The sequence below is a fragment of the Streptomyces sp. NPDC002671 genome (assembly GCF_053592475.1).
Genome location: NZ_JBSFVU010000001.1, coordinates 1 through 57,033 on the forward strand (window position 1 = coordinate 1; position 57,033 = coordinate 57,033).

A 57,033-nucleotide genomic window follows, 5' to 3' on the forward strand; every position below is an offset into this window, starting at 1 on the left:
GGAGGCGGTGGTGCTGCCCCCGGACACGACCAACGCTGCTGCCGCCAATGCGGTCATGAGAGCTCGGTTCATCCTGCACACCCTCCAAAAGATCGTCAGATTTCGGAGCGGTCGCAGTCTAAAGTGCGGCCCGGCGGGCAAGTACCCGTCCGCAAGCCACATCGGCCTCCCAGCCTTCGGCCCGCGACCGCAAGCCACTTCGTTCGAATGCGGCACAGCGTCGGCTGGCCGATCAGAGCGTCCACTCGGTGCACGACGGATGCCCCCCGAACCCGGTCGAGCGGCCTCCCCAGTCCACGCAGAGGCCCTCACCGAACGCTGCCGTGCGCATGAGGTGATCTCACCGGGGTGCCGCTGTCGGACTGACGGTGCCGCTGCCGTCATCTCGGGTCACTCCGGGGGAAGGCGTCGCCGGTCGGCCAGCGTTCCGGCAGACCGAGAGCGGTGTGGACGGAGCGTATCGCGGGCTGGCGCTCGACCTGGATCCCAACCAGTTGCGCGGTTGCCCAGCTAGGGAAGATGGGGGCAGGAAGCGAGGCGGGATCCGGGCTTTGCCAGAGAACGGGAGTGTTTTTCGTCCAGGTCCAGGGTGCCGGGTTATTCACGACGAGCACGCCGCTGACACGGCTGTGGGCATGGTCGTAGGTGGCACTCCAGTAGCCATCGGGCTTGCGGGTGAAAGTCGATCCGCTGTCGTAAGCGTACTCGACCGTACTCCCGTACAGCGCTCTCTCGATGTCCTCATCTTCGGGGAAGTCGGCTGCATGGCCTAGCGCCACGATGAATGGCAGGTCCAGGTCACCATACTTCCCGCCCTTGTGTGTGACGGCGTGGAGCACTCGCTCCGATCCGTCCTCGACCGCCCATGCCGAGGGGTAGACGCCGATTGTCCTGCTGGATGGATTGCCACGTTTGCCTGGGCTGCGGGGGATCGCTTGAAACGTGAGGCACCAGCCAGCCTCTTGCCAAGTGTGACTGGGAAGCGGCACCTTACGCTCATAGTCGGCGATGACCTGGTCGGGGTCCAAGCTTTCAAGCCATCGCGTCAGCCCGGACTTCAGTCGTCTCTGCGGCGGCGTTGCCGTACCGGCGCTGTGCAGTTCGCATGATACGAAGAAGTTCGGACTCGGCAAGCGATCGATGGCATCGCTCAACTGCGGTGGGAGCGAGTAAGACCCAGCGTCACGCTTCTGAGCTTTCCAGATCGCCTCGATGACGAACTGCGCGTTGCCGCGTGTAACCAGGAAGTCGGGCTTATAGCCACCCGTTCCCGTCTGCCGCTCAACCTCCACGCTGCAACCGGAACCTAGCAACATCTCGTGCAGGTACAACTCCCACAGATGCCCCTATGTTCGTCAAGCTGCGGTCATCAGGGTCGCTGAAGTATCAGGCCGCTGGTGGGAGTAGTCGGCCCGGCCGTCACCGACCCGGTCGCACGCCGCGAGGGTGCCGTCGAGCAGGACGTAGTCGGGGTCGGCTTCGCGCAGAACGCGCAGCAGGCCGGGCGCGCGGTCGGCGAGCAGATCGATGACCGTCGTGGTGTAGGCGTGTGCCGTGCCGACGGCGATGCCGAAGCCGGCCACGAGCTGCGCAAGGGTGTCGTGCCTGCGCAGGTAGACCAGTCCGACCCGGGCGCGCTGATGCGGCGGGAGCTTGCTACTCGGAATTGCCTCCGACGCCTGTCGCCTTGATCGAGGGTCAGCGATCGCGTTCGAGGTGGGCTGGTTCAGTCCGGGATGGCAGCGTCGACCACGGCGGCTGCTACGGTGCGGGCCGCTGTCTCGGCGCTGGGGTCGCGGTCCAGCCAGGCGCTGATGCCGGCGCCGTCGTAGAGGATGACCAGTTGGTTGGCGAGTGACTTCGCGTCCTTGGCGCCGGCCTGCTGGGCGAGGTCGAAGAACAGCTCGTGCAGCCAGGTGCGGTAGTCCTGCGCAGCTTGTTCGACGACACCGCCGGGTGGGGCGTCGGCACTCGCGCTGATGAAGGCGCAGCCGCGGAAGCCCGGCTCGGTGAAAGACAGTCCCTGCACCTCGAAGGCGCCGACCAGGCGCTCTTTCGGGGTGTCGTAGCGCGCTTCGAGCTCGCGCGTCATGCGCTCGACGGTCGTTGCGTGCCGTGCCTGGAGGTAGGCCCGGACCAGGCCGTCCTTGCTGCCGAAGGCGCTGTACAGCGTTGCCTTGGCGACTCCGGCGTGCTCGATGACGCGGTCGATTCCGACCGATTGCACGCCCTCGGCGTAGAACAGCTCGTCGGCGGCGGCCAGCAGCCGCGCCCGCGCTGCCGCGCTGCGTTCCCGTGGTGAGAGCACCTTCTCAGACATAGGCAAACATTACCAGACAGGTCTGTCTGTCTTCAATTGGTTGCCCGCAACCCTTGACGTATCCAGACAGGTCTGTCTAGGTTGGGAATTGCCAGACAGACCGGTCTGGATGACATCTCGGAAAGGTGCATCCCATGTCTGTAAAGCGTGAGGACAACCTCGACCTGCATCCCATTACCGCCCTGGTCACCGGGGCCACGTCCGGCATCGGCCAGGCGGTCGCCAAGCGGCTCGCCGCGGACGGAATGTCCGTCATCGTGACCGGCCGCAACGCCCGACGCGGCGCCGACACCGTCAACGAGATCACCGCGGCCGGCGGCCATGCCCGGTTCGTCGAGGCGGACCTCGAGGACCCGGCCGGCATCGACCGGCTCGCCGCCGAGGTCGGGGAGATCGACGTCCTGGTCAACAACGCCGGGCACGCCGTCTGGGCACCGACCGAGGAGATGAAGGTCTCCGACTACGATGCGATGTTCGCCGGCAACGTCCGCGCGCCCTTCTTCCTCGTGGCCGCGTTCGCCCCGGCGATGGCGGCGAAGGGGTCGGGCTGCGTGATCAACATGGGCAGCATGGCTGGCGGTCTCGGCCTGGCCGGCGGTGCCGCGTACGGCGCGACCAAAGCCGCGCTGGCGTCAATGACGCGAGGCTGGACGGCCGAGTACAGCGGCCGCGGCGTCCGTTTCAACACCGTCGCCCCCGGCCCGGTCTACACCCGCCCCGAGGCCCGCGACCTGTTCGACGCGCTCGCCGAGACCACCGCGATGAAGCGCGCGGCCGAGCCCGCAGAGATCGCCGAAGCCGTCGCCTTCCTCGTCTCGCCGAAGGCCGGCTACATCACCGGCGCGACCATCGCCGTCGACGGCGGCCGCACCGCCATCTGAACCCGCCGGTTCTCAAGAGGACACCGCTCATGACCAACACCGTGTACGGCCTGAGCGTCGACGCCACCCAGGGGTCCGCCCGCTGGACGACGTTCGCCGACCCCGAAGGCAACGAATTCGACCTCACCGCCGGATGAGACACGAAATGCAACCAAGCACCCGAGTCCGAGCGAACGCGTCCGCGACCAAGTCGCCCGGCACGCACCCACAGGATTTGAAATGAACAAGCCCGTTATTCTGATCACCGGAGCACTCAGCGGCATCGGCCGCGCCTCCGCCGTCGCCTTCGCCAAGAAGGGCGCGAACGTTGTCGTTGCCGGTCGCCGCGATAAGGCCGGCAATGCGCTCGCAGAGGAACTGCGCTCATTCGGCTCGGAGGCCGAGTTCATCAACGCCGACGTCCGCAAGGAAGACGACGTCCGCGCACTGGTCGATAAGACCGTCGCACGGTTCGGCCGACTGGATGTCGCGGCGAACAACGCAGGCACCGAAGGCCGGCCCGGCCCGATCACGGACCAGACCGCGGACACCTACGCCGCAACGTTCGACACGAACGTCCTCGGCGTCATCCTGAGCATGAAGCACCAAGTGCGCGTCATGCAGGGACAGGGCAGCGGCAGCATCATCAACATCTCCTCGACCTACGGGCACGAGGGCGCGGCTGGGGCCTCCGTCTACGTCGGCAGCAAGCACGCCGTCGAAGGCATCACCAAATCGGTAGCGCTGGAGGTCGCCAAGTCGGGAATCCGCGTGAACGCCGTAGCCCCTGGCCCCACGGACACCGGCATGCTCACCCGCTTCACGAGCACGCCGGAGAACAAGGCGGCGTTGGCGTCGGAAGTTCCGCTGGGTCGCCTCGGCCTCCCGGAGGAGCTTGCCGACGCAATCGTCTTCATCGCATCGGACGAAGCTTCATACATCACCGGCCATGTCCTCAACGTCGACGGCGGTCACACCACCAACTGACCCGTTCAGGCGCGGGGGTCTACTCCGCGCCCGGTTGACCGGGCATGAGTGGAACAGTTCTTCAGGCTTCCAGCGCACACCATCAGCAAGGTGAGGCGCACCGCGTCCCGGATAGGTTGATTGATCCACGCCGGTCGGCGTAGCCGGCTTCGCAGGGCCGCCGGCGAAGGCAGCGGCGGAGAACGCTCGACATGGGCGCGGCCTGCGTCCCGGGTTTGACGAACGGCTCGGGGTGCGCGCGCCCCAGGTACCAGTCGCTGCCGCCTGAAGATCAACCGCGAGCGCTCGCAGGTTCAGCAGGCCCGCGCTGCGGCAACTATCAGGAGAGCTGGTCAAGCAGTTCCTGCCGGTGCGCCGTGGCCCACGAGCCGAGGTGGATGGGCTCTCGGCCGAGCAGCTCCTGGACCGTGCTGGTGGTGACCGCCGAGTAGTCCATGCGGCCCTCGTAGGTCTGTCGCGCCCAGATCAGAGTGCTGGCCGCGTACGCGGCGTCCATGTTCGCAGGCGCGACGTCCAGCCCGGCATCGATCATGCGCTGCAGATCGTCCGGGGTCAGGACCAGCGCAGGGATCTCCTGGCCGAGGGCGGCGCTGAGGACCTCGGCCACCTGGGCGCCGTTGAGGAGATCGGCGGACAGGTAGTAGTCCTTGCCCGCATGCGTGTCGGGGCCTTCGGCCAGGATCTTGGCCACGACCGCTGCGATGTCGTCGCCGGCGATCCAGCCGACCTGCTTGTCGCCCATCGGCCATACCATCTGGCCGTCGCGCAGCCGGTTGATGCCCAGCAGGTTCTCCATGAACACGTGCGGATGCACATTCGCCCAGGCCACCTTGGAGCCTGCGATGTAGCGCTCCACCAGTTCGTGCCACGCGAAGTGCGGGTCGGTGGAGCGCTTGTCACTGAACACACCCAGGTGCACCAGGAAGCTGACGCCGGCGTCCTCGGCGGCGTCCACCAGAGTCTTGGTCTGGTGGTTCATCGCTGACGTGTAGGCGGTCATCAGAAATACCCGGTCGATGCCCTCCAGCGCGGCGGGGAAGGTGTCGGGGTCATCGAGATCGATACGGACCGCTTCCTTCCCCTCCTTGAGCCACTGCTCGACGGTTGCCTCGCTGCGCGAAGCCCGCACCGGGACCGCTTGGCCGGGTGTCGCCTCCAGCGCCTTCACGACCGCCACTCCGGTGCGGCCGGTGGCCCCGAGGACCAGCACACGCGGGGTGTCTGTGTTCCGCATCAGTCTCTCCTTCCAACCATACGAAAGCAATCACTTTCGTATGACGCGATAGTGGTCGCTGTCGTATGCTCTGTCAAGCCGACGCGAGACCGGAGGAAGAACCGTGCGCACCTGGGCCGAGAACGACCCCAAAGCGCGCCTGATGGCACGCAAGCGCGAGGCGATCATCAACGCCGCCCTCGCGGCCTTCCTCGACGAGGGGTACGGCGGAAGCTCGGTCAACCGCATCGCCGCGAGCGCAGGCGTGTCCATCACGACCCTGTACCGGCATTTCGAGAGCAAGGACGATCTCTTCGTCGCCGTCATCCAGGAGGCTTGCGACACCTCCGCACAGACCGCGGACCCCGGTTGGCTGGACCTGCCGCCCCTCGAAGGTCTGACGGAGGCGGGCTGCGAGCTTCTCCGACACATCCTGTCCGAGCAGCAGCTGGCGCTCTTCAGAGTGGTGGCCCGGGACGCGCAGCGCTTCCCCGAACTCGGCCGCCGCTACCAACAGGAGATCCTCGGAGACCGCATAGCCCTGTTCACACGGCACCTGTCCCACTGGCCGACGGAGCTGCGCGCCAAGATCAGCGACCCCACACGGGCCGCGCACGTCTTCTCCGCCCTCCTCCAGGCGGAGATCGTGGACACCGCCCTGCTCGGCGGACCGGCCCCCGACCCGGACGCCATCCGCATCCGCTCCGAGGAAGCCGCGAACGACCTGCTTGCCCTCGCCGAGGCCGGACGGCTGTAATCGACGTTCGCCCTCGGACGTCGGCGGTACTTGCTGCAAGACGGGTCCGCGACGCTCAACGAGGGGTGCAGCAGGTGGCGCCCCCTCTCTTTCCGGCTCCGACCGCTGTCTCAATCCCCTCGCAGCGTGGAGACGATCTATGCGGCCAGTCCCTCGGCGAGGGTGGCTCGGTAGTCACGTTCGTAGTCGATCGGGCTCATGAACCCCGCACACACTGTGTAGCCGCCTGGCGTTGTAGAAGTCGGTGATCCAGGTGGCAATCTTGATGCGGGCCTCGGCTGTCCGTGAGCATGATCACTCCACGCACGTCGCCGCCGCGGGTGGCCGCGGCCAAATTCAGGGATGCGACGACCAGGTCGGCGTCATGACGGGTGGCCATCGCGTAGCCGAGCAGGCGGCGGGAGAACAGGTCGATGACCGTCGCCAAGTACAGCTTGCTCTCGCCGGTTTCGATCCCGGTGAGATCGCCCGCCCAGACAGGATCGGGTTCCTCGGCGGTGAGGTCCCGGTGCACGAAGTCCGCGGCAGCCGGCCGCTTGCCCGGCCTCGTCAGTGACCGGCGGCGACGCATCTTCCGTCCGGCCAGCCCGAGTTCGGCCATGACCTTTGCGACCGTGTTCACCGGCACCCGCCAGCCTCTGCGCACCAGCTCGATGAACACCTTCGGCGAGCCGTAGGTGCCGCCCGAGCCGTGGAAGATCTCTTCGATCTCCTCGGCCAGCTGCTGCCGACGCACCTCACGCACGGTCGGCGGACGATCCCGCCACTTGTAGAACCACGACTCGGACACCCCCAGCGCCCGGCAGGCGGTGCGGTAGGGAATCTTCTGCTCGGCCTTGCAGTTGCTGATCACCCCTACCACGACGGCCGGGTCCGCCTCAGCTACTTCACCCACAAGGCCACGAATCGCTTGCACACATCACGCCCTACCTCTCCGTGCGGTCGCCACCCTGGTCGTGCAGACCGGCTGCGAGTTTCGCGGTCGGCTCGTCCCAACTGCCAAGGTGACGCCCGCGGCCGTTCAGGGGGCCTGTACGACCGAGAGAGGCGTGGGCACGGAGCAACGCGATGTCCGATCTGCAACAGGGCTGCCGTGCAGCCATGGCGGGCCTCGGTGACAGCACCATCAGACGCCGGGGGCGGAGTCGGCGAAGAACCACAAGGCGGCTGTGTACCACATCAGTGCGATGGCGGTGACCAGGGCGCCACCGGCGGCCGGAAGCGCCCAACCGGGCAGTCGGCGGCTGTGTACCACCAGCACCTTGGCGACGAACGCGCCGTACAGGACGCAGCCCGTAATGGAGTGCACCGCCACTCGGCTGCTCGTGAACTGAACTCCGTAGGCGGTGATGCAGTGGTAGGCGATGGGCAGCGAGAGCAGAAAGGCAAGGAGGCCGATGAGCCGGTGTGTGGGATGCACCCGGTGCGGCGCAGCCCCCGCTCCCGGTAGGCGCCGGTACATCCACAGCCCGAGTAGCAGTTGGACGACCGCGAGTGCCATGAGAGCGCTACCAAGGCGCGCCTTGAGATCGTTGACGCCGACGCCGTGCCGCCCGAACAGGCCGCTGGTGTAGTCGGGTGTGTGCGTGCGACCGAACGCATACACCCCCACCGCGACCGCGACCGGCAGCAAAGCAGCAAAAAAGGCCCGCTACCGTACGTGCGGGACGCCGCATCCGCGCGCCCGTGTGTCTGGTCATCAGTCCCCGATCAATCGGATTCGATCTTGCTGCCAGATGCGTTGACGACGTACCACTGTGGCGCCGGACGCGCTGGTTTCCTCGCCGTTGGTGTCACCGGCCGTCGTGTCACCCGCGAAGCAGCGGCGCCGCCTTGAGTGTGCCCGGGAGGTGGGCGGCGGCCAGGCAGACGCGCATGCTCCGCCGCCGGTCGGCCTAGTCGACTTAGCGGCCTTGGGGAGGTAGAACGTCCGCCCCTTGGCGTCTTCCAGGCAGGGGCCGAGCTTGTCCGGCTGGGACAACCGCTCGCAGCAGCCAGCGGCACGGCGGTAACCGCCGGCACTGCCGCCGCAGCCATTCCTTTCATGAGCGCTCCATGGTGTCGGACGGCACGTCCCGGCAGCCACGGGAAACGACCGCAGCGGACCTCATCTCCCAGTTGGCCCCGGATGCTCGGGCGCTGCCAACAGCCGCGGACTCTCGGCGCGGGGGATGGCTGCTCTCTGAGCGCGGCCAGAAGCCAGTGGCACCCGATGCGCCGGGACCACTGGAGTCTGGCCGCTGCCATGCGGTGAGTGGTTGTCGCGCGGTGGGGCGTCAGAGATGACGTGCCACGAAATCGGCCACCTGGGTGCCGAGTTGCTGGCCCGCGCGGTTGTCGATCGTGGTGTGCTGGCCGGACCAGATCCGGCTGAGCCACGCTTCGGTGGCGGTGTCCTGGAAGCCGGCGAAGGTTCGGGTGACGCCCTTCGATGTCACCGCGAGATGATGCCGCGCCCCGTAGAGTCCGGCGAGCGTCGTTGCCGCCGCCTGGCTGAGAGCGCCGTGAGCGCCGGGATAGGACGGATCCGGTGCGGTCGGTAGCAGGGGGGTCCAGTTGGGATCGCCGACGATGCTCGGGTTGTAGTGCGTACCGCCGAGCCGGATGGCGGTCACGGGCCGCCAGACGTTGTAGACATACTTGGCGTCGTACATCGCGATCGCGGTGTCGGCGAGGGACAGGTCGAGCCGGGCGAAGACCTTCACCGCCTTCTCCAGGTTCGCGTTCTGGGAGGTGACGAGGTTCTGCGTGATCTGGTTCCAGACGTTCCATACGGGTGCCGCCGCCCAGAACTTCGCGGCTGCCGTCTGATCGGGGGTGCGGGTGGTGCTGGTCTTGCTCCCCAGGCTCTTGACCTCGTTCAAGGCGGTGGCGTACGCGGCGCTGCTCACGGCCGGCGGCGGTGCCGGGCGGAACTGCCGTCCGTCGGTCAGCACGAACGGCTTGACCGAGCCCCAGTCGGTGAACACCGGTGTCGGGAAATTGGGAGGGGTGGGCCGGTAGTCCCCGGCCTTGTTGCCGGGATCGAACCGCGGCGGCTTGGCTGAGGACCCGTCGTCGGACCGCAGGCTGATCAGTCGGCGGGCGACCTCGGCTCCCACACTTATGCCCGCCTGCTTGCCCGGGCCGCCCGGAATCGCGGACAATTGGCTGCTCAGCCGCTGGTCCACGCCTGCGCGCTTGGCCGGGTAGAGGGCGACCAGCACGTCGTGGGCTGCCTGGTCCGCTGCGGCATCCGTACGAGCGCCTCCTGGTGCCGACACCGAGAACACGTAGGCGGGGCCGACCCGGGTGATCGATACCACGGCGTCGTATTCGGCGGCCTGGAGGAGCGCGAAGCTGCGCGTGGGTTGGACGGTGGACGGCTGCGCCTTCGGATCGCCGAGGATGGTGATGAGCTCGCGGTTCCACTCCACGACCGACATCCCTGCCCCCGTCGCGGCGGTGCGCAGGGCCGGCGAGTGAGCGGTGGTGGACCCGAAGGCCGGGCCGGCGAGTCCGGCTCCCAGCGCGGCTCCGGCAAGTATGGCGAGTGTCTTCTGCTTTCCACCCATGTTCTGTGACTCCTTGTCGCTGGTGGCGGGCTGTAGCAACTGGCGGTCATGCGCGTGGCTCATCTGGGCCGGCCACGCGGGCGTGATGGTGTCGGGGTGGTGCGGGCCGGCCGCCAGGTCGGGATGGCGGCGGTCGTGGAGGAGGAGTTGTTCGGCGGTTACTGCGGCTGCCGCGACCGGGCCGGGGTCGTCCAGGGCCATCCGGTCCATGAGGGCGGCCCGCCGTAGCAGCCAGGCGCGTTCGGCGGCCGTCGCATCGATCGGGGGGCCGGTGAGGGGCCTGGCCTGGCGGCCGTCGCGTTCGGCTCCGAGAGCGAGCACTTGATGCATCTCGCGCCGCAGATCCGGCGCATTCGTATATGCCTCGTGCGGGGGCGGGACGCTGATGTCTTTGCCGCTGTTCGGGGTGACGTCCACGCTCACACCTCCGCCGGAACGCAGGAGCCGGCGCCGCAGCGTCGACACAGCACCGTGTCGTGGTGAGGGCCGCCGTGATCGAGGGCCGATGGGTGTGCCACGGACCGCATGGGTACCTGGGCCGGGCCCGGGCAGTTGTCGACGGGGCACGGTTTGTGGGTTGCGGAGGCCCACTCGGCGGGGGCGTCGGGTGACCCGGCGCCGCGGCCGCCCCCGGTGCCCCGGCGCTGTGCCGCGGTGCCAGCCCCGGCAGGGGCGCGCGGCTCGTGCGGAGCGTACGGTCCGGTCATGGCGAGCACCTCAGGCAGGCGCGGACTTCGCGGCCGCTGCGTGTCTGGTGGATCTCGGTCGACTGGGCGAGGTACTGGACGATGCCGGTGCCACGGCCGTGTTCGTCGGGGGCGATGTCGGGGCGATGGCACTCCACGGCCGCGCCGGAGTCGGTGACCACAATGTGCAGAGCGTCATGGTCGAGGGCGAGCAGCAGGGCCATGCGCTCATGGCCGTACTGGGCCGCGTTGGCGGCGAGTTCGTCGACGATGAGAACGGCGGAGTCCCGCTCGCTCGCGGGCACGCTCCAGGTCTCGAGCAGATCAGCCGCGAAGTGACGAGCGGTGGAGACGTGCGCCTCCTGCGCCGGCAGGGTGAGCAGCGCCTGGCGGCGGCAGGGCCGGCCGAGCAGCGAAGTCGGGCTGGCGGAATCGGTCACAAACATGGTCTTCTGACTCTTCTGTGGATGTGCGGAGACCGGAACGGGGCGACCGCAAACAATTTCGGAGGCGGTCGGTAGGCCGGATCCTGATCCTGCATGGGCGCGCTCAATCAGTTCCACGGACGACGCATGCCGGACGGTTCGAGCTATTCGCCTCTTTTGTTCGGATTCTTGCGAGTCATATCGATGTCGGCGCCTGTCTGGGCTAAAACGAACGGCAAGCCAATCGACATGCAACTGACCGGGTTGCTCAGACCGTGTCCTCCATGGCTATGGACCGTTTTGAGATGAGAGAGCAGGTGACCGCAAACGCTGGGGTGCACATGACGTCCACTTCCCCTCATCAGGAGCCGATCCGCGTCGGAGTCGTAGGACTGAGCGCGAGCGGCGGGTGGGCGGCCACCGCCCATGTGCCGGCACTGGCAGGACTCGACGGCTACGAGTTGCGGGCCCTGAGCGCCAGCAGCGCCGAATCCGCGCGTGCGGCCGGCGAGAAGTACGCGGTGCCGCTGGCCTTCGGCAGCGCACAGGAGCTGGCCTGCAGTGAGGAAGTCGATCTCGTGGTGGTGACGGTGAAGGTTCCTCATCACCTGGAGCTCATCCGGCCCGCGCTGGAAGCGGGGAAGATGGTGCTCAGCGAGTGGCCGCTCGGTGCCGACCTCGCGCAGGCCGAGGAACTGGCAGACCTCGCGCACCGCAGGGGCGTGCTCACAGGAGTCGGCCTACAGGCACGATCGGCTCCGCCGCTCCGGTACCTGCGGGGCCTGGTCGCCGACGGCTACGTGGGGCGGGTGCTGTCGACCAGCATGCTCGGCTGGGGCGGGCCCTGGGGCGCCACGTACGACGACGACCATGCGTACCTGCTGGACATCACGAGCGGCGCCACACTGCTGTCGATCCCCTTCGGGCACTCGGCCGACGCGCTGACCATGGTGCTCGGCGAGTTCCGCGAGGTATCGGCTCACATCGAGAACCTGCGTCCCGAGGTCACCCACGTGACCAGCGGGGCGGTCGCGGCCAAGAGCACCGAGGACCAGATCGCCATGACCGGGCTGCTCGAATCGGGGGCCGTGGCCGCGGTGCACTTCCGCGGCGGCACATCCCGGGCCACCGGGTTCCACTGGGAGATCAACGGCACCCAGGGCGATCTCGTCGTGAAGGCCGACCACGACCTGTGGTGGATGGGGCGGCTGCGGCTGTACGGCGCCCGAGGCGACGGCGGCGGCTTGGTCGAACTTCCAGTCCCCGCCCGCTACCAGCGGTCGCTGACGCAATGGACCGAGCGATCCGCCGAGCCCGCCTGCAACGTCGCCCACCAGTACGCGCTTCTGCGCGACCAGATCACCGGGAACCTTGCGCCGGATGAGGACGGCGTTCCCGACTTCCGGCACGCCGTCCGGCGACACCGCATGCTGGAGCGAATCCGGGAGGCGGCGCGCGCGGGCCGGAAGGTCACACTCGCAGAGCAAGGCGCGTAGGCCCCGAAGTGAGTCAGGTCGGGAGCTCGACCGTTTCGCCCTCGGCAGGATGAACACGGTTCCGGTGCTCCCCGAGGCCGTTATCCCCATAGAGAAGCGAGCCTGCGCCATTCCTCCCTCGGGAGCTTGTCCCTGTGGGTGCCGGTGAGCACCTGGAGGGCCACGTGGTCGGCGCCTGCCTGGTGGAAGGTGTCGATGCGGTCGCGGACGCGGTCCGCCTCGCCCCAGGCGAAGACCGCGTCGATCAGGCGGTCGCTGCCGCCCTCGGCCAGGTCGGCCTCGGTGAAGCCGTGCCGCAGGAAGTTGTTGGTGTAGTTCGGCAGGGTGAGGTACATGGCGAGGGCGTCGCGGGCCAGCGCGCGGGCCCGGGCCGGGTCGGTCTCCAGGACCACCTTCAGCTCCGGGGCGAGTAGCGGGCCCTCGCCGAGGATCTCGCGGGCCTGGGCGGTATGTTCGGGCGTGACCAGATAGGGGATGGCGCCGGCTGCCCGCTCGCCGGACAGCTTCAGCATCTTCGGGCCCAGCGCGGCCAGCACCCTGCTTTCGCCGGTGACGCCGGCCTCGTCCAACTCGTCGAGGTAGCCGGTCATCGCCGCGTACGGGCGGCTGTAGTCCTTCACCAGCGGGCCGTGGCTCACGCCGAGACCCACCAGGTAGCGGCCGGGGTGCGCCGATTCCACCTCGGCGAAGCCGGCCGCGGTCGTGGCGGCCTCCTGCTGCCAGATGTTCAGGACGCTGGTGCCGACGACGATGCGGCGCGTCGCCCCGATCAGCGGGGCGGCGTGGTCGGCGGTGCTGTTGTTGCCGAGCCAGATGGCGCCGTACCCGAGTTCCTCCAGTTCGGCCGCGGCCTCGTCCAGTTCGCCGCGCCGGGCCGGGTCCTCCGAGCGCAGTTCGACGCTCCAGGCACCGTACCGGCCGACTCGCTGCTTCAGGGGGACTCTGGTGTCGCTCATCGGGTGTTCCCTCCGGGTGGTGGGCTGTGCCGTGATCATCACGCCCCCAGCCACTACCGACCGGAGGGCGCCCCGGGTCGATTCCCGCCGTTCCCTCAGTTGGTCGAAGGGACCATAAGACGTCGAACACCCACGAGCCCGCCACTGTGGTGGCGGGCTCGTACGTCTCGTCGGGCTGGTCGTCTACGGTCCGGCGATCAGACCGGATGAGCACGGCGTCGAGATCTTGCGAGTAGCGGTGCACGCCTGAGTTTCCGCGCCGGTCTGTTCCGGCCTCGGGACTGGTGGGCTCTGTCGCGTATTCCAACTCGAATGGCCACAGTTGGTCACTTTCGGTGATGAGAACCGTGTCCAGGGCCCGGCCTTGAGCAGGTAGGTTCGTCCGGTGGTGCGCTCGAAGCACTTCTAAAGGGGGAGACCGCCGGTGGACGTTGTCGCGATCATGGAAGCGTTGGCCGAACAGGGCATAACGGTGCTGATCAAGGCTGACACCGAGCGGATGGCAGAGAGACGTAAGCCGTGGACCTTCGTAGCGTGTGTTTGCCCCGCCTGCGTGAGCGGGGCTTTTCGTTCCCCGACTGAGCAAGTATCGCGACCGCCAACTCGTCCTCCATGCTCCAGAGCCCGTCATCACAAAGGCGCTCGGCTACCACGACAAGACCGCCCCGGCGGCAGCCTCAGGGGCCATCACGTGTCACGTTCGTGTCACCAACACCATCGACGCACCCGGGCCACAAAGGCCCCACCTGCGTGAACGGCATCGATCTAGACCCGGTGGACGCCAGAAGACGGTTCCGCCTACCTGTGCCAGGTGGTACCCAGGGAGGGACCCAAGATCAGGACAGGTGCGTCTTCTGGCCCGTCAAAGCGGTATTGCAGGGTTTCGATGTCCTTCTCACTCACCCGCTCACGCTCCCACATCTCACATTCCCTTCGAGGGCGGGGGTGGAGCCGCTCACCAGACCTCCCCACGCATCCGCCGCCGGACGGAGATCCTCCACCCCCGGCTTCACATACCAGCGCTTCGTGGTCCGGACATTGGTGTGCCCGGCCCACCGGGCAAGAAGATGGTCCGGCACCCCGTTGTTCGCCAGGTACGTGAAACAACTCGCGCGAGCGTCGTACAAGCGCACCCGCCGCAGCCCGTTCGCGTCCATGACCTTGTACGCCCGCTCACGAAGCTGCCGCCCGTTGAGCGCCCTTCCAAGCCCGTCCACGAGCACGTAGCCGCTGTCCTCATACCTCTCCCCCGCCGCCGGGCTACCTGCGAGGTGCAGGGTCCGCGATTCCGTGGACCCTGGTTCCTGCGGGAACATCAGAATCCGGACTGGGTGAGCAGCGGCCATGTCGGTCGATCATGAGCAATCGGGCTCAGTCCGAGCGCAGACGAAAGCCGATTGGGTCGATCCGCGTCGGTGCCGTACAGTTCACCGTACCGACGCGGGGTGGAGCAGCTCGGTAGCTCGCTGGGCTCATAACCCAGAGGTCGCAGGTTCAAATCCTGTCCCCGCTACTCAGACGTGAAGGCCCGGTATCCACCGGGCCTTCACTGCGTTGTGGGCCGGTTCGGACCTGGTTCTTGGCGAACAGGGCACCAAGGTCACAGAAGGCGTCAACGTACTGAGCTGCACCAAAGCCGTACGCCGCCTCGACAATCCGCCCCCGCTACCCGGGCAGGTCGCTGACTCAGTGCTCATGATCACCCGGATTTACTCGGACGGTGCTCATGATCAGTCGACCGTGCCCACGCAATCGCGGATGCCACACGAGGAGGCAGTCCGCTTACACGGCGCCGCCTGCCGCCCTGCCGACAGGCGGATCAGCGGACCAGATCATCTGAGACGCCGAGCGAATCGGGCCAGGCGCACTTGCCACACTTGCGTGAGCCCCGCGCACGCGGCGGTGGTTTACCGGTAGTTCGTTAAATCCGGCGGTAGAGGTTAATGCCGTGTCCGTTGTTGACCGCGTCGATCAGGGCCTGGAGTTCGGAGGGTGGGTCCGTGTCCGTCACCGTGCGCGAGCGCAAGCTCTACAAGACCGACCTGTCCGACGAGCGGTGGGCGCTGATCGAGCCGTTGATCGCCGCATGGAAGGCCGCACGCCCCTCGGTCAGCGGCCACCATGGCCGGTTCGAGATGCGGGAGATCGTCAACGCGCTCCTCCACCAGGGCCGCACCGGCTGCCAGTGGGACCTGCTTCCGCGTGACCTGCCGCCGCGCCGCGCCGTGTAGAACAGCTCCGAGCGCGTGTCATCAGCAGTGCGCGGTACCAGGAAGGGGAGACGCCCGCCGAGGAGGCAGCTCAGCTGTTGGCTGAGGCCGGTGGGGTGCTGGACGCTCTAGAAACGTTGATCCGGCGGATCAACCGGACCAATGCCACCGTGGAGATGGGTCCGGACGGCACGCTCACCGATGCCCTCGCACGCCGGGATGTCCTGCGGTTGCGTCACTCTGTGGTCACCGCGGCGGCGGGTAAGGGCGAGCGGGGATACGGCCGGCAGCTTCGGTCCGAGCTGATGATGCTTTCCGCGCTTCCGGTCGCGGAACTGCGCGGTCAGGCGGATGCCCTCGCCCGGGAGATCCGCGAGGTCGATGTGCGGATCCAGCGTACGAACTGGGAGGTCGATCTGCTGGACTGAGTAGTCCAGCAAGCTGGGATGATGTGGAGCTGGTAGCAGCTTCGGAGGCGTGCACACACCGAAGGCTGGCGGTTTTCCAGCCCACTCCTGGCGCGTGATGAGCAACGCAGGGGTTCGACTCCCCAATTGACAGTGCAGCTCAGCACCGCGTACAGGTGACGGTGCACATCGCACAGCACATCACCACGTGCAGATCCGAGGCGGCGAGGGCGGGTTCGGGGCTTTCCACATCGCAGCACCATGGAGACGGCGACCTCCGGCGAATACTGTTGGCGATTTTGGCGGCGCTCCTCCATCGATCGCGAACGAGACTTCCGCGAAATCCAGGCCGCTTGAGAGCGCCGGCCACCGGCGGTCTCAAACGGCCTGGCAACCGAGCAGGTCAGCAGCCCACCACATGCCAGACACAGCGCGACAGGACACGAGTCGTCCTGCCGCGTTCCAGCCGACGGATTCTCACTCGACCTCATGCGGGGTGGCAGACTCTCACCGCGCCACGTGCTGAGTGCCGGCATCTGCGCATTGGCCGCCATTCGATCACGGGTCGGCTCAGCGGGCCGTGTCGAACTCGCGCACTATCTGTGGCAGAGCCTTGAGGACTGTGGTGCTGTGGTCGAACTCGCCGACATCACTGAGCTGTTGGTCAGCCCCATGGGCAGTCAGCTGGCGCCGGCAGCGCAGGGAGTTCGCAAAGGAGACGTCCTTGTCGCCCCTGGCGTGAAAGAGGTGCACTGGGACGTCGGGCCGCCAGTCACACGTGGTGTCCATCACCTCCAGTTCGCGTCGCAGATCCCCCGTGGGGTGGCGCACCTTCTGAAGGAACTCTTCGGTGAACAGTTGCTTCGAGGTCTTGGGCAGTGCGGCCGCGAGTTCCGACGCCTTGTGGTCGCCGTCGAACAGCGTCTGTACCGTCTTGTCGTAAGGGGTTCGGAACGCCTGGTCCGGGGCGCCGTACAGGCCATACATCCGGTTCCACGCGGTGGCGAAATAGGCGAGGTAGAGCGGGGACCGTGCGACCTTGTCGTCTGCCGCGGCGGCCTCGAAACCGCTCAGATCGAACGGGCCGGCGACCGGGGCGAGGGCTCCCGGACGGAAATATGGATCGACGCCCTGCTGCAGGGCCCGTCCGACCAGCATCGTGGCGGGGGCGCCCTGGGAGAACCCGCTGATGAGTACGCGCCGATCGAGGCCACGACCCTCGCTGCGGGCGAACGTACGTGTCGCCCGCAACGCGTCCACCGAAGCGGTAACGGTCGCCTTCGGGTTCCCGTACGGATGGATTCCGGGGCCTTTTCCCAGGCCGAGGTAGTCCGGGGCAGATACCGCGCGCCCGGTCGAGGCGAACAGCAACGCCGTGGCCCGGTCGGGCGATTCGTCGTTCACCGAAGCCACCTCTCCTCGGTACACCTCGGTGCCGTGCAGCCAGGACACGACCCGAAGGTCACGTTCGTCGTTCTTCGGCATCGCGACCAGCTCGCTGGCCGTGGTGGGTGTGCCCTTGAAATCGACGGTGCGATACACGATCCGGGCAGCTCGCACGCCGTAGCGGACCTGTGTTGCATCGATACCCGCCTTGGCCAGGCGGGCTGCGATTTCCTTGGCGTCCAGGTCCGCCACGGGCGTCACGGAGACCACCGAACCGCGCGTTGCGGGTTGCTGGTGAGCAGGCGAGGAGGAGCGCTGGCTGTCGTCGTCGCACCCAGCCCCCGCCAGTACGGTCACGGCACACACCAGGGCGAGGGCGGCATGCTTGGCTGATCTTCCGTCGAACCGAGAAATGTTCATGGCTGGACTCTGCCGTTCCCGGCACACTCGGCGCATTGCGACCAACACCCCACTCAGCAGGGGGTTTTCCCTACCCGCGTGACCAACCCTGAGCAACTGGTTCATGGCCTGGTACCCGGGCAAGCCGAACGGTGCGGGCACGGAGCCAGCCACAGCCCAGCTTCGATATCGGGCTCCATGGCAGGCTCAACGCACCCCCATCGGGTGAGTCATGAACCACCAGCGCGCTGACGCAACATCAGCCCACCAAAATCGAAACAGCCACGCTGACCAGTACAAATGGATAAGCGCGACTGGAGTGCTAGGGCCGACCGGTGTCCGGGGGGTACGGCAGGGGCACCCCCGGACACACGCCCGGGGGTGCCTAGGCGGACTTGGCTGTCGCCCGGACGCCGAAGTGGACGTACCGGCTGCCGTCGGCGAGGGCGTAGAACACGACGGATATCCAGGCGTCCTTCTCGTTGCGGCGGCCGGCGAACACCGTCTTCGCCGGCGTGTGCGAGACCGGGGTCAGGTGCCAGACCAGCGGGTCGAAGGTGCCCGCCAGGCCGTCCGCGCCCTCGTACCTCAGCCGCAGGGTGCCCGGGCCGCCGTCGCCGTCGGCGATGGTCATGAGGAAGCCCTCGCGCTTGTAGTTGCCGAGGAACGGCTTTGTCTCCACGGCCGGGGGTTCGGTGGCCGGCGCGAACCCGGGCATGGTGACCCCGGCGAGTTCGGCGCAGAGCTCGCGGCAGAGCGTCTCGAAGACCTTGGGCGCGGCGCCGCCGCCGTTGGTCAGCAGGGCGATGGCGAGGCCCTTCTCCGGGATGGCGCGCAGGTAGGCGAGTTGGCCGAAGGTGCTGCCGTCGTGGCCGAAGCCGCGCGCGCCGTCCCACTCGAACAGGCCCCAGCCCAGGCCCCAGTGGGCGCCGAGGAACCACTGGTCGGGCATCTCGACCTCGCGGGTCAGCATCGCGTCGACCACGGCGGCCGGCAGCACCCGGGGGTCGTCCGGCGCGGCGGCGCCGTCCATGAAGGCCCGGGCGAACCGTGCCACGTCGGCGGCGGTCGCGCTGATGCCGCCGTACGGGCCGGCCGAGCGCGGCAGCATGTTCCAGAGCGGGGTGGGGACGGGGGTCTCGCCCGGCTCGCCCATGTGTCCCATGGCGGCGCGGAAGCGCAGCACCTCCTCGGGCAGGGTCATGGTGTGCTCCAGCCCGAGCGGGGCGAGGAGCAGTTCCTTGAGCGCCTCGTCCCAGGTCTGGCCCGTGACCACCTCGACGATCCGGCCGAGGACGTTGTAGGCGGTGCTGGAGTACGACATGGTGACGCCGGGCGGGTTGGTCAGGCCGACTGTCCGCGCGCCCTCGATGTAGCGGGCCAGGCAGTCGTCGCCCCGGCCGGTGTCGTTGACGTAGTCGCCCTCGATGCCGCTGGTGTGGTTGAGCAGCTGGCGCGGCGTGATCGTCCGGGTGGCCCCGGCGTCGGCGATTGCGAAGTCCGGCAGGACGTCCGCGACCGGGGCGTCGAGGTCCAGCTTCCCGGCGTCGGCGAGCAGGACCACCATGGCGGCGGTGTAGCCCTTGCTGACGGAGCCGATCTGGAACACGGAGTCCGGGGTCACCGTGACGCCGGTGCCGGTGTGCAGGACGCCGGCGGCCAGTTCGTGGATCTCGCCGTCGGCGAGCACGGCCAGGGCGGCGCCGGGGATGTGGTGGACGGCGAGGAGCTCGCCGAGCCGAGCCTGCCAGCGGGCGGTGTCGAACGCCGGGGCGCCGTCGCTCACGCCCAGCGCACGGTTGACCGTACGGGCCACGTCGAGGTCGGTCTGTTCCAGGATCTTGGCCACCTCCCGGTCGACGAGCTTCGACACTTCCCGGCGCAGGTTTTCCGACATGCTGTCTCTCTCGTGGTCACGGTGGAATGGCGCGGGTGGGGTGGGGCTGGGGCCTGCCGGCTAGCCGACGCTGCGGGTCCGCCGACCGACGAGCCCGGTCAGCGAGGCGACCGTCGTGCGCGGCGGCTGCCAAAGGTCGCGGTCCGGGTGCAGGACGGTGCGGAACGCGGCCCAGGCGAGTGCGCCGAGGGCGAATCCGTAGCAGGAAACCAGCCCGTGCCCGTTCTCCTGCGCGAACCACATCGCCAGCCCGAGCACCGGCACGCCGAGCGCGAGCAGCCGGTTCTTGCGGACGGCCTTGCCGCGGCGCGCGGCCTCGTCGTCGGAGCCCTGCTCGGCTCCCTGGCCGACGGCCTTGCCGGAGTTCTCGTCGGCGCCGCCGCGCAGCAGCAGGGCCGCGGCCAGCGTCGCGCCCAGGAAGTAGGTGGCGCCGGAACTGCCGGCGAAGTTGCGGGGGTCGGTGCTGTGGGAGGTCTGGCCCCACAGCTTGTCGATCTGCTCCGGCAGCAGGATGCCCGCGGCGAACAGACCAAGCGTCAGCGGCGCACCCCAGAACCATTCGGCGAAGGCCGCGACGGCAGCAAGGGTGGCGATGTTCCAGGCCGCCCCGCCGAAGCCGCCGTTCTGCATGAAGACCGAGGTGACCACGCGCCACCAGCCGGACTTCGACGGGTCCGCGTCTAGCGCGCCCATCGCCCCCGACCAGCAGAGCTGGAGAGCCACCCCGGCGAGCGCGAGCCCGGTCAGGCCGACGGCCGCCCAGGGGATCCGCCGCCGTTCCAGTGTGCTCTGGCCGACCAGGGCCAGACCGCCGTTGAACATCAGCACCATCAGTGCCGCCGTGGTCACGTTGAACAGCAGGATGTCCATCGTCACCACCCCCCTCCGAGCCGTGCGCGATTTCGCTGATCACGACATTAGTGCGACCCGGGGAATTTTCAAACAGTGTTTGAATGCTGGCGCGGCTCGCTAGACTGCGGCCGTGAAGCTGACGGCAGACCGGATCATCGACGCGGGGATGGCGGTGTTCGCCCAGACCGGCTACCACGGCTTCTCCGTGCGCCAGGTCGCGGACCGGCTCGACGTGCACGCCGGCAGCCTCTACTATCACGTGCCCAGCAAGGCCGCGCTGCTCCAGCTGATGGCCGACCGAGTGGTCCGGCAGGCATACGAGGCCGGCACCGCCGCCCTGGGGGGACTGCCCGCGCAGGCAGGCTGGTCGGCGCGGGTCACGGCGCAGGCCGTCGCCCTGCGGCAGAGCATCCGGCAGCACCCCGGCGGGGCGATCATGCTCGCCGGCAGCCCGAAGACCCTCAGCCCCGGCGCACTCTCGTTGATGGAACGTCTGCTCGCCACCCTCGCCGAGGCCGGAGTGCCCCCGGAGCACTGCGGCACCGCCGCCGACACCGTGCTCAGCCACGTCACCGGCTACGTGCTCCAGGAACAGAGCGATCCACCCGCGGTACCGGTGACCGCCGAGGACGTCGCCGCCCTCCACCGGAGCTTCCCCCGGACGGTGGCCGCCGCGGCTGCGCACGGGCCGGACGAGAAGTTCACCCGCAGCCTGGACCTGCTCTGCGCCGGCATCGGGACACTGATCCGGCCACCGTCCGAAAAGCCGGACGGTAGGAGCTAGCGGTGATTTCTCCACTGCTTCTGGAGCTTCTACGCCTCACCGTTTGAAGCCGCCGCGGCCCCGGTCAGGAGCAGAGTCACCAACCGCGTGAGCCGGGGGCGAACTCGGAGGCCATCTCGCCACATGGGGCTGCCCACCATGAGCACCCCGTCCGTCCGGCCGGTCCGGGACGGCCGGATACAGTGCGCGCGACGGCAGCCTGGTTGCTCAAGGAGGGGAAGCGTGACCGACACCAGCGAAACCCGATCCGCCGACAGTGCAGCGCATGCGGCTCAGCAGAGCCGACTGCACCGCCTGATGCGCTACGTCCCCCTGATCGCCCCCGTCCTGCTGTGGACCGTGCCCTGCTGGCTGCTGCTGCACACCGGCCAGCACTGGCCGCTCCCTGTCACGCTCGCCGGCACCGCCCTGTTCGCCCTCGGCCTGATCGGTATGCCGCTCGCGATGGTGCGCGGCCACGGCCGACGCCAGCAGGACTGGGCGGCGATCGTCGGAGACACCCTGCTGGGCACCATCTGGACCGTGTTCACCTGGTCCGTCGTGCTCGGCGTCCCGCTGCGGCTCGCCCTGACCGTGACCGGCGTCGGCGACGGCCAGGACCGGGCCCGGATCGTCACCTGGGCGGTCCTCGGCGCAGCCACCGTGCTGCTCACCTGGGGGTACGCCGAGGCCCGCCGGGTACCACGGGTACGCCGCCTGGACGTGCAACTTCCGCGCCTGGGGGCCGGGTTGGACGGCACGCGCGTCGTCCTCATCACCGACACCCACTACGGCCCGCTCGACCGCGCCCGCTGGTCGGCGCGGGTCTGCGAGACGGTCAACACGCTGAAGGCCGACCTGGTCTGCCACACCGGAGACATCGCGGACGGCACGGCCGAACGCCGCCGCGCCCAGGCCGCCCCACTCGGCACCGTGCAGGCCACCCGGGCCCGGGTCTACGTCACCGGCAACCACGAGTACTACAGCGAGGCCCAGGGCTGGGTCGACCTGATGGACGAGCTGGGCTGGGAGCCGCTGCGCAACCGCCACCTGCTGCTCGAACGCGGTGGCGACACCCTCGTGGTCGCCGGCGTGGATGACGTCACGGCCGAGGCCTCCGGCCTCGCCGGCCACGGCGCCCACCTCGCCGGAGCCCTGCACGGCGCCGACCCCGACCACCCCGTCCTGCTCCTGGCCCACCAGCCCAAGTTCGTCGACCGGGCGGCAGCCGGCGGCGTCGACCTCCAGCTCTCCGGCCACACCCACGGCGGCCAGATCTGGCCCTTCCACCACCTGGTCCGCATCGACCAGCCCGCCCTCGCCGGCCTCAGCCGCCACGGCACCCGCACCCTCCTCTACACCAGCCGTGGCACCGGCTTCTGGGGCCCGCCCTTCCGCGTCTTCGCCCCGAGCGAGATCACCCTGCTCGTACTCCGCTCCCCGCAGCGGCCCCCCACGCCGTAGCGCTGGGCGGGCCGGCGGTTCCGCCTGGAGATGCTGCAGTGCGCCGGCACCCCGAAGAAGGGCTACGCATCCTGCAACGCCCTGCGCGTCACCAGCGGCACCACCGCCTTCCAGGAAGAGCAGGCGGCGAAGAAGGGCATCGCACCCCGGACCGTCCGGCCGAACGCCGCCGCGGACTCCCCCACCGGCTACGGCCCCAGCGACCTGCAGTCGGCCTACGCCCTGACCTCCGCCAGCGGCTCCGGCAGGACCATCACCAACGTCGATGCCTACGACGACCCGGACGCCGAGTCGGACCTGGCCAACACCCACGACAGTCAGGCTCTGATGCCCCTGTCCGGAGCCTCCGGCCGATCCGCTCCACCGCGGGCCGCACCGACGCCGGCCGGCCAAGCGCAGGCGATCCCCCCCGCCAGGGCAGAGACGACGGCACACACGGAGCGCGCGGCGTCCAGCGGCTCCAGCATGCCAGCCACCATGCAGGCGAAGCCGGTGCCCTGCGAACCGGCACCGCGTCATTCCGAAGGAATGCGAAACTCGAATTTGGGACGGTCCCACGGCACGGCGGGCGGGTTCGCGAGCGCGGTCCCGGTCCGCACTGCACCGACGCGGTGGTAGAAGTCCTCGGCGGGACGATGCGACACGACCTCGACACGGTCGAGCCCGGCGGCACGGGCCTCGGACTGCATGTGCGCGACGAGCAGCCGTCCAATACCACGTCCTTGCGCTTCGTCGGCGACGAACAGCAGGTCGAGCTCCGGTGGAGCGAGGACGAGCGAGTAGAACCCGATGACCCGGCCTCCATGCTCTTCGGCGCCGACGGCTACGAAGGTGCGGTGGGCTTCGATGTAATCAGGACCGACCCGGTAGCCCGCCACTGCGGCTGCGTACTTACCCTCGTAGGCGCCTGAGCCACGCACGAGCCGCGTGAGCCGTTTGGCATCCCGCGCGACTGCCCTCCGTATCGTGATCGGCTGGCTGATCGGGGAAGTGCGTGAACTCATCGGGAGAGTATTTCGCACCGGGGAGTGCCTTCCTGCGGCGGGTCGGCTGCTCGGGCAGTCGTTCCTGCACCGCTCCCGGGAACCACTCGTGCGAGCGCAACCGATCTCACGCCGAAGCCGCGCCGGAGCGCTCCGGTGCTGCTTCGGCGTCTCACGGCTCCGCGCGGAGGTCCCCGTCGGAACGGTTCCTGGCGGGCCTCGCCCGTATCACCCGCTATCACGAACTGGACGGACCCTCACCCGTCAGACCCTCTCAGGCGAACCCGTCGTATTCGGCTGCCTTCAGCCCGGTTGGAAGAACGCGAGCATTTTCTGGCCGGCATCCGGCGACGCAAGGATCTCCTGGACGTACGCGGACTGCCGGCCGGCAGCGCTGGTGCGTTCGAACATCTCGCGTTCGTATTCTTTGACGGCGGCCGGAAAGTCGTCCGGGTGCGCGGCCAGCGCGAGGCCGAGCAGGGCGCCGTCGAGCAGCGCCATGTTGGCGCCCTGCCCCACCGGCGGCATCAGGTGCGCGGCATCGCCGAGCAGCGTGACGCCTGGCCTCGGCGGCCAGGTCAGGCCGACCGGGAGAGTGGTGATCGACCGCGGCAGGACCGTGTCGTCGCAGGCTGCGATCAGTGCGGTGAACCGTGGGTCCCAGCCGGTGAACAGCTCGATCAGCCGCACCCGGGCGGCGGCTGGGTCGCCGAACGGGATCCCGCTGGTCGCGAACCAGTCCTCGGTGGTGTTGTAGAAGCCGAGGTAGATGCGTACGCGGCCGTCGCCGTTGCGCTGCGCCGACAGGGACTGTCCGTTGCCGAGCACCCAGTAGTTGCCGCGCCCGACCATCGCCGCGAGGTCGGGGTGGGTACGGTCGATGTCGGGAATACCGAGCTCAACGACGTTTTGTCCGGTGTGCGCCGGTCGGGCGTCGGTGAGCAGCGCGCGGACCCGGGAGTCCGCGCCGTCGGCCCCGACCAGCAGGTCGTACGTCGTACTGCAGCCGTCGGCGAAGTGCAGCAGGCCGTTGTCGGCGGATTCGAACGTGTGCCCCCAGCGCACGGCGTGTTCGGGGAGAGAGTCCAGCAGCAGGTTGCGCAGATCGGCACGGTCGACCTCAGGTCGCTCGAGCGGGGAGTCGTCGGGCGTGTCCTCCTGCAGCAGCAGGGTGCCGTCCGGCTCGAGAAGACGCAGATCCTGGCCTTCACGACGGGCAATCGCATGGAACTGGTCGAGCAGGCCGGCCTCGCGCATCGCCCGCTGCCCGGTCCCGGAGTGCAGATCAAGCATGCCGCCCTGACCGCGCGCGCCGCGCGACGATTCACGTTCATACACGACGGCGGCGATGCCGTTCACGTGCAGCACACGGGCAAGGGCCAGGCCGCCCAAGCCGGCTCCAATGATGGTGATGCTCAAGGTTGCCTCCGATTCACCGTATTGCCTGCTCGCGGGAGATCGACCCGTGGTGCACGCGGGCCACCACCGGCGGGGCGCCGAACGCGTACGCACCCCAGCGGTGATTCGCGCGCGGTGGAACTGAGCCAGCGGCGCCCGCAAGTTGCGCCCGACGTCCACCGTCAGCGCCTTCAGCGGCGACTACCAGCGCGTGCCGGCCGGCGGCGACGGCCTGCCAGGCGCCGTGCTGCGCCTCGGTGAGCGCGGCGAACCCGCCTGTGAACCACGCCCTGGCCGCCGGCGAGAACGGCGCCGGCGCACCGTCGCTGACCACGCCCCCGTCCTCGCCTGTCCCACCGACAGGTTCCGGCCCGCCGATCAGCCGGTTCACCGGCGGAGCCGCGGCGCGAGCACCGTGCGCACGACCTTGGCCACGTTGTTCGCGGCGGATCCGCCCTCGTCTTCGGGTTCCGGTTCCAGCACGCGCTGGATCTGCAGCAGCAGTTGGTTGGTCGACCGCCAGAGCGGGACGAACATGCCGGCGACCGGCCCGACGCCCTGGATCGGGCCGCCGGACAACTCGGTGACCTTCTTGGCAACCGTGACCGTTGTCGGGTCCCGCAGGATCAGGTGCACCTCGTCGTCGACCAGCCGGATTTCCATCTTGCGCGCGGCGGCCTCCTCCGGGTTCGCGTCCGTGGTGGTCTCCGGATCCAGTTCGTCGATCTTGGCGGCGACTGCGTCCGGGTCGACCCCGAGTTCGCGCAGCACCCTCGCCGCCATGCTGTTCTCCGCCCGCAGCATCGCCTCAAGCAGGTGATGGCTGCCGACCGGTGCACCACCGGCCAGCGCGCCGGCTGTGGACACGGTGTCCTCGGTGGCAGGTGTGCCGGCCGTCGGCCATGGGCCGGCCGCGACGTCCTGCGATCCCTCCAACGAAGCCAGCACCGCGGCACGGATCTTGCTGACCGGATTGATCCGCCCGGCAAGCACCTTTGCGCCGACGCCCTCACCTTCCCTGACCAGGGCGAGCAGGATGTGTTCCGTACCGATGTAGGTGTGGTGCAGCTGCTGCGCCTCGCGCAGGGCGAGGTCCAGTGTCTTCTTCGCGCTCGGCGCGAACGGAATATGGCCGCTCAGCTGCTGCGTGCCGGGCTTGACCACCGCGGCGATATCGGCCTGCGCCGTCTCCTTGTCGCACCCGAGCTGGCGCAGAACTTTCGCCGCCATGCTGTCCGGCGCGTCGAACAGCCCCAACAGGATGTGCTCCGTGCCGATGGAGTCGTGCTTGAGCAGCCTCGCCTCCTCCTGAGCCGTGACGACCACCTTGCGGGCTTCCACCGTGAACCTCTCAAATGGCATGGTTCTATGGTCTCAACCGTGTCAATACACTGTTATTGACAGGGTCACCATGCTGAAGGGAGGGTGCGATGGAGACACCGTCGGACTGGGAGGACCGGCTCGCGCGCTGGCAGAATGAGCTGGAACTGTTCGAGCAGTTGGACGAGAAACCCTGGGTCACGCTGGCCAAGGCGGCAACCGAGACCGGCGTTTCCCGCTCGGCCCTGCGGTCCTGGTACCGCAACGGCGAGATCCAGTCCCGGCTGGTGGACGGCCCGAACGGGCCGCAGCGCCTGGTCCAGCTGGACGCGGTGATCGAGCGCGCCGCCGCGTCACCGCGCATTCAGCGCAGGGCGGAGCGGGAAGTCAGCCTGGAAGCCCAGGTCACCCTGCTTCGGCACCGGGTCGACCAGCTTGAGCTGCGGCTGGCCGCACTGGAGCGGAAGTGACCGGCGCGAGCAGGGTGTAGGGACGGTCCAGCGGCGTCCGGTAGGGGAACGGGCCGGCACCGAGCTTGGAGTGCTCGGCCGACACCACCGCGGTCCGTGCCGCGTACAACATCACGTGTTTCAGCCGCGCCTGCTCCAGCGTCGGCACACAAAGGCCACGCCAGGCGACCAGCCCGTCCGCACCGAGGAAAACCACATCCGGCGCGATCGACCGCAACTGCTGCGGGGCGGCGCTGCAGCGTGGGCGTGGGCGTGGAATGATGCCTCGCCACTCTTCGCCGCTGAGCTGATGTCGGATCAGAGTCGGATGCGACACGGAGTTGAGACTCACAGGTCGCGACCGTCGCTCACGGACAGCGGCGCGGGCGTCGAACACGGCTCCGGCCAGGGCGTTCACCCGATGGGACGAAATGCCCGACCGGCATCCTGGCCGGGTTGAGTCTGACGGTTCGCCGCCAGTGGGGGCTGACCGACTTCGTGGTGCTGGGTGCGGCCCTGGGAGCCGGGTTCGGTCTGCTGGAGGCAGTACTTCGGTACGGTCTGGACGCGAACCGGGCGTTAGCCCGCGGTGGGGGCTGGATTATTCCGGACAGCTTGTCCCCACCGTATGTGCCGGGCCTGGGGCAGGTGTTGACGGCATGGCTCCCGGCGCCATTCATGTGGACGGCCATGGCCGGCTTCGGGGTCGGGCTGCTGTGGCGCGCACGGGGTTGGTTGCGCCTGTTCTCGGTGCTCCCGATCGTGGCCGCTGCCGTGTATCACACGGTGAACAACTACGCCGCGCAGAAACCCGCCGGCCAAGCCGCGCACTGGCACGAGTCTCTGGACGGCAAGGCATGGGCAGCGCCCCTCATATGCCTTGCCATCGCCATGGTCGTCGACGTGCGCCAGATCTACCGCGGTAAGCGCACCGTGCCGGGCGTCCTCCACCCCCACCAACCTCACCGTGATCATGCTGGCTGAGCACATCCACCAGCGCGTCTACCCGTCCACGAGGAGCTGACCGTGGACAACGAGCAGATCATCCGCAGGGCCTACCAGATCGCCGAGGACAAGGACAGCTGCGGGACCGTGATCCTCGCCCAACTGGGCGTCCTCGGCGGCCTCCCCAACTCTGGCCGACCACAACGGATCGCGAAGGTCGACATCACGTTCAGCCCTCAGGAGCACGCCGGCACAGCCCGCCGGGCCGGTCGCGTACGAGAGGGTCCCGTGGCCGCAGCAAGCAGCAAAGCACTGTCAGTGGCGGGTGTCAGCATCGGGCGTATGACGGACACTACGGCATTCGACTGGCGGTCCTTCCTGCTCAGGTGGAGCGGGGAGTGGGCAGATTCCCTGCCGGACGGCGAGACGCAGGGCGAGGACGACGAGGCCGCCCGGCAGGCGCGGTGGCTTGGGTTCCCGCCCGCGTCCGAGGAGCGGATCGCAGCCATGGAGGAGCGCCTGGGCCGACGGATGCCCCCGTCGTACCGGGAGTTCCTCAAGGTCAGCGACGGGTGGCGGCACGCGGGCGGGTTCGTGTGGCTGCTGGCGGGGACCGAGGACGCGCGCTGGCACAACGACGAGTCGGGACTCGCGGACATGTTCGAGGAGTTTCTGGACGAGGACGCCGGGCCCGAGGAGCGGCGGGAGGCGGACATCTGGCGACGCGGGCTGCAGCTCGACGTGGAGTCCGACATCACCCACGTCCTCCTGGATCCCGAGGACGTGGACGAGGACGGCGAGTGGGCCGTGTACACATGGGCGAGCTGGCGGGCCGCGCCACCCGAGCGGCACGCGAACTTCCTTGAGTTCATGCGGGAGATGTACCGGGAGTTCCACAGCCTGCGGGCGCACCGGAGCGACGGGGAGCCGGTGTTCGCCAACGACACGACGCAAAAGCTGGACGCCCAGGTGGAGGAGGCCCGGCTGGAGGCGCTGCGCGGCGGCTGGGAACGGGCCGGGAAGGCGCTGGACGAGGCCAAGGAGTACGGCAGACCGCGGGCCGCCGGACTGGGTGACCAGATACGCCGCCTGCTCGGACAGACCTACATGGTGTACTTCGGCGGACTGGTGACGGACCCGCAGTACGCGCCCGAGCTGCTGCCACCGCTGGTCGCCGAGCACGCGGCGCACTCGTACGGGGACGACTCCACGCTGACGTTCCATCTGCGGGGCGCCGACGACGACCTGGTGTCACTGGCGTACGCGACGCTGGATCAGGTGAGGAACGGCACGTACCGGTACACAGCGGCCGGACCGTACGGCGATGCGGTCGAGCGGGCGCGGGAGCTGGCGCGGTGGGGAGACACCGACGGGGCATGGCGGACACTGATAGACGCTCTGCCCCTGTGGGAGCCGCTGGGACCGGACCACCTGGCGCCGCTGGGCTGGGTGGCCGACCCCCTGCTCGGGCCGCTGTTGACCCCGGAGCGGGGCCGCGAGCTGCTGTCCACGCCCAGGGGCGGGCAGGCGGGTGAGGCACCGAGGCCGACGGCCGGGCTCGACCCTGGCGACCTGGCGTGGCTCGCGGAGCCGGAACCGGGCAACAACCGCACGTCCTACCGGTTCGTCTTGGTGGAGGGGGTGGAGCCGGAGGAGCTGCCCGGGCGTCTCGCGGACGGGGACGGCACCGTGCTGAACGAACCCATGACCTTCTGGGAGGCGCGCCATAGGTCGCTGCACCACCAGAGGGAGTTCTCGTCCTACGACGACAGGGCTCTCATGGCGGTCGGCCGGGCCGGCGCCGGCTGGAGCTTCGCCTTCGACGGCGATCCCGCCCCGTTCCACCGGCAGCGGTTCGTCTCCCCGGCCGCTGCCGCCGGCGCGGGCACCCGCACGGTGGTGGTGTGGAGCGGTCTGAGGACATGGCACGGGGAGCCGTTCTTCCACCTTTCGGTCGCGCGAGACGGCGCCGAGCAGTACGCATTCACGTACGCGGACGGAGAGATCCAGAAAAGCGGGGAGATACCGCCGGCGCTGGACCCGAGCCGGTTCTTCGGTGACCTGGAGGACGGTGCCGAGGCGGAACGGTCGCTGCTGGAAGCGGTGGCCGGGGAGTTCGGTGCCCATCTGCCGCGTCACGCAATCGTGAACGGGCGGCTGCACACGTTCGCCACCCGCTCCTGGACGCGGCCTCCCAGAGACGGAGAGGCGTACATGGTGATCCGCATGCACCGGGGAGCCCCACGCCCGGCGGGCGGCGAGGGGACAGCAGACGACGGGTCGGGGAGCAGGTAGACGGCCGACATACGTTCGATGGGGTCAGTTCTGGTTCACCGGCCACACCGCTGCCGGGTCACAGTGGGCCGGGCACGCCAGCAGGTAGACCTCGTTGCCAAGAAACAGCCAGTAGGTGTCGGCGCCGACGCTGTAGGGCTGCTCTGGTTGGCCGGGGTGGACGGCGAACTCCATGCCCTCCGGAACCTGGCAGAGGTACACCAGCTCGGCGCCGCACGCGCACCTGTAGTACTCGGGATCCTGCGCCCAGGACGGCGTACCGCCCACCTTGAACGTCTGGGCTCCGAGCCCCCGCGAGTTGGGGGTGTCCGTGAATGGACGCAGCGCAAGCGGCAGTGCGCGCAGGGACGGTTCGGCCTCCGCCGCCGGCAGCGCCGCGTGACGCTGAAGCAGCACACGCCAGAACGGGCCCGGGTAGGGCGGCTGCGGAGCGTCCCAGTAGCGGGGCACGAGCCGGCCATCGGCCAACTCGGGCTCGGATGCGTCGTTGTGCGCACGGCAGTGGAAGACCAGCAGGTGGTCGCCACCGAAAAACTCCACGTCCTGGGGTATGTCGAGTTGGAAGAACAGAGCCAACCGCTCCCCGCAGAAGCACTCGGGCCATTCCTGAGCGTCGTCGAAAAAGGGCCAGCCGCCCACCGAGTTCCGCATCGGCCGGTCCAGCGGCTCGGTCCCGACCTCGACCACGTGGGCAGGCAGCACCACACGCACCTCCCTCACATCACGTTCGACCACCCGCTCACCCTAAGGGCTGTCCTATGGCTGCTCCTCAACTGCGGCTTCACCCGGACACATACCGGCGCCCCAACTCCTGGACCATAACTCTGAGTTATGGAGTTCTGACGTCTCCCGGACGGCAAGGAGGGGGCCGAATAATCCTTCGTGACAACGTCCCCCTTTCCCCCACACAGACCGGTCGGGGCGCCTTCATCCATCACCCCACACGGCCGCATTCCAGGAGATTCCATGCCCTCCCCAGCCAGGACCAGGCGCCCACCGCGCTCGACACCACTCCTGATCTTCCTGTCCGCCCTGCTCGCGATCGTCATCTGCGCCGCCCACCCCGCCGACGCGTACAACGGGAGCACCTCCGCCTGTGCGCTTCCAGGGACGACCGGATACACCGATGAGGGCCAACAGACCGACTACACACGGTTCCAGAGCCCGGTCGGCACCAAGCACGTGGCGGTGATCTACGTCGACTTCCCCGACGCTGTCGGCACCTCCCTGCCCCTGACGCCGTACTACAACCAGTTGTCGGGAGCCGCCGACTGGATGTGGAACGCCTCCCACGGCAGGACGTGGCTCGACCTCCGGGCCCCGTACGGCAACTGGGTGCACATGCCGAAGAACTCCACCGACTACAACTGGGCGCGCGGTTTCTCCTGGACCACGCACCAGGCGTATGTGAAGGACGCGCTCGGAGCCGCCGCCGACGCCGGCGTCGACCTCTCGCCGTACGACATGTTCTACATCGTGCCTACCAGCACCGCGACCGCGATCGGGCACACCCCCACCTTCGTCCAGGACCCGGCCCAGCCGACCGAGGTGTGGAACCGGGCGACCGGGAGCCGGGTGGTGATCCACTGGGCGGTGACGTTCGGTCAGGACATGTGGCACTGGGGCTACAAGGTCGCCGACCACGAGACCGGCCACACCTTCGGCCTGCCCGATCTCTACGCCTTCAGCGGCGATCAGCACCAGTACATCGGCGGCTGGGACCTCATGGGCCTGGTCTCGGGCCCGGCTCCGCAATACTTCGGCTGGGAGGCGTGGAAGCTCGGCTGGATCAGCGACTCCCAGGTCTCCTGCCTGTCCACGGCGAACTCGTACGCGACGACCCTGAACGGCGTGGAATACGGGGACAGTGGCTACAAACTGGCGGTGATCAGGACCAGCGACACCACCGCCTATGTCGCCGAGTCCCGCAAGGCCGCCTACAACGACTCCGGCGCCTGCGCCACCGGCGTCCTCATCTACAAGGTCGACACCTCGACCGTCACCGGCGGCGGTCCGGTCCGGGTGGTCACCAACCCCGACGCCGCAGCCCCCACCGGGAACTGCACCATGCTGGACATGCAGACCTGGAAGCCCGGCCAGTGGTTCCAGGACAGCACCGCCCGCATCCGGATCTACGTGAACAGCTCCGACGCGTACACCGACACCGTCTGGACCTACAAGTGGTGACCGACAAGCGGTGACCGATCAGCGCCGGATGCTCCGGCGGGCGGCTTCATGCCGGCGGGACCGGCGTCCATAACCCGATGTTCTGGGAATCCGAGAGCTGGCCGTGAGGGCCGGCCGCCCCCACCCTTGATGCGAGCCGCTGTGAAATGTCACATCGCATAGGGAGTCCATCGTGAGATCACGACGTTCCGGGATGGTCATGGCCGCCGCCCTCGGACTCGTCGCCGTCGCCGGCTGCGGGGGAGCCGACGAGGGCAACGGGCCGGGCGGGCCGGCGAGCAAGGGAGGCACGCTGCACGTGCTCTCCAGCCTCGACCTGGAGCATCTCGACCCGGCCCGTAACTACGTCACCTCCTCCGAAGACGTGGGCCGCCTCATCTACCGGACGCTGACGACCTACGCGGCGGCACCGGGGCCGGCCGGCGGGAAGATCGTGCCGGATCTGGCGACGGACACCGGCCGTCCGAGCGACGGGGCCCGGACCTGGACCTTCACGCTCAAGGCGGGGGTGAAGTTCGAGGACGGACGGCCGATCACCAGCCGGGACATCAAGTACGGGGTCGAGCGGTCGTTCGCCGCGGAACTCCCCGAAGGGCCGCCGTACGCCCGGATGTGGCTTGCGGGGGGCCGGAGTTACAAGGGACCTTACAAGGACAGGCACGGGCTGGCATCGATCGGGACCCCCGACGACCGGACGATCGTCTTCAAGCTCAACCGCCCGGTGGCCGACTTCGGCTCCGCGGTGTCGCTGCCGATCTTCGCCCCGGTTCCGCAGGGCAAGGACACCGGCGTCCGGTACGACAGCAGGCCCTTCTCCTCCGGCCCGTACAAAATCGGGACCTTCGAACCCAAGAAGCGGCTCACGCTGGTCCGCAACACCCACTGGAGCCGGGCCACCGACAGGGTGCGCAAGGGCCTGCCGGACAAGATCGTGATCGATCTCAACCTCGACCCGGCCGTCGTCGACCAGCGGCTCATCGCCGCTCAGGGACAGGACGCGGACGCCGTCGCCTTCGAACCGGTCGGGCCGGCCTCGGTCGGGCCGGTGATGGCCAACCCCGCGGTGCGGGCGCGGCTGGTCACCGGCGAGTCGATCAACACGCGGTATCTGAGCATCAACACCCGGCACAAGCCGCTCGACGACGTCCGGGTGCGGCAGGCGATCGCCTACGCGCTGGACAAGGAGGCCCTGCGCACCGCCCGGGGCGGCCCGATCGCCGGCCAACTGGCCACCACCCTGCTGCCGCCGTCGCTGCCCGGCTCCGTCCCCGACGATCCCTTCCCGAGCCCCGGCGGCAAGGGCGATCCGGCCAAGGCCAAGGCGCTGCTGGCGCAGGCGGGCCACGCCTCGGGCCTGACCCTCACGCTCGACACCCCGGCCACGCCGGGCGGACAGGCGCAGGGCGAGGCCGTGCAGGCGTCCCTGGCCAAGGCCGGGATCAAGGTGAAGATCAACGCGATCAGTTCGTCGGCGTTCTACAGCACGGTGGGAAACACCTCCCAGGAGCACGACCTGGTGATCGACGGCTGGACACCCGACTGGCCCGGCGCCTCGACCTACCTGCCGCTCGTGTTCGACGGCCGGCTCATCACCCCCGAGGGCAACAACAACCACGCCCAGTACGACTCCGCCAAGGTCGACGCACGCATCGACCAGATCGCCGGGATGAAGGACCAGGCAGCCGCCGCGACCTCCTACGGCACACTGGCCCGGCAGATCATGCGGGACGCGCCGGTGGTGCCGTTCCTGTGGGACAAGGCGGCCGTGCTGACCGGACCTCATGTCACCGGCGCCTACGGGCACACGGCCTATGTCGGGCGACTGGATCTGGTCTCCTTGGGGCTGCGCAAGTGACCGCCACGCTCCCCGCCCCGGTGCCGTCCGACGCACCGCCTCGCGTCGGACCGCAGGAGACGTCTCTGCTGCGCCGGCTGCTGGCCCAGCGCTCCGCAACTCTCGCGCTGACGGTGGTCGTTCTCCTGGTGCTGACCGCCCTCGCGGCCCCGCTGATCGCCTGGGCCACCGGCACGTCCCCGACCGAGTTCCACTCCGAGGCGGTGGACCCGGCGCTCGGCGGACTGCCGCGCGGCACCGCAGGCGGGATCAGCCCCGAGCACTGGCTGGGGGTCGAGCCCGGCAGCGGCCGGGACATCCTCGCCCGCGTCGTCTACGGGACCCGGGTCTCCCTGCTGATCGCCCTGCTCGCCACCGTCCTGTCGGTGACGCTCGGGACCGCGCTCGGGCTGGCCGCCGGATTCTTCGGCGGCTGGACCGACACTGTCGTCGGCAGGCTGATGGACCTGCTGATGTCCTTCCCCGCCCTGATCTTCATGATCGCGCTGATCTCCGCGGCACCGGGGGTGAACCGGCAGCTGCTGCTGGTCGTCGTGCTCGGCTTCTTCGGCTGGCCGTACGTCGGGCGGATCGTGCGCGGGCAGGCGATGGTGCTGGCCCGCGGCGAGTTCGTCGCCGCGGCCCGGGTGCTGGGCGCCTCCCGGCGCGCACTGCTGGTGCGGGAGGTGCTGCCCAACCTGAGCGGACCGGTCCTCGTGGTGGCGACCATGTCGATCCCCGGCTACGTCGCCACCGAGGCGGGCCTGTCCTTCCTCGGCATCGGGGTACGCCCGCCGACCCCCTCATGGGGCCAGATGATCGCCTCGGCGGTGCCGTGGTACGCCGCCGACCCCGTCTACTTCCTCGTCCCCGGCGCCTTCCTGTTCGTCAGCGTGCTCGCCTTCAACGTGCTGGGCGACGCGGTACGGGACGCGCTCGACCCCCGGAGCCGACGCCGATGATCCTCTATGCCCTGCGCAGACTCGCCATGACGGCGGCGATCCTGCTCGTCGTCTGCGCGGCCACCTTCGCGATCTTCTACCTGATGCCCGCCGACCCGGCCCAAGGCGCCTGTGGCAAGGCATGCAGCCCGGAGCGCATCGCGGAGATCCGCACCACGCTCGGCCTGAACCACTCGGTGTTCGTGCAGTTCCGCGACTACCTCGTCGGCATCGTCGCCGGCCGCAGCTACGGCACGGGTGCGCAGGCCGTGCACTGCCCCGCTCCGTGCCTGGGCTTCAGTTTCCAGACCGATCAGCCGGTGTGGCGGATGCTCACGGACCGGCTGCCGGTCAGCATCTCCATCGCCGTGGGCGCGGCGGTGCTGTGGCTGATCGTCGGCGTCACGGCCGGGGTGATCTCCGCTCTGCGCCGCGGCAGCCTGTGGGACCGGGCAGCGATGACGGCCGCGCTCGGCGGCGTCTCGCTGCCGGTGTACTTCACCGCCCTGGTGCTGCAGTACCTGCTCGTCGTCAAGCTCTCGCTGCTGCCCTATCCGCAGGCGATCCCGCTCACCGCGGACCCGGCCGGCTGGGCGGAGTCCATGATCATGCCGTGGATCACGCTGGCGATGCTCTACGCAGGGGTCTACGCCCGGATCACACGCGGCGAGGTGCTCGACAGCCTCGGCCAGAACTACGTGCGCACCGCCCGCGCCAAGGGCCTGCCCGAGCCGACCGTGCTGCGCCGCCATGCGCTTCGGCCGGCGCTGATGCCCATCGTGACGATCTTCGGCATGGACCTCGGCGCGCTGCTCGGCGGCGCCCTCATCACCGAGTCGGTCTTCGGCCTGCCCGGCGTGGGCAAGCTCGCGGCCGACGCGATCAACAGCGCCGACCAGCCCGTGATCCTCGGAGTGACGCTGTTCGCCGCGGCCTTCGTCGTGATCGCCAACGTCGCCGTGGACCTGGTCTACGCGCTCCTGGACCCGAGAGTGAGGGCCGTGGGATGACCCTGCTGACCGTACGCGATCTGACCGTGGACTTCGCGGGCGGCGTCCGCGCCGTCGACGGACTCGATCTGGACCTGGCTGCCGGGGCGGTGCTCGGCGTGGTCGGTGAGTCCGGCAGCGGCAAGTCCGTGACCAGCCTGGCCATCATGGGCCTGCTGCCCGATGCCGGCATCACCGGTGAAGTCCGGTTCGACGGACAGCGGTTGACCGGCCTGGACCGGCGGGCGCTGCGCCGGCTGCGCGGAGACCGGATCGCGATGATCTTCCAGGACCCGCTGTCCTGCCTGAACCCCTACTACCCGGTGGGCTTCCAGATCGCCGAGGCGTACCGTGCGCACCGCCGGGCCGGACGCCGCGAGGGGCACCGGGTCGCGGTACGGATGCTGGACCGGGTCGGCATCCCCGAGCCCGAGCGGCGGGCCCGTGCCTACCCGCACGAGTTCTCCGGCGGCATGCGCCAGCGCGTGATGATCGCGATGGCCCTGTGTCTGGAGCCCGACCTGCTCATCGCCGACGAACCGACCACCGCCCTCGACGTGACCGTGCAGGCCCAGATCCTGGACCTGCTGCGGGAGCTGCGGGAGAGGTCCGGCACCGCCATCATGCTCATCACCCACGACATGGGCGTGGTCGCCGGACTCGCCGACGAGGTTGTGGTCATGTACGGCGGCCGGGCGGTCGAGCGGGGCACGGTCCGCGAAGTGTTCTACCGCCCGCGCGACACCTACACCAAGGGTCTGCTCGCCTGCGTGCCCCGTGTCGACGGGCCGTTGCCCGACCGGCTGCCCACCCTGTCGGCACCGGAGGTGACCGCGTGAACGCACCACTGCTCGAGGCGCGCGACCTGGTCAAGCAGTTCCCCGTACGGCACGGCCTGACCCGGCGGCTCGCCGGCCAGGTCAGGGCCGTCGACGGGGTGTCGCTGCGGGTGGACGCGGGGGAGACGCTGGGTCTGGTCGGCGAGTCCGGCTGCGGCAAGTCCACGGTCGCCCGGCTGCTGACCCGGCTCATCGAGCCCACCTCGGGCACGGTATCCGTGGCCGGACGGGAACTGACCACGCTGGACGAGCGGGTGATGCGTCCCATGCGCCGGGACCTGCAGATGATCTTCCAGGATCCGTTCTCCTCGCTCAACCCCCGCCAGACCGTCCGGCAGATCCTGACGGCCCCGTACCGCTACCAAGGGCTGCCCCCCGGCGAACCGGTGGAACAGCTGCTGGAGCGGGTGGGCCTGCGGCCGGAGCACGCCGCCCGCTACCCCCACGAGTTCTCCGGCGGCCAGGCACAGCGCATCGGGATCGCCCGGGCGCTCGCGCTGCGGCCGAAGCTGGTGGTGTGCGACGAGCCCGTCTCGGCGCTCGACGTGTCGGTCCAGGCGCAGATCCTCAATCTGCTCAAGGACTTGCAGCAGGAGTACGGACTCGCCTACGTGTTCATCGCGCACGACCTCGGCGCGGTCCGCCAGATCAGCACGCGCGTCGCCGTGATGTACCTGGGCACAGTCGTGGAAACGGCCGACCGGGACACGCTCTACGGCCGGGCCGCGCACCCGTACACCCACGCCCTGCTCTCCGCCGTACCGCTGCCCGACCCGGACGCCGAACGGACCCGCGAGCGGATCGTCCTGAGCGGCGACCTGCCCAGCCCTCTCGATCCGCCCAGCGGCTGCCCGTTCCGCACCCGCTGCCCCAAGGCGGCCGACCCGTGCGCCACCGAGCGGCCGGCGCTGCGCGCGATCGCCTCGGGCCACAAGGTCGCCTGCCACTACCCCGAGCCGCTGACCCGGCCGCTGACCCGGCCGCCGTCCGTACCGGCCGCCGAGGAAAGGACCTCATGAGCCGCGCCTACCGCATGCCCGGCCTCGCCGTGACCGACCACGAGTTCACCGTGCCGCTCGACCACGCCGACCCCGCGGGACCCTCCATCGAGGTGTTCGCCCGGGAACTGTCCGACCCGACGCTCACCGGCGAGCGACTGCCCTGGCTGCTGTACCTGCAAGGCGGACCCGGAGGCAAGTCGCCCCGGCCGCTGAACGCGACCACCGGGTGGCTCGCCCGTGCCCTCAAGACCCATCGGGTGCTGCTGCTGGACCAACGCGGCACCGGCCGCAGCACTCCGGTCACGGCCCGGTCGGCCGGGCAGTTCTCCAGTGCCCGGGAACTGGCCGCTCACCTCGCTCTCTTCCGCGCGGACTCGATCGTCGCCGACGCCGAGCTGATCCGGCATCAGCTGTGCAGCGGCGAAACATGGGAGACGCTCGGCCAGAGCTACGGCGGCTTCATCACCCTCACCTACCTCTCCCAGGCCCCCGCGGGACTGCGTGCCTGTTACATCACCGGCGGCCTGCCCGGCCTGGACGCCACCGCCGACGACGTCTACGCGGCCACGTATCCCCGGGTCAGGGACAAGGTGACCGCGTTCTACGCCCGTTGCCCCGATGACCGCGAAGTGGTGCAGCGGATCGCGGACCTGCTCAACCGTCAGGCGGTGCGGCTTCCCGACGGGGACCGGCTCACCGTCCGGCGGCTGCGCACGCTCGGCCTGATGCTGGGCATGGGGGACGGAGCCGCGCGCCTGCACTGGCTGCTGGACGAAGCCCTCGACGCCGACGGCGAGTTCTCGGCGACCTTCCTGCACCAGGTGACGAGCCTGACCGGGTTCGTCGACAACCCGCTCTTCGCCGTACTCCAGGAATCGATCTTCGCGCAAGGAGGCAAGCCGACCGACTGGGCCGCCGCCCGCGCGCTCACCGGCCGCCCGGAGTTCGCCGAGGACGCCGACCCGCTGCTGTTCACCGGCGAGATGTTCTACCCCTGGATGTTCGAGGAGATCGCCGGGCTGCGGCCCTTCCGCGAGGCGGTCCAGCTGCTGGCCGAGCGAACCGACTGGCCCGAGCTGTACTCCCCCGCGCGGCTGGCGGCCAACCAGGTGCCGGTGGCCGCCGCGATCTACCACGACGACATGTACGTCCCCACAGAACTGTCACTCCCGACCGCGCGCTCGGTCGGCGCGCTGCGCGCCTGGGTCACCAACGAGTGGGAGCACGACGGGGTGACCGCGTCCGGCGAAGGTGTGCTGTCCCGCCTGATGGACATGGCTGCCGACCGGGCCTGACACCCCCCACCACCAACCCTGACGAGAAAGACGAGGAGACATGTCCATATCCCCCGACAGACTCAGAGCCCTTGCCGCGGGTGCCGCCGCGACGGCGCTCCTTTCCCTCACCGCCGCCGCCCCGGCCGCGAGCGCGGCGCCCGAACCGGCGCACGCCACCGCTCCGGCCTCCGACTGCGCCCTTCCCGGCAGGACCGGCTGGACGGACGAGGGCCACACCACCGACTACACCCAGTTCCAGCGGCCCGTCGGCACCAAGCACGTCCTCATGCTGTTCGTCGACTTCCCCGACGCCCAGGCTTCCGGTTCCACGGCCGACTACCGCCGGCAACTCGCCCCGGCCGCCGACTGGATGAAGCGCGACTCCTACGGACGGACCGCGCTCGACATCACCCCGCTCAACCGGTGGATACGGATGCCGCAGGACTCCACCAGCTACGGCTTTCAGCGCGGGATCACCTTCGAGCAGCACGAGGCGTACGTCCGGCAGGCGGTGGCAGCCGCCGACCCGTACGCCGACTTCTCCGCCTACGACATGGTCTACATCGTCCCGGCCAGGTCCGCCTCCGCGATCAGCTTCTCGCCGACGTACCTGTACGACCCCACCACGGCCGGCATCACCGCCGACGGCTCGCGCGTCAAGTGGGCGGTGACGTTCGGGCAGGACATGTGGCACTGGGGCTTCAAGGTCGCCGACCACGAGACCAGCCACACCTTCGGCCTGCCCGATCTCTACGCCTTCACCGGCACCGACTACCACCGCTTCGTCGGCGGCTGGGACCTCATGGGCAACATCGCCGGCGCGGCCCCGCAGCACCTCGGATGGGAGCGGTGGAAGCTCGGCTGGATCGACGACCGCCAGGTTGCCTGCCTTCCCCCGGCCGGAAGCCGCACGGTCCGCCTGAAGGCGGTCGAAAGCCCCGGCGGAACGAAGATCGCGGTGATCCGCACCGGCGAGACCACCGCCTACGTCGCCGAGTCCCGCAGAGCCGTCGGCGCGGACAGCCACGCCTGTTCCACCGGCGTGCTCATCTACAAGGTGGACACCTCCACCCAGACCGGCTACGGCCCGGTCCAGATCGTGAACGGCAACGCGGATGCCACCCCGCCCTCGGGCTGCCAGGCCCTGGACATGGCCGCTTTCCAGGCCGGTCAGTCCTTCACCGATCCCGCGGCCGGAGTCCGGATCGACGTCGACAGCAGCAGCCCTCTCCATGACGAGATCTCGATCACCAAGAGCTGAGACCGGGTGCATGCGCGGTGGCTCACTCCGGCATCCGCAGCCACTCCGGATGACGCTCGCGCCATCGCGCGTAGGCCGGAGCCGCGGCGCAGGTGTCCAGGTACCCCTCGGCGACCCTCCGGACGAGCTCGTCGCCGTGCTCGGCCAGAGGCCCGTCCCGACGCCAGGCGAGCACATGGCGGTACCGGAGCGGATTGCCGGCGAGCGGGCGCACCGCGACGCCGGGCACCTCGATGAAGGTCGCCTGGCAGAGGCTGACGGCCAGCCCCGCCCGGACGATGTCGATCAGCTGCCGGCCTTCCGCCTCGTAGGGGGCGTACGGCTGACGGTCCATCAAGGAGAAGACGGACGCCCAGTACTCGCGCGTACGGTCACTGTCCGGGTGGGGCATGGCCCAGTCCTCCTCGATGAGCTCCGTCAGGCCCACCTCCTCGCGGCCGGCCAGCGGGTGGCCGGCCGGGAGCAGGGCGAAGACGGGCTCGGTGACGACCGGGCGAAGGACGACTCCCTCGCGCGGCGGGAACTCGTGGCCGGGGTTGTCTCCGAGGACCGCCGCCTCCAGGCGTCCGGCCGCGAGGTCGTCGAGCAGGGGCGATGAGGAATACTGGCAACGGGTCGTCACCTCCGACCCGGGGATCAACTCCCGTGCCGCCACGATGAGATCGGCCAGCAGCGGCGCACCCACCGACCCGAGGCGAACGCGCCCAGGAGCCGTTCCGCAGCGGGCGGCGCGGGCGGTGTCGGAGAGCAGGCCGTCGATGCCCGGCAGGATGGCCCGCGCCCGGGGCAGGACCAGCTCGCCCAGGGCGGTGGGCACGGCTCCGGCCTGCCCGCGGTCGAAGATCGGTCCGCCCAGCATGGCCTCGATGCGCCGTAGTTGGGCACTGAGTCCCGGCTGGGTCATACGCAGCGACGCGGCGGCACGGGTGAGACTTCCGGCCTCCGCGATCGCGCAGATCACTCGCAAATGCCGTACCTCCAGATCCATGGCGCGGATCGTAAGGAGCGACGGCGGCCTTCCGGCAGGGGTCGGGGCATCACAGTCCTATATGAAATGTCACACGTGAACCTGAACCCAGGCTCCCAGGTCCCTGAAAAGCCTTGGCCCAGACAGTGCAATGTGAAATATTACTGCCGGGGCTCCGGTCACCGGGGCCTTCGGTGGGCCAATAAAATGTCACACACCACAGAAGGGTTCACTACCGAGATGACCACCACTTCCTGGAACCCCGACCGCCCCTGGCGCGGCATCATGGTCGCCACCGCCCTCCCCCTGCGGCAGGACCTCTCCGTCGACTACGACGCCTACGCCGAGCACGTCCGCCGGCTGCTCGACAACGGCTGTGACGGCGTCGTCCCCAACGGCTCGCTCGGCGAGTACCAGACCCTCACCGCCGAGGAGCGCGCCCGCGTCGCTCGCACCGCCGTCGAAGCCGCGGGCGACGGCGCCCGGGTGATGCCCGGGGTCTCCGCCTACGGCAGCGGCGAGGCCCGCCGCTGGGCCGAGCAGGCGGCCGAAGCGGGCTGCGGCTCCGTGCTGCTGCTGCCGCCCAACGCCTACCGCGCCGACGAACACGCCGTACGCGCCCACTACGCCCAGGTCGCCGAGGCAGGGGTGCCGGTCGTCGCGTACAACAACCCGATCGACACCAAGGTGGACCTGACCCCGGCGCTGCTCGCCCGGCTCCACGGCGACGGCAGTGTGGTCGCGGTCAAGGAGTTCACCGGCGATGTGCGCAGGGCGTACGAGATCGCCGAACTGGCCCCCGGACTCGATCTGCTGATCGGCGCGGACGACGTCCTGCTGGAGCTCGCGATCGCCGGCGCGGTCGGCTGGATCGCGGGGTACCCGAACGCCTTCCCGGCCACCTGCGCCCAGCTCTACCACACCGCCGTCGCGGGGGACCTGGAGACGGCGCTGCCCCTCTACCGGTCGCTGCACCCGCTGCTGCGCTGGGACTCCAAGACCGAGTTCGTGCAGTCCATCAAGCTCTCCATGGACATCGCCGGCCGACACGGCGGCCCCACCCGGCCGCCGCGCTCCCCTCTCACCGGCGAGATCGAGGCCGGGGTGCGCGCGGCCACCGAGAAGGCCATCGCCCAGGGCCACCACTGACCGGGCCGCACCGACTCCACGCAACCGATCCGCGAAAGGACGGACGTCATACGCACTCGGCACGGTGACGTACGACCTCCTCGCCGCCGGTCTCGCCGTCATGGGCGCGATCAACGCCTCACCGGACCGGCCCGTCCACACCGGCTGGTTCGACCGTTCGCCGTGCGGCACCGGCGCCGCCCAGTACTTCCTCGACCCGGACGACCCCTTCCCCGGAGGCTTCCTCCTGTGACTGCCATGGCTGAGTCCCCTTCCGTCATCTCCCGCAATCCGGCCGACCCCTCCGACGTCCTGGTACGGATCCCGGGCCCCGGCGCCACCACCGCGGCCGACGCGGTGGAGCGGGCCCGCGCCGCCCAGCCCGGCTGGCTCACCGGCGGCGCCGCTGCCCGCTCGGCGGCCCTCACCGCGATCGCCGAGGCCATCGAGGCCGCTGCCGACGAGCTGTCCGCCCTCGCCGTACGCGAGGTGGGCAAGCCGCTCGCAGAAGCACGGGCCGAGGTGGCACGCACCGCCGCGATCTGGCGCTACTACGCCCAGGCCCCCTTCGAGCCGACCGGTGCCGTCCATGAAACGGCGGGCGGACCGGGCCTGTTGCTGACCCGGCGCCGCCCGCACGGCGTCGCGGGGCTGATCACCCCGTGGAACTTCCCCTTCGCCATTCCCAGTTGGAAGGCGGCCCCGGCGCTGGCGGCGGGCAACTCCGTCGTCCTGAAGCCGGCACCCGAGGCCACCGCGTGCGCCCTGCGGCTCGCCGAGATCCTGGGCGAGACGCTGCCGGCCGGTGTGTTCACCGTGATCCCCGGTGGCGCCACCGAAGGCGAGGCGATCGTCCGTGCCGCCGACGTCATCTCCTTCACGGGCTCCACCGCGGTCGGCAACGCGGTCGTCGGTGCCGCCACCGTCCGGGGTGTCCCGGTCCAGGCGGAGATGGGCGGGCTCAACGCGGCGATCGTCCTCCCCGACGCCGACATCGGCCGGGCCGCAGCCCACATCGCCTCGGCGATCGCCGGCTACGCGGGGCAGAAGTGCACCGCCACCAGCCGCGTGATCGCCGTCGGCACCGCCCTCGACCCGCTGCGCGAGGCCCTCACCGAGGCACTGCGCACGCTCCGGGTGGGCGACCCGGCCGACCCTGCCACGGTGTGCGGCCCGCTCATCAGCGAGCAGGCCCGCGACCAGGTGGAGGGGGCCTCCTACGGCCTGTCCGTGCTCGTCGGCGGCCCCGCTGACCGAGACCACGGCTGGTACACGTCACCCACCCTGGTGGAGAAGGTCCCGCCGGACCACCGGCTGCTGCGGGAGGAGGTCTTCGGTCCCATCGCGGCCCTGCTGCCCGCGAACGACCTGTCCCACGCCGTACGGATCACCAACTCCAGTCCCTACGGCCTGGTCACCTCTGTCCACACGGCCGGCCTCGACGCGGTGCTGCACGGGCTCGACCACCTCGGCAGCGGCATGGTCCGCGTCAACGCACCGTCCACCGGCGTCGACTTCCACCTGCCCTTCGGCGGCACCAAGGCATCCAGCCACGGCCCGAGAGAGCAGGGCAGAGCGGCCCTGGACTTCTACACCGCGAGCCGCACCTACACTCTGGCACCCGCGAAAACAACGTGACATTGCACGTGTACGCTGGCGTCCGGTCAGGGCACGGAGGAAACAGCATGGGGCATCTGAAGACACGCAACCTCATCACCGCCCGGGAACGGCTGCGCGACCAGGTCGCCCATGCGCTCCGCGCCGCCCTCATCTCCGGTGAGCTGCGCCCCGGCGAGGTCTACTCGGCCCCCGCGCTCGCCGAGGACTTCGGCATCTCCGCCACCCCTGTCCGCGAGGCGATGCTCGACCTGGCCCGCGAGGGCCTGGTCGAGCCCCTGCGCAACAAGGGCTTCCGGGTCACCGAGGTCAACGAGCGCGACCTCGACCAGTACACCGAGATCCGCACTCTGATCGAGGTCCCCACGGTCGGCCGGGTCACGAAGACCGCGTCGAAGAAGGACCTCGAAGCGCTGCGCCCGGTCGCCGAGGAGATCGTGCGCGCCGCACACGACCACGACCTCATCGGCTACCTGGAGGCCGACCGCCGGTTCCACCTCTCGCTGCTGTCGCTCGCCGGCAACGACCGCCTCGTCGAAACCGTCGGCGATCTGCGCAAGCGCTCGCGCCTGTACGGCCTGACCGCCCTGGACCGGCGCGGCGAACTGATCCCCTCGGCCGAGGAACACCTGGAGCTGCTGGAGCTCATGCTCTCCGGCGACGCCGAAGCAGCCGAGCAGTGCATGACCCGGCACCTGGGGCATGTGCGCTCGCTGTGGGCCAAGGGCGAGGCCGACACCGAGCCGCCGTCAACCTGACCTGCGGTTAAGCCCCTGACGCCGGTCACGCGTCGTCCGGCGTGCCGAGACCCGTCAGCGCGCCCACCGGGTCGAGGTCCGGGGTGCCCCGGGGCCACCAGTCGTCGTGGCCCGGCTCCGACTCGTAGGCGTACCACAGGCCGTCGCGGCCCAGGCGGAGCTGGACGTGGCCGCGCGGGTGGGTCAGGCGGTTGCGCCAGGGGCGGAACGCCGGGAGGTCGGCGGCCAGCAGCAGCGGACGGGCGCGGTCGAACCGGCCGGCCGGCGGGTCCCAGGGCTCCTCCAGGACGTCCAGCCCTTCCAGGCCGCCCTGCCGCCAGGCGGCGACCGCGCGCGCCAGGTCGGCCGGGGTGCGGTCGACGACGGTGGCGAGCGTGGAGTAAAGCGCGCGGGTGGCCGCGGTCAGCCCGGAGCCGGGGCGGGCGGCGGCCAGGCGCACCGCGTCCTGCCACAGGGTCAGGTCGCCGACCGGGTCGCGTCCGGTGGTGAGCAGCGCGTGGGCGCGGGCGGCGGCGTCCGTCGCCAGCTGGTCCAGCGCGAAGGGGTCCGGGCCGCCGGGCGCCGCCGGGTACACCGGGGGCTGCTCGGGGTGCGGCGGGGCCGGCAACGGCGGTGGCAGCGGCGGGCGCCGGCGCGGGCTGAGGGCGTCGGTGGCCCGGACGCCGGGCAGCGACTGCGGTTGCCGCTCCTGCGCGGCCAGCGCCGCCCGGGCGGCGCTGCGGCGGGACAGCGCGTCGAGCAGGCCCTTCTCGCCCCGGCCGCGCAGCAGGAGCAGCACGAAGGGGTCGGCGTCGAGGAGCCGGGCCGTCTGGTAGCACAGGGCGGCGGCGTGCTTGCACGGGTGACCGGAGTCGGGGCAGCTGCAGCGCGGGGTGAGGTCGCCGGGGCCGGGCAGCAGCGGGACCCCGCAGTCGGCGAGGGACTGGGGCAACTCCTTGTCGAGCAGCGCCGCGATGTGCCCCGGCCGGTCGGCCGCGGCGTCCAGGAACCGCTCCCAGTCGGCGTCCTCCAGCGTCCGCACCCGCATCTGCACGCGGTACGGACGCGGCCGGCTTCCCCGCACGTACGCCAGGACCAGCCCCGGCGTCACGGTGATCGCGTCCACGTGCCCCTGGTCCGCGTACCCGCGCCCGCGGGCCAGCCGCTTGCCGTCCAGGGCACCCTGCTCCAACGCCCCCACCCAGGCGTTGCCCCACCAGGTCCCGGCGAACGAGGAGCCGTCGCCGGTCCCCTCCCGGGCCGGGAACGCCGGGAAGGTACGGCGGAGTTCGGTGTCGCGGTGCGGGGTGGCCATGGTGAGCGGGAGGTGGGGGGCTGCGGCGGTGGGCGGGCTGGGGGTCCCCGTGTCCACGAAGTCCAGCGTGTCCGGGGTATCCAGGGCGTCCGTGGTGTCCAGGGCGTCCGTGGTGTCCGGGGTGTCCGTGGTGTCCGGGGTGTCCGGGGTGTCCGGCTCCGCTGTGGTTACGGCCTCCTCCTCGGTGTCCGCCCACGTCGGCATCCGGAAGGCGTTCGCGAGGTAGTACCGCATGTCCTGGGCAGCCTTGGCACGGGCCACACCGGTTTCCTGACCGGATGCCCCGGAGGCGGTTGCGGCACGGGGCGTGGAGGAGCCGGTACGCCTTGATGCGGGCCTGCCGCTCCGGGAGCCGGGCTCCGCCGCCTCCGTGCGCAGCGCCTCGCGGCGGGCCGCTCGCAGTGCCTCGCGGGCGGCGTCTCCTGGGCGTCCGGCCGCCGGAGCGGTCCGGCGGGTGCTGCTGACGGACCGCGTGACCTCCGCAGGGCTTTCTGCCTGCGCGGGGGCGGTCGTGCCGGCGGTCGCCTGTGCGTCCTCCTCGGAGTGGCGCGCGGAGACGGCGGCCCTGAGGGCCGCGCGCGCCACGTCACCGGGCCGCTGCTCGGCGTCCCCGACACGCGTACGGCGTTCCTCTTCCCTGTCCTTCGGGGCCGTGTCCTCCTCGGCAACCGCCTCCTCGGCCACGCCCGTCGGAGCGTCCTCCGTCCGCTCCCGTGCCGCGCGCAGGGCCCGTCGGGCGGCGTCGCCGGGGCGGTGGTCCTCGGTCGTCATGAGGTCCTCCGCAGGGAGACCAGGTCGGCCAGTTCACGGTCCGTCAGCTCGGTGAGGGCCGCCTCGCCGGAGCCCAGGACGGCGTCGGCCAGGGCGCGCTTGGCGGTCAGCATCTCGGCGATGCGGTCCTCGACCGTGCCCTCGGTGACCAGACGGTGGACCTGGACGGGCTGGGTCTGGCCGATGCGGTAGGCGCGGTCGGTGGCCTGCTCCTCGACGGCCGGGTTCCACCAGCGGTCGAAGTGGACGACGTGGCCCGCGCGGGTGAGGTTCAGGCCGGTGCCGGCCGCCTTGAGGGAGAGGACGAGGACCGGCGTCCGCCCCTCCTGGAAGCGGTCGACCATGCGCTCCCGCTCGGCCACCGGGGTGCCGCCGTGCAGGAGGTCCACGGGGACCGCGCGGGCGGACAGATGGGCGGTGATGAGCCGGGCCATGCCGACGTACTGGGTGAAGACGAGCGCCGAGCCGTCCTCGGCGAGCACGGTGTCCAACAGCTCGTCCAGGAGGGCGAGTTTGCCGGAACGGGCGGCCGGCCGGCCGTGGTGTGCCGTCTCTTCCTTCAGGTACAGCGCGGGGTGGTCGCAGATCTGTTTGAGGGCGCCCAGCAGCTTCAGGACCAGGCCGCGCCGGGCGATGCCGTCCGCCGTCTCGATGGCGAGCATCGACTCGCGGACCACCGCCTCGTACAGCGCGGCCTGTTCCCGGGTGAGCGGCACGGGGTGGTCGGTCTCGGTCTTGGGCGGCAGTTCGGGGACGATGCCGGGGTCGGACTTCTTGCGGCGCAGGAGGAAGGGGCGGACGAGGCGGGACAGCCGCTCCACGGCCGCCCCGTTCTCCTCGGCCCCGCCGTTCTCCACGGCGCGGGCGTGCCGGGCGCGGAAGGACTTCAGGGGGCCGAGGAGTCCGGGCGTGGTCCAGTCGAGCAGGGCCCAGAGTTCGGAGAGGTTGTTCTCCACCGGGGTACCGGTCAACGCCACGCGCGCGGGAGCCGGGATCGTGCGCAGCGCCTTGGCCGTGGCGGAGTAGGGGTTCTTCACGTGCTGGGCCTCGTCGGCGACGACCATGCCCCAGGGCTGCTCGGCCAGGCGCGCCGCGGTGGAGCGCATGGTGCCGTACGTGGTGAGGACGAAGCCTCCGTCCAGGCCCTCCAGGGTGCGGTCGGGGCCGTGGAAGCGGCGGACGGGGACACCGGGCGCGAACCGGATGATCTCCCGCTGCCAGTTGCCCAGCAGGGACGCTGGGCAGACGACCAGGGTGGGCTCGGTCCGGGCCCGCTTCAGGTGGAGGGCGATGAGCGTGATCGTCTTGCCGAGGCCCATGTCGTCGGCGAGGCAGCCGCCGAGGCCGAGGGAGGTCATGAGATCGAGCCAGGCCAGGCCCCGCAGCTGGTAGTCGCGCAGGGTGGCGGCGAGGCCCGCGGGCGGCTCGGCGGGGCGCAGGCCCGCCGTGAGGCGGTCGCGCAGGGTGGCCAGCGCGCCCACCGGGACGGCCTGCACACTCTCGCCGTCGACCTCGGCGCTGCCGGTGAGCGCGACGGAGAGCGCGTCGACCGGGTCGAGCAGGCCCAGTTCGCGCCTGCGGGCCTTGCGGACCAGGGCCGGGTCGACGAGCACCCAGCGGTCGCGCAGCCGCACGACGGGCCGGTGGGCCTCGGCGAGGGCGTCCATCTCGGCCTCGCTGAGCGGCTCGCCGCCGAGCGCCAGCTGCCAGCGGAACTGGAGCAGTTCCTCGCTCTCGAAGAATCCGGTGCCGTCGGTCGCCGAGCCGGGCGCGGGCCGCACCACCGCGGCGGCGGTCAGGTCCCGGGCGAGGTCCCGGGGCCAGTGCACGGCGACCCCGGCGGCGGCGAGCCGGCTCGCGGCCGCGCCGAGCAGCTCGCCCAGCTCCTCCTCGGACAGCGGGAGGACGTCGGGCGCGTCCAGTTCGGCGAGCCGGTCCAGGGGCGGCCACACGCGGGCCGCGCGCCGTACGGCGAGGGCGGCGTCCACGCGCGCGCGGGGCCCGAAGGCCGCGTCGGCCTCCCCCGCCCACAGGGCCGCCGCGTCGGCCACCAGGGTCGGGTCGGCGAGGCTGTGCACCTGGACGATCGCCGCCCCGGCGGCGCGGGCGCCCTCGGCGGCACCGGCGTCGAAGACGTCGTAGGCGGACAGGTCGAGGCGGAGCGAGATGCGCACGCCGGCGTCCATACCGGCGGCGACCTCCGCCGCCCACTCGTGGGCGTGCGGCAGGGCCTGGGGTGCGCGGGCGGCGAACGGCCTGCCGGAGGTGTGCGGGGCGGCCGGGGTGCGGGGCAGGGTGTCGGCGACGGCGTCCAGGAAGGAGCGGATCAGGGCCTCCGGCTCGGGCAGCCGGAGTGGGCCGGAGTCCGGGAGGGGGACGGCGTGGCCCTCCGGGGGCAGCGCGGCGGCCACCGCGCGCAGATGGGCGAGGTCGTCGGGTTCGAGGGGGCCGGCCCGCCAGGCGTCGTGTCCGCTCGGGGTCAGACCGGGCAGCAGGCGGCCCCGGGCGACGAGCCGCAGCGCGTGCAGGGCGGCGGCGCCCCAGCAGGCCGTGGCCGGATGGGCGGCCGGGTCGCGGCGGGCCCGGACCAGCAGCGGCAGGGCCTCGGCGAGCGGCAGGGTGAGCGCGGGCACCTGCCTGCGGCGGACGGCGGCGGCGCCGTGGGGTCGTACGACCGTCAGCTCGTCGATGCCGTCCCGGTGGACGGGCAGCTGGGCGCCGTCGGGGTCCCAGAAGGCGATCCGGCCCTCGCGCGGGAGGGGCGCGGGCAGGTAGACGGCGGCGAGGCGCACCGGGACCGCGCCGCCGGTCCCCGGCCCGCTCCCCGTCCCCGTCTCCGTCTGCTCTGCCTCTGTCTGCGCCTGCGGGGTGCCTCCCCCGCGCTCGGCCACCGCAGCCGTGCCGCTCATACGTTCTGCCACCTCCCGCCCATGTGTCGGATCAGACGTCTTCGACTCTACGGGCGGGGTCTGACAATCGGTCCCGGCAGCGGGTGCGGCCGGTCGTTACGGCACCGTGCGGGAGACGACGTACACCATCGGATAGCTCGGGTCGGACAGGTTCACGACGACGTCCTCGGTGGGCGCCGGGTTCTTCTGCGCGTGGGTGAGCCCCCACCAGGGGCCCGTGCCCGTGAAGCGCCAGCCGCTGACCTTCTGGTCGCGGGCGCTGATCGTGATGTCGTCCTTCTTGAGCTCGTCCCGCCGTGCGCCCATCGCCCCCAGGAAGCTGTCCAGGCCGGCGTCGTTGGTGCGGAACTCCAGGTAGAGACGGCTGGTCTTCCAGTTGTTCGTCTCGTAGTAGGCGACGTGGTCGGCGGGGTGCGGGATGGCCACCTGGTAGAGGCGGCGCTGCACCTTCGACGGCCAGCCCGCGGTGAGGCCGGTCGCCGAGTACTTCGCCTCCTTGTCCTTGCCGCTGTTGCGGCTCTGGTTGGCGGAGATCACCAGGTAGCCCGCGGGGATGCCGATGAGCAGCACGATGATGAGCAGGGTCAGGGCCCTGCGCCTGGCCTTGTGGCGCGGGTTCTCGTCCGGCCGGCGCGGCTCGTCCGGGGGCGCCGCCTGGCGGGGCAGCGACGCGGTCATGCGCTGTCCCGGTCGCGACGGGCCTGGGTGTACCGCTCGTAGCGCTCGTACCGCTCCACTCGGCGCCGCTTGGCCCGGCGGAACCGGCGGGCGACCAGCCGGGCCAGGTCCGCGGCGCCCACCATGCCGGCCTCGGGGCCGAGCTGGGCGCGGGTGATGCGGGCCTCGGGGCGGTAGCCGCGGCCGGTGAGGTGACGCTTGAAGGCGTCCCGGGCGGGGCCGATGAGCAGGTCGTCGGCGGCCGAGACCCCGCCGCCGATGACGAAGCAGGACGGGTCGAGAGCGGCGGCCAGGTTGGCGATGCCGACGCCGAGCCACTGGCCGATGTCCTGGAGCAGCTCCACGCACATCGCGTCGCCCTCGCGGGCCAGCTCGGTGATCATCGGGCCGGTGATGTCGTCGACGTTGCCCTTGACGTGCTCGATGATCCCGTACGCCACGGGCGAGTCCGCCGCCGCCAGCTCCTTGGCCTCGCGGACGAGCGCGTTGCCGGAGCTGTACTGCTCCCAGCAGCCGCGGTTGCCGCACGGGCAGCGGTGCCCTCCGGGGACGACCTGCATATGGCCGAACTCACCGGCGACGCCGTACTTGCCGCGCTTGACCTGGCCGTCCTCCAGGATGGCGCCGCCGATGCCGGTGCCGAGCGTGATCATGACGAGGTGGTCCTCGCCGCGGCCGGCGCCGAAGCGCCACTCCGCCCAGGCGGCGGTGTTGGCGTCGTTGTCCACGAGGACCGGCACGGAGAGCCGGCCGCTCAGGCGGTCGCGCAGCGGTTCGTTGCGCCAGGAGAGGTGCGGGGCGAACAGCACGCGGTTGCGGTCGGCGTCGACCCAGCCGGCGGCGCCGATGCCGACCGCGTGCACGTCGTGCCGGTCGGACAGGTCCAGGACCAGTTCGACGATCGTGTCCTCGACGACCTTGGGGCTCTTGGACTTGTCCGGGGTCTCCGCGCGCAGCTTCTCCAGGATGTTGCCGTCGGCGTCCACGACGCCCGCCATGACCTTGGTGCCTCCGATGTCGATGCCAACAGTGGGGACACGGGGGGCAGTCAGATGTGACCGGCGTTCCCTGGTACCCACCGTGCGGAGCACGGGGGCTCGGCGGGAGCCGATGGGGGCGGTCAGGTCGCGGTAGGTGCTCATCGCTTGTCGATTCTGCCTCACCGCCGGTAGCGGTGCCGTACGGGGCACGGGAGGCGACACGGCCCCGCGCCCCTCAGCCTCACTGCTCAACCACGCTGCAGTTCATGGCGTAGAGCGTCCAGGTCGGATCCTCCCGCCATCTGCTGGGTCAGCTCGTCCAGCGTGATCTCGTCCCGTGTGTAATTGCCCACCATGGTGCCGCGGCGGAGCAGGACGAACCTGTCCCCCACCAGGTACGCGTGATGCGGGTTGTGGGTGATCAAGACGACGCCCAGGCCCTCGTCACGTGCTGCCGCCACATATTTGAGGACCACACCGGACTGCTTCACGCCCAGTGCCGCCGTCGGCTCGTCCAGGACCAGGACCTTCGCGCCGAAGTAGACGGCCCTCGCGATCGCCACGCACTGGCGTTCGCCGCCGGAGAGCGTGCCGATGGGCTGGTCGACGTCGCGGAGGTCGATGCCCATGCGGAGCAGTTCCTCGCGGGTCGTGCGGCGCATGAAGTCGGTGTCCAGGCGCTTGAACGGGCCCGCGCCCTTCCGGGGCTCGGAGCCGAGGAAGAAGTTGCGCCAGACCGGCATCAGGGGGACGACGGCCAGATCCTGGTAGACCGTGGCGATGCCCCGGTCCAGGGCCTCGCGCGGCGAGGCGAGGCGGGTCTCCTCGCCCTCGATGCGCAGGGTGCCGCCGTCGTGCCGGTGCAGGCCCGCGATGGTCTTGATCAGCGTCGACTTGCCCGCGCCGTTGTCGCCGAGGACGCAGGTGATCTCCCCGGCGTGGACCTCCAGGGAAACGCCCTCCAGGGCGCGGACGTTGCCGTAGTGCTTGTTGACGTCGGTCAGCTCGACCAGCGGCGTGCGCTCAGTGGTCTCGGTCATGTCGTCGCCTCCGCGCGCTTCTTGACCCAGGTGTTGAGCAGGGTCGCGAGGAGCAGCATCGCTCCCAGGAAGAACTTGAACCAGTCGGGGTTCCACTCGGCGAAGACGATGCCCTTGCTGGTCATGCCGAACAGAAGCGCACCGACCGCCGAGCCGACGGCGCTGCCGTAGCCGCCGGTGATCAGGCAGCCGCCGATGACGGCCGCGATGATGTAGATCAGCTCGTTGCCGACGCCCTCGCCGGACTGGACGGCGTCGAAGGAGAAGAGCAGGTGCTGGCCGGAGATCCAGGCGCCGAACGCGACGCCCATGTAGAGGCCGATCTTGGTCTTCTCGACGGGGACGCCGACCGCGCGGGCCGCGTCCTGGTTGCCGCCGACCGCGAAGATCCAGTTGCCGACGCGCGTGCGCAGCAGGATCCAGGACGCGAGGGCGACCAGGCCCAGCCACCACAGGATGGTGACCTTGAAGTCGACGCCGCCGACCGTGAGGGTCGAGGCGAAGACGGCGCGGGCGCTCGGGAAGCCCTCCATGTCGCCGATGGCCTTGGTGGAGACGGTGCCGTCGATCAGCTTGGTGAAGCCGAGGTTCATGCCGGCCAGCATCAGGTAGGTGCCCAGCGTGACGATGAAGCTGGGCAGCTTGGTGCGGGTGAGCATGAAGCCGTTGAAGGCGCCGATGGCGAGGGTGACCAGGAGCGAGACGCCCGCACCCACCCAGGTGTTCGCGGTCATCTGGTAGCTGAACATCGAGGAGATCAGCGCGGAGGAGGTCACGAGGACGCCCGCGGAGAGGTCGAACTCGCCGCCGATCATCAGCAGGGCCACGGGTACGGCCATGATGCCGATGGTCGAGGAGGCGTACAGGACCGTGCTGAGGCTGGAGGCGTTCAGGAAGCCGTCGGCGGCGACGGCGAAGACGGCGAAGACGGCGAGCGCGCCGACGACCGAGCCCAGCTCGGGGCGGGCGAGCAGCTTCCGCAGCGGTGAGGTCCGCAGAAGCCTTTCGTCAGCGGCCTTTTCCAGGGTCGCGCTCATCGGGTGCCCCGCTCGGTGTACTCCGCGAGCGCGCCCGCCTGGTCCTTGGTGACGATCTGCGGGCCGGTCAGGACCGGCTTGCCGCCGCCGAGGACGTCGCCGTTGTACTTGTACAGCCACAGCAGGTCGACGGCCTGGTAGCCCTGGAGGTACGGCTGCTGGTCCACGGCGAAGCCGAGGGTGCCGTCCTTCAGCTCGGCGGCGACCTTGGCGTTGAGGTCGAAGGTGTCGATCTCGGCCTTGCTGCCCGCGTCGCTCTTCGCCTTCACGGCGGTGTCGGCGTAGGGGGCGCCGAGGGTGACGACGGCGTCGACGGACTTGTCCGCCTGGAGCTTGGCCTCGATCGCGGACTGCACGTCGGGCATGTTGGTGCCGTTGACGTAGAGCTTGTGGACCTTGCCGTGGAAGGTCTTGGCCACACCGTCGCAGCGCTGCTCGTGGCCGACGTTGCCCTGCTCGTGCAGGACGCACAGGGCCGTCTTCCTGCCGCGCTTGTTCAGCTCCTCGCCGACGGCCTCGCCGGCGACGGTCTCGTCCTGGCCGATGTGGGTGAGCGCGCCGAAGGCCTTGGACTCCTCCGAGCCGGAGTTGACCGTGATCACGGGGATGCCGGCCTTCTCGGCGCGGGCCACGGCGGCCTTCATGGCGTCCGGCTTGGCGAGCGTGACGATGATTCCGTCGACCTTCTTGTCGACCGCCGCGTCCACCAGCTGCGCCTGCTGCTGGGCCTCGTCGTCGTGCGAGTACAGGAAGTCGATGTTGTCCTTGACGGCGGCCTGCTTGGCGCCGCTCTGCACGATGTCCCAGAAGGTGTCGCCGTCTCCCGAGTGGGTGATCATCGCGAAGGTCCAGCGGGGGGTGTTCACCGCAGCCCTTCCCTGGGCGGCGGCGGCCTTGCGGGCGTCCTCCGCCCGCTTGCCGCCCGTGCTGCTGCACCCGGCCAATGACAGGGACGTCACGGAGAGTGCCCCCGCCAGCGCTATGCCTACCCAGGTCCGAAACCGTGCCACGAGGCCGTGCCCTTCTTGCTGTGTCCGTACGTACGCAAGGGGCCGGTGATCACCTCATCGGCCCCGAACTCTTCAGTATCAAACACAGGGAACACTCATGACATACCCGGGGGCTGACATGCCGGTCACATTGTCCGGACATTGCGATGAAGCAGAGGCGACAGCTCGGGACCGCCCAGGGCTGCCCAGGACCACTCAGGACCGTACGAGCAGCTGGAAGTCGAAGGAGTAGCGGGTCGGGCGGTAGATGTGGTCGCCGAACTCGACCGCACGGCCGGTGTCGTCGAAGGTGGTGCGCCGCATGGTGAGCAGCGGGGCGCCCTCCGCCTCGCCGAGCCGCTCGGCCTCGGCGGCGGTGGCCCCGCGGGCCCCGATGGACTGGCGTGCGCTGTGCAGGGTGATCCCGGCGGAGCGCATCAGCCGGTACAGGCCGGTGGCCTCCAGCTGGCCGGTGTCCAGGTCGAGCAGGCCGGGCGGCAGGAAGTTGATCAGGTACGCCATCGGTTCGGCGTGCGCGAGGCGCAGCCGCTCGACGCGGTGGACGTCGCCACCCTCGGCGACCCCGAGCGCGGCGGCGACCTCGGCGGAGGCCGGGACGACGGTGTTGACCAGGACCTTGGTCGCGGGGCGCTGCCCGGCCGCCTCCAGGTCGTCGTAGAGGCTGCTCAGCTCCAGCGGGCGCTTGACCTGGCTGTGCACGACCTGGGTTCCGACGCCGCGGCGGCGGACCAGGAGGCCCTTGTCCACGAGCGACTGGATCGCCTGGCGGACCGTGGGGCGGGACAGGCCGAGCCGCGCGGCCAGCTCGATCTCGTTGCCCAGCAGGCTGCCGGGGGTGAGGCTGCCGTGCTCGATGGCGGACTCCAGCTGCTGGGAGAGCTGGAAGTACAGCGGCACCGGCGAGCTGCGGTCCACGCGCAGATCGAGCGCCACGGTCGGGTCAACGTCTGGTTTGGGCACGGGCTTGAGCGTAGCCGTGTGATTGGTTGACGGGAAGTCGTGAAGTCCGATTGTCCGGACATATAAATTGACAGGGGGGCCGGTCCACCCCCACTTTGTTCCCATGCGCATCGGGGTCATCGGTACGGGCCGCATCGGCACCATTCATGCGAACACGCTGAGCCGTCATCGCGAGGTCGGCTCGCTGATCCTGACGGACGCCGATCCGGCGCGGGCCCAGGCGCTCGCGCACCGGCTCGGCGAGACGGCCGCGCCGGGGGTGGACGAGATCTTCACCTGGGGCGTGGACGCGGTGGTGATCACCACGGCGACGCCCGCGCACGCCGAACTCATCGGCCGGGCCGCCCGTTCGGGCCTGCCGGTCTTCTGCGAGAAGCCGATCGCCCTCGATCTGCCGGGCACGCTGCAGGCGCTGGCTGAGGTGGACGCGGCCGGCACGGTCCTCCAGATGGGCTTCCAGCGGCGCTTCGACGCGGGCTACGCCGGCGCCCGGGAGGCGGTGCGCGCGGGCCGGCTCGGGCGGCTGCACACCGTACGGGCCATGACCTGCGACCAGTCCCCGCCCCCGGCCGAGTGGCTGCCGCTGTCGGGCGGACTGTTCCGGGACACGCTCATCCACGACTTCGACATGCTGCGCTGGGTGACGGGCCGTGAGGTGGTGGAGGTGTACGCCACCGGGTCGGACGCCGGGCCCGCGATGTTCCGCGAGGCCGGTGACGTGGACACCGGCGCGGCCCTGCTCACCCTGGACGACGGCACGCTGGCCACGGCGACGGCGACCCGGCTCAACGGCGCCGGGTACGACGTGCGCATGGAGCTGGCCGGGGAGCGGGACACGGTCGTCGTGGGCCTCGACGACCGTACGCCGCTCGCCTCCACCGAGCCCACCGGGCCGCCGCCCGCGGACAAGCCGTGGACGGGCTTCCTGGAGCGGTTCGGACCCGCCTACGAGGCCGAACTGGCCGCCTTCGTGGCGGTGCTGCACGGCGAGCGGCCCAACCCCTGCGACGGCCGCGAGGCCCTGCAGGCGCTGCGGGTCGCCGAGGCCTGCGAGGTGTCCCGGCGCGAGCGCAGAGCGGTGCGGCTGGCGGAGATCCCGGACCAGCCACGACCGCTGTACGCCTGAACCGCGCGGCTCACCAGCGCACCGGAAGGCTGCGCACCCCCCTCATGAGCAGGCCCGGCAGCCACTCGCCCGGGGAGCCGTCGAGGGCGAGGCCGGGGGCGCGCTCCAGGAGGGTGCCGACGGCGATACGGCCCTCCAGGCGGGCCAGGGGTGCGCCGATGCAGAAGTGGATGCCGTGGCCGAACGCGAGGTGGCCGCGGGTGTCGCGGCGGATGTCGAAGCGGTGCGGGTCGGCGTAGCGGTCCGCGTCGCGCTGGGCGGCGGTGAGTCCGACCGCCACGTGGTCGCCCCGCTCGATCACGGTACCGGCGATCTCCAGGGGCTCGGTGGCGTACCGGAACGTGGCGGTCTCCACCGGGCCCTCGTAGCGCAGCATCTCCTCGACGGCGCCGTCCAGGAGTCCCATG

49 protein-coding genes, 1 tRNA gene and 3 pseudogenes (1 of these 53 only partly in view) are annotated in these 57,033 nt (G+C 70.3%); 25 read left to right on the forward strand and 28 right to left on the reverse strand.

All coding sequences use genetic code 11. The features are described from left to right. Positions 1–380: 380 nt before the first annotated feature. The 3 genes and pseudogenes from ACWD35_RS00005 to ACWD35_RS00015 form a co-directional block, all read right to left on the reverse strand. A complete protein-coding gene (locus ACWD35_RS00005) occupies positions 381–1,292 on the reverse strand; it encodes a hypothetical protein (protein WP_451348812.1) in 912 nt (303 codons plus the stop codon). 102 nt (positions 1,293–1,394) lie between these two features. After that, positions 1,395–1,655: pseudogene (locus ACWD35_RS00010) on the reverse strand (helix-turn-helix domain-containing protein); the annotation flags it as partial. Positions 1,656–1,726: 71 nt separating this feature from the next. Further along, positions 1,727–2,320: a TetR/AcrR family transcriptional regulator gene (locus ACWD35_RS00015; RefSeq protein ID WP_451348813.1), complete on the reverse strand. Its 594-nt coding sequence runs from the start codon at positions 2,318–2,320 to the stop codon at positions 1,727–1,729. Between the two features lie 134 nt (positions 2,321–2,454). Between ACWD35_RS00015 and ACWD35_RS00020 the strand changes: the two genes are divergently transcribed. Next, entirely contained in the window at positions 2,455–3,201 is a 747-nt protein-coding gene (locus ACWD35_RS00020; RefSeq protein WP_097259178.1) for an SDR family NAD(P)-dependent oxidoreductase, read from the forward strand. Between the two features lie 219 nt (positions 3,202–3,420). Then, positions 3,421–4,167 (forward strand): SDR family NAD(P)-dependent oxidoreductase, encoded by a 747-nt coding sequence (locus ACWD35_RS00025; RefSeq protein ID WP_451348814.1) that lies wholly within the window; start codon positions 3,421–3,423, stop codon positions 4,165–4,167. A 319-nt stretch (positions 4,168–4,486) separates the two neighbouring features. On the opposite strand, the gene ACWD35_RS00030 is transcribed toward ACWD35_RS00025, so the two are convergent. Further along, a complete protein-coding gene (locus ACWD35_RS00030) occupies positions 4,487–5,401 on the reverse strand; it encodes an NmrA family NAD(P)-binding protein (RefSeq protein WP_451348815.1) in 915 nt (304 codons plus the stop codon). Between the two features lie 103 nt (positions 5,402–5,504). On the opposite strand from ACWD35_RS00030, the gene ACWD35_RS00035 reads away from it, so the two are divergent. Next, positions 5,505–6,137: a TetR/AcrR family transcriptional regulator gene (locus ACWD35_RS00035; protein ID WP_451348816.1), complete on the forward strand. Its 633-nt coding sequence runs from the start codon at positions 5,505–5,507 to the stop codon at positions 6,135–6,137. A gap of 196 nt (positions 6,138–6,333) precedes the next feature. On the opposite strand, the gene ACWD35_RS00040 is transcribed toward ACWD35_RS00035, so the two are convergent. The 4 genes from ACWD35_RS00040 to ACWD35_RS00055 form a co-directional block, all read right to left on the reverse strand. After that, positions 6,334–7,032: a DDE-type integrase/transposase/recombinase gene (locus ACWD35_RS00040; RefSeq protein WP_451348817.1), complete on the reverse strand. Its 699-nt coding sequence runs from the start codon at positions 7,030–7,032 to the stop codon at positions 6,334–6,336. Positions 7,033–7,263: 231 nt separating this feature from the next. Then, positions 7,264–7,770: a DUF6529 family protein gene (locus ACWD35_RS00045; protein ID WP_451348818.1), complete on the reverse strand. Its 507-nt coding sequence runs from the start codon at positions 7,768–7,770 to the stop codon at positions 7,264–7,266. Between the two features lie 643 nt (positions 7,771–8,413). Beyond that, on the reverse strand, positions 8,414–10,108 hold the full coding sequence (locus ACWD35_RS00050) for a vanadium-dependent haloperoxidase (protein WP_451348819.1): 1,695 nt from the start codon (positions 10,106–10,108) through the stop codon (positions 8,414–8,416). Positions 10,109–10,394: 286 nt separating this feature from the next. Further along, a complete protein-coding gene (locus tag ACWD35_RS00055) occupies positions 10,395–10,823 on the reverse strand; it encodes an ATP-binding protein (protein WP_451348820.1) in 429 nt (142 codons plus the stop codon). Positions 10,824–11,143: 320 nt separating this feature from the next. Here ACWD35_RS00055 and ACWD35_RS00060 point away from each other — a divergent pair, with 320 nt between their 5' ends. Further along, positions 11,144–12,298 carry a Gfo/Idh/MocA family protein gene (locus ACWD35_RS00060; protein ID WP_451348821.1) on the forward strand — a complete coding sequence of 385 codons (1,155 nt, stop codon included), beginning with the start codon at positions 11,144–11,146 and terminating at the stop codon, positions 12,296–12,298. A gap of 80 nt (positions 12,299–12,378) precedes the next feature. On the opposite strand, the gene ACWD35_RS00065 is transcribed toward ACWD35_RS00060, so the two are convergent. Both ACWD35_RS00065 and ACWD35_RS00070 read right to left on the reverse strand, forming a co-directional pair. After that, positions 12,379–13,254 carry an LLM class F420-dependent oxidoreductase gene (locus ACWD35_RS00065; RefSeq protein WP_451348822.1) on the reverse strand — a complete coding sequence of 292 codons (876 nt, stop codon included), beginning with the start codon at positions 13,252–13,254 and terminating at the stop codon, positions 12,379–12,381. A gap of 899 nt (positions 13,255–14,153) precedes the next feature. Beyond that, on the reverse strand, positions 14,154–14,600 hold the full coding sequence (locus ACWD35_RS00070; RefSeq protein WP_451348823.1) for a tyrosine-type recombinase/integrase: 447 nt from the start codon (positions 14,598–14,600) through the stop codon (positions 14,154–14,156). A gap of 93 nt (positions 14,601–14,693) precedes the next feature. On the opposite strand from ACWD35_RS00070, the gene ACWD35_RS00075 reads away from it, so the two are divergent. The 3 genes and pseudogenes from ACWD35_RS00075 to ACWD35_RS00085 all read left to right on the forward strand — a co-directional run. After that, positions 14,694–14,767: transfer RNA gene (locus ACWD35_RS00075), tRNA-Met, on the forward strand. 499 nt (positions 14,768–15,266) lie between these two features. Further along, positions 15,267–15,479 (forward strand): annotated as a pseudogene (locus tag ACWD35_RS00080) (transposase); the annotation flags it as partial. Continuing rightward, positions 15,464–15,892 (forward strand): annotated as a pseudogene (locus tag ACWD35_RS00085) (DIP1984 family protein); the annotation flags it as partial. The pseudogenes ACWD35_RS00080 and ACWD35_RS00085, both read left to right, overlap by 16 nt. 549 nt (positions 15,893–16,441) lie before the next feature. Here ACWD35_RS00085 and ACWD35_RS00090 read toward each other — a convergent pair. The 3 genes from ACWD35_RS00090 to ACWD35_RS00100 form a co-directional block, all read right to left on the reverse strand. Beyond that, positions 16,442–17,614, reverse strand: coding sequence for a hypothetical protein (locus ACWD35_RS00090; protein WP_451348824.1), 1,173 nt, complete (start codon positions 17,612–17,614; stop codon positions 16,442–16,444). A gap of 427 nt (positions 17,615–18,041) precedes the next feature. Next, complete coding sequence (locus ACWD35_RS00095) at positions 18,042–19,553, reverse strand: serine hydrolase domain-containing protein (RefSeq protein ID WP_451348825.1); 1,512 nt, start codon at positions 19,551–19,553, stop codon at positions 18,042–18,044. A gap of 60 nt (positions 19,554–19,613) precedes the next feature. Continuing rightward, positions 19,614–20,423 carry a hypothetical protein gene (locus ACWD35_RS00100; protein ID WP_451349298.1) on the reverse strand — a complete coding sequence of 270 codons (810 nt, stop codon included), beginning with the start codon at positions 20,421–20,423 and terminating at the stop codon, positions 19,614–19,616. A gap of 112 nt (positions 20,424–20,535) precedes the next feature. Here ACWD35_RS00100 and ACWD35_RS00105 point away from each other — a divergent pair, with 112 nt between their 5' ends. Both ACWD35_RS00105 and ACWD35_RS00110 read left to right on the forward strand, forming a co-directional pair. After that, positions 20,536–21,189 carry a TetR/AcrR family transcriptional regulator gene (locus tag ACWD35_RS00105; protein WP_451348826.1) on the forward strand — a complete coding sequence of 218 codons (654 nt, stop codon included), beginning with the start codon at positions 20,536–20,538 and terminating at the stop codon, positions 21,187–21,189. Positions 21,190–21,411: 222 nt separating this feature from the next. After that, positions 21,412–22,632: a metallophosphoesterase gene (locus tag ACWD35_RS00110; protein ID WP_451348827.1), complete on the forward strand. Its 1,221-nt coding sequence runs from the start codon at positions 21,412–21,414 to the stop codon at positions 22,630–22,632. Between the two features lie 515 nt (positions 22,633–23,147). On the opposite strand, the gene ACWD35_RS00115 is transcribed toward ACWD35_RS00110, so the two are convergent. The 3 genes from ACWD35_RS00115 to ACWD35_RS00125 all read right to left on the reverse strand — a co-directional run bounded on the left by ACWD35_RS00115 (position 23,148) and on the right by ACWD35_RS00125 (position 26,354). Then, positions 23,148–23,636 carry a GNAT family N-acetyltransferase gene (locus tag ACWD35_RS00115; protein WP_451348828.1) on the reverse strand — a complete coding sequence of 163 codons (489 nt, stop codon included), beginning with the start codon at positions 23,634–23,636 and terminating at the stop codon, positions 23,148–23,150. A gap of 282 nt (positions 23,637–23,918) precedes the next feature. Next, the gene (locus tag ACWD35_RS00120; protein ID WP_451349299.1) at positions 23,919–25,034 is read right to left on the reverse strand and encodes an FAD-dependent oxidoreductase; all 1,116 of its coding nucleotides are present in this window, start codon (positions 25,032–25,034) and stop codon (positions 23,919–23,921) included. Between the two features lie 366 nt (positions 25,035–25,400). After that, the gene (locus ACWD35_RS00125) at positions 25,401–26,354 is read right to left on the reverse strand and encodes a Clp protease N-terminal domain-containing protein (protein WP_451348829.1); all 954 of its coding nucleotides are present in this window, start codon (positions 26,352–26,354) and stop codon (positions 25,401–25,403) included. An 89-nt stretch (positions 26,355–26,443) separates the two neighbouring features. Between ACWD35_RS00125 and ACWD35_RS00130 the strand changes: the two genes are divergently transcribed. After that, positions 26,444–26,803, forward strand: a complete 360-nt coding sequence (locus tag ACWD35_RS00130; protein WP_451348830.1) for an excisionase — start codon at positions 26,444–26,446, stop codon at positions 26,801–26,803. Here ACWD35_RS00130 and ACWD35_RS00135 read toward each other — a convergent pair. Beyond that, positions 26,739–27,200: a hypothetical protein gene (locus ACWD35_RS00135; RefSeq protein WP_451348831.1), complete on the reverse strand. Its 462-nt coding sequence runs from the start codon at positions 27,198–27,200 to the stop codon at positions 26,739–26,741. The genes ACWD35_RS00130 and ACWD35_RS00135 overlap by 65 nt on opposite strands. 38 nt (positions 27,201–27,238) lie before the next feature. On the opposite strand from ACWD35_RS00135, the gene ACWD35_RS00140 reads away from it, so the two are divergent. Together ACWD35_RS00140 and ACWD35_RS00145 are read left to right on the forward strand one after the other, a co-directional pair. Further along, positions 27,239–27,766 (forward strand): hypothetical protein, encoded by a 528-nt coding sequence (locus tag ACWD35_RS00140; protein WP_451348832.1) that lies wholly within the window; start codon positions 27,239–27,241, stop codon positions 27,764–27,766. 303 nt (positions 27,767–28,069) lie between these two features. Beyond that, positions 28,070–30,022, forward strand: a complete 1,953-nt coding sequence (locus tag ACWD35_RS00145; protein ID WP_451349300.1) for an SMI1/KNR4 family protein — start codon at positions 28,070–28,072, stop codon at positions 30,020–30,022. Positions 30,023–30,046: 24 nt separating this feature from the next. On the opposite strand, the gene ACWD35_RS00150 is transcribed toward ACWD35_RS00145, so the two are convergent. Continuing rightward, on the reverse strand, positions 30,047–30,727 hold the full coding sequence (locus tag ACWD35_RS00150) for a hypothetical protein (RefSeq protein ID WP_451348833.1): 681 nt from the start codon (positions 30,725–30,727) through the stop codon (positions 30,047–30,049). Positions 30,728–30,988: 261 nt separating this feature from the next. Between ACWD35_RS00150 and ACWD35_RS00155 the strand changes: the two genes are divergently transcribed. The 8 genes from ACWD35_RS00155 to ACWD35_RS00190 all read left to right on the forward strand — a co-directional run bounded on the left by ACWD35_RS00155 (position 30,989) and on the right by ACWD35_RS00190 (position 40,351). Then, positions 30,989–32,209 carry a M6 family metalloprotease domain-containing protein gene (locus ACWD35_RS00155; protein WP_451348834.1) on the forward strand — a complete coding sequence of 407 codons (1,221 nt, stop codon included), beginning with the start codon at positions 30,989–30,991 and terminating at the stop codon, positions 32,207–32,209. A 172-nt stretch (positions 32,210–32,381) separates the two neighbouring features. Further along, a complete protein-coding gene (locus ACWD35_RS00160; protein WP_451348835.1) occupies positions 32,382–34,064 on the forward strand; it encodes an ABC transporter substrate-binding protein in 1,683 nt (560 codons plus the stop codon). Then, positions 34,061–35,005, forward strand: coding sequence for an ABC transporter permease (locus ACWD35_RS00165; protein WP_451348836.1), 945 nt, complete (start codon positions 34,061–34,063; stop codon positions 35,003–35,005). The genes ACWD35_RS00160 and ACWD35_RS00165 overlap by 4 nt, the downstream gene beginning before the upstream one ends. Then, positions 35,002–35,994 carry an ABC transporter permease gene (locus ACWD35_RS00170; RefSeq protein WP_451348837.1) on the forward strand — a complete coding sequence of 331 codons (993 nt, stop codon included), beginning with the start codon at positions 35,002–35,004 and terminating at the stop codon, positions 35,992–35,994. Before ACWD35_RS00165 ends, ACWD35_RS00170 begins: the two co-directional genes overlap by 4 nt. Beyond that, the gene (locus ACWD35_RS00175) at positions 35,991–36,812 is read left to right on the forward strand and encodes an ABC transporter ATP-binding protein (RefSeq protein WP_451348838.1); all 822 of its coding nucleotides are present in this window, start codon (positions 35,991–35,993) and stop codon (positions 36,810–36,812) included. Before ACWD35_RS00170 ends, ACWD35_RS00175 begins: the two co-directional genes overlap by 4 nt. Beyond that, entirely contained in the window at positions 36,809–37,831 is a 1,023-nt protein-coding gene (locus ACWD35_RS00180; protein WP_451348839.1) for an ABC transporter ATP-binding protein, read from the forward strand. Before ACWD35_RS00175 ends, ACWD35_RS00180 begins: the two co-directional genes overlap by 4 nt. Continuing rightward, the gene (locus ACWD35_RS00185; protein WP_451348840.1) at positions 37,828–39,108 is read left to right on the forward strand and encodes an alpha/beta fold hydrolase; all 1,281 of its coding nucleotides are present in this window, start codon (positions 37,828–37,830) and stop codon (positions 39,106–39,108) included. Before ACWD35_RS00180 ends, ACWD35_RS00185 begins: the two co-directional genes overlap by 4 nt. Before the next feature lie 40 nt (positions 39,109–39,148). Then, positions 39,149–40,351, forward strand: coding sequence for a M6 family metalloprotease domain-containing protein (locus ACWD35_RS00190; RefSeq protein WP_451348841.1), 1,203 nt, complete (start codon positions 39,149–39,151; stop codon positions 40,349–40,351). Positions 40,352–40,373: 22 nt separating this feature from the next. On the opposite strand, the gene ACWD35_RS00195 is transcribed toward ACWD35_RS00190, so the two are convergent. Further along, positions 40,374–41,339, reverse strand: a complete 966-nt coding sequence (locus ACWD35_RS00195; protein WP_451348842.1) for a LysR family transcriptional regulator — start codon at positions 41,337–41,339, stop codon at positions 40,374–40,376. A 219-nt stretch (positions 41,340–41,558) separates the two neighbouring features. On the opposite strand from ACWD35_RS00195, the gene ACWD35_RS00200 reads away from it, so the two are divergent. The 4 genes from ACWD35_RS00200 (at position 41,559) to ACWD35_RS00215 (ending at position 44,821) form a co-directional block, all read left to right on the forward strand. Further along, positions 41,559–42,467: a dihydrodipicolinate synthase family protein gene (locus tag ACWD35_RS00200; protein ID WP_451348843.1), complete on the forward strand. Its 909-nt coding sequence runs from the start codon at positions 41,559–41,561 to the stop codon at positions 42,465–42,467. A gap of 64 nt (positions 42,468–42,531) precedes the next feature. Then, the gene (locus ACWD35_RS00205; RefSeq protein WP_451349326.1) at positions 42,532–42,699 is read left to right on the forward strand and encodes a hypothetical protein; all 168 of its coding nucleotides are present in this window, start codon (positions 42,532–42,534) and stop codon (positions 42,697–42,699) included. A 5-nt stretch (positions 42,700–42,704) separates the two neighbouring features. Then, on the forward strand, positions 42,705–44,084 hold the full coding sequence (locus tag ACWD35_RS00210; protein WP_451348844.1) for an aldehyde dehydrogenase family protein: 1,380 nt from the start codon (positions 42,705–42,707) through the stop codon (positions 44,082–44,084). A 47-nt stretch (positions 44,085–44,131) separates the two neighbouring features. After that, the gene (locus tag ACWD35_RS00215; protein WP_451348845.1) at positions 44,132–44,821 is read left to right on the forward strand and encodes a GntR family transcriptional regulator; all 690 of its coding nucleotides are present in this window, start codon (positions 44,132–44,134) and stop codon (positions 44,819–44,821) included. Between the two features lie 25 nt (positions 44,822–44,846). On the opposite strand, the gene ACWD35_RS00220 is transcribed toward ACWD35_RS00215, so the two are convergent. The 8 genes from ACWD35_RS00220 to ACWD35_RS00255 form a co-directional block, all read right to left on the reverse strand. Then, positions 44,847–46,886: an SWIM zinc finger family protein gene (locus tag ACWD35_RS00220; protein WP_451348846.1), complete on the reverse strand. Its 2,040-nt coding sequence runs from the start codon at positions 46,884–46,886 to the stop codon at positions 44,847–44,849. Next, positions 46,883–49,795 (reverse strand): SNF2-related protein, encoded by a 2,913-nt coding sequence (locus ACWD35_RS00225; protein WP_451348847.1) that lies wholly within the window; start codon positions 49,793–49,795, stop codon positions 46,883–46,885. The genes ACWD35_RS00220 and ACWD35_RS00225 overlap by 4 nt, the downstream gene beginning before the upstream one ends. 96 nt (positions 49,796–49,891) lie before the next feature. Then, on the reverse strand, positions 49,892–50,473 hold the full coding sequence (locus ACWD35_RS00230) for a sugar kinase (protein ID WP_451348848.1): 582 nt from the start codon (positions 50,471–50,473) through the stop codon (positions 49,892–49,894). After that, on the reverse strand, positions 50,470–51,615 hold the full coding sequence (locus tag ACWD35_RS00235) for an ROK family glucokinase (RefSeq protein ID WP_451348849.1): 1,146 nt from the start codon (positions 51,613–51,615) through the stop codon (positions 50,470–50,472). Before ACWD35_RS00235 ends, ACWD35_RS00230 begins: the two co-directional genes overlap by 4 nt. Positions 51,616–51,701: 86 nt before the next feature. After that, entirely contained in the window at positions 51,702–52,493 is a 792-nt protein-coding gene (locus ACWD35_RS00240; protein WP_451348850.1) for an ATP-binding cassette domain-containing protein, read from the reverse strand. Further along, positions 52,490–53,530 (reverse strand): ABC transporter permease, encoded by a 1,041-nt coding sequence (locus ACWD35_RS00245; protein WP_451348851.1) that lies wholly within the window; start codon positions 53,528–53,530, stop codon positions 52,490–52,492. The genes ACWD35_RS00240 and ACWD35_RS00245 overlap by 4 nt, the downstream gene beginning before the upstream one ends. Continuing rightward, entirely contained in the window at positions 53,527–54,540 is a 1,014-nt protein-coding gene (locus tag ACWD35_RS00250) for a sugar ABC transporter substrate-binding protein (protein ID WP_451348852.1), read from the reverse strand. Before ACWD35_RS00250 ends, ACWD35_RS00245 begins: the two co-directional genes overlap by 4 nt. A gap of 195 nt (positions 54,541–54,735) precedes the next feature. Then, on the reverse strand, positions 54,736–55,473 hold the full coding sequence (locus ACWD35_RS00255; protein WP_451349301.1) for a GntR family transcriptional regulator: 738 nt from the start codon (positions 55,471–55,473) through the stop codon (positions 54,736–54,738). A gap of 130 nt (positions 55,474–55,603) precedes the next feature. Here ACWD35_RS00255 and ACWD35_RS00260 point away from each other — a divergent pair, with 130 nt between their 5' ends. Beyond that, positions 55,604–56,626, forward strand: coding sequence for a Gfo/Idh/MocA family protein (locus tag ACWD35_RS00260; protein ID WP_451348853.1), 1,023 nt, complete (start codon positions 55,604–55,606; stop codon positions 56,624–56,626). 10 nt (positions 56,627–56,636) lie between these two features. On the opposite strand, the gene ACWD35_RS00265 is transcribed toward ACWD35_RS00260, so the two are convergent. Beyond that, positions 56,637–57,033: the 3' end of a cytochrome P450 family protein gene (locus ACWD35_RS00265; protein ID WP_451348854.1), read on the reverse strand. 794 nt of this gene lie beyond the right edge of the window; 397 of the gene's 1,191 nt are visible here — the last part of the coding sequence; the start codon falls outside the window, past its right edge — the gene reads right to left on this strand; the stop codon is at positions 56,637–56,639.

Coding starts and splice junctions, on each gene's coding strand:
- ACWD35_RS00015 (WP_451348813.1), bottom strand. CDS start 2,320: ATGTCTGAGAAGGTGCTCTCACCACGGGAACGCAGCGCGGCAGCGCGG.
- ACWD35_RS00020 (WP_097259178.1), top strand. CDS start 2,455: ATGTCTGTAAAGCGTGAGGACAACCTCGACCTGCATCCCATTACCGCC.
- ACWD35_RS00025 (WP_451348814.1), top strand. CDS start 3,421: ATGAACAAGCCCGTTATTCTGATCACCGGAGCACTCAGCGGCATCGGC.
- ACWD35_RS00030 (WP_451348815.1), bottom strand. CDS start 5,401: ATGCGGAACACAGACACCCCGCGTGTGCTGGTCCTCGGGGCCACCGGC.
- ACWD35_RS00055 (WP_451348820.1), bottom strand. CDS start 10,823: ATGTTTGTGACCGATTCCGCCAGCCCGACTTCGCTGCTCGGCCGGCCC.
- ACWD35_RS00060 (WP_451348821.1), top strand. CDS start 11,144: ATGACGTCCACTTCCCCTCATCAGGAGCCGATCCGCGTCGGAGTCGTA.
- ACWD35_RS00065 (WP_451348822.1), bottom strand. CDS start 13,254: ATGAGCGACACCAGAGTCCCCCTGAAGCAGCGAGTCGGCCGGTACGGT.
- ACWD35_RS00070 (WP_451348823.1), bottom strand. CDS start 14,600: ATGGCCGCTGCTCACCCAGTCCGGATTCTGATGTTCCCGCAGGAACCA.
- ACWD35_RS00095 (WP_451348825.1), bottom strand. CDS start 19,553: ATGTCGGAAAACCTGCGCCGGGAAGTGTCGAAGCTCGTCGACCGGGAG.
- ACWD35_RS00100 (WP_451349298.1), bottom strand. CDS start 20,423: ATGGACATCCTGCTGTTCAACGTGACCACGGCGGCACTGATGGTGCTG.
- ACWD35_RS00115 (WP_451348828.1), bottom strand. CDS start 23,636: ATGAGTTCACGCACTTCCCCGATCAGCCAGCCGATCACGATACGGAGG.
- ACWD35_RS00130 (WP_451348830.1), top strand. CDS start 26,444: ATGGAGACACCGTCGGACTGGGAGGACCGGCTCGCGCGCTGGCAGAAT.
- ACWD35_RS00145 (WP_451349300.1), top strand. CDS start 28,070: ATGACGGACACTACGGCATTCGACTGGCGGTCCTTCCTGCTCAGGTGG.
- ACWD35_RS00155 (WP_451348834.1), top strand. CDS start 30,989: ATGCCCTCCCCAGCCAGGACCAGGCGCCCACCGCGCTCGACACCACTC.
- ACWD35_RS00170 (WP_451348837.1), top strand. CDS start 35,002: ATGATCCTCTATGCCCTGCGCAGACTCGCCATGACGGCGGCGATCCTG.
- ACWD35_RS00175 (WP_451348838.1), top strand. CDS start 35,991: ATGACCCTGCTGACCGTACGCGATCTGACCGTGGACTTCGCGGGCGGC.
- ACWD35_RS00185 (WP_451348840.1), top strand. CDS start 37,828: ATGAGCCGCGCCTACCGCATGCCCGGCCTCGCCGTGACCGACCACGAG.
- ACWD35_RS00190 (WP_451348841.1), top strand. CDS start 39,149: ATGTCCATATCCCCCGACAGACTCAGAGCCCTTGCCGCGGGTGCCGCC.
- ACWD35_RS00195 (WP_451348842.1), bottom strand. CDS start 41,339: ATGGATCTGGAGGTACGGCATTTGCGAGTGATCTGCGCGATCGCGGAG.
- ACWD35_RS00200 (WP_451348843.1), top strand. CDS start 41,559: ATGACCACCACTTCCTGGAACCCCGACCGCCCCTGGCGCGGCATCATG.
- ACWD35_RS00210 (WP_451348844.1), top strand. CDS start 42,705: ATGGCTGAGTCCCCTTCCGTCATCTCCCGCAATCCGGCCGACCCCTCC.
- ACWD35_RS00215 (WP_451348845.1), top strand. CDS start 44,132: ATGGGGCATCTGAAGACACGCAACCTCATCACCGCCCGGGAACGGCTG.
- ACWD35_RS00220 (WP_451348846.1), bottom strand. CDS start 46,886: ATGACGACCGAGGACCACCGCCCCGGCGACGCCGCCCGACGGGCCCTG.
- ACWD35_RS00225 (WP_451348847.1), bottom strand. CDS start 49,795: ATGAGCGGCACGGCTGCGGTGGCCGAGCGCGGGGGAGGCACCCCGCAG.
- ACWD35_RS00230 (WP_451348848.1), bottom strand. CDS start 50,473: ATGACCGCGTCGCTGCCCCGCCAGGCGGCGCCCCCGGACGAGCCGCGC.
- ACWD35_RS00235 (WP_451348849.1), bottom strand. CDS start 51,615: ATGAGCACCTACCGCGACCTGACCGCCCCCATCGGCTCCCGCCGAGCC.
- ACWD35_RS00240 (WP_451348850.1), bottom strand. CDS start 52,493: ATGACCGAGACCACTGAGCGCACGCCGCTGGTCGAGCTGACCGACGTC.
- ACWD35_RS00245 (WP_451348851.1), bottom strand. CDS start 53,530: ATGAGCGCGACCCTGGAAAAGGCCGCTGACGAAAGGCTTCTGCGGACC.
- ACWD35_RS00260 (WP_451348853.1), top strand. CDS start 55,604: ATGCGCATCGGGGTCATCGGTACGGGCCGCATCGGCACCATTCATGCG.